The 57671-nt window shown below is 37.6% G+C and carries 54 protein-coding genes and 1 tRNA gene (1 of these 55 cut by a window edge); 8 read left to right on the top strand and 47 right to left on the bottom strand.

Annotated features, from left to right (window positions below; translation table 11 throughout):
• Positions 1–25: 25 nt before the first annotated feature.
• The 18 genes from J2786_RS04625 to J2786_RS04540 all read right to left on the bottom strand — a co-directional run bounded on the left by J2786_RS04625 (position 26) and on the right by J2786_RS04540 (position 20353).
• Positions 26–841, bottom strand: a complete 816-nt coding sequence (locus tag J2786_RS04625; RefSeq protein ID WP_047430936.1) for an SDR family oxidoreductase — start codon at positions 839–841, stop codon at positions 26–28.
• A 31-nt stretch (positions 842–872) separates the two neighbouring features.
• Positions 873–2048, bottom strand: a complete 1176-nt coding sequence (gene uxuA / locus J2786_RS04620) for a mannonate dehydratase (protein WP_047430937.1) — start codon at positions 2046–2048, stop codon at positions 873–875.
• 78 nt (positions 2049–2126) lie between these two features.
• Positions 2127–4085: a RagB/SusD family nutrient uptake outer membrane protein gene (locus J2786_RS04615; protein WP_047430941.1), complete on the bottom strand. Its 1959-nt coding sequence runs from the start codon at positions 4083–4085 to the stop codon at positions 2127–2129.
• 12 nt (positions 4086–4097) lie between these two features.
• A complete protein-coding gene (locus J2786_RS04610; protein ID WP_047430944.1) occupies positions 4098–6992 on the bottom strand; it encodes a SusC/RagA family TonB-linked outer membrane protein in 2895 nt (964 codons plus the stop codon).
• A gap of 93 nt (positions 6993–7085) precedes the next feature.
• Complete coding sequence (gene xylA / locus J2786_RS04605) at positions 7086–8414, bottom strand: xylose isomerase (protein ID WP_047430946.1); 1329 nt, start codon at positions 8412–8414, stop codon at positions 7086–7088.
• A 105-nt stretch (positions 8415–8519) separates the two neighbouring features.
• The gene (locus tag J2786_RS04600; protein ID WP_047430950.1) at positions 8520–10004 is read right to left on the bottom strand and encodes a xylulokinase; all 1485 of its coding nucleotides are present in this window, start codon (positions 10002–10004) and stop codon (positions 8520–8522) included.
• A 15-nt stretch (positions 10005–10019) separates the two neighbouring features.
• A complete protein-coding gene (locus J2786_RS04595; RefSeq protein ID WP_047430953.1) occupies positions 10020–10745 on the bottom strand; it encodes an NUDIX hydrolase in 726 nt (241 codons plus the stop codon).
• Positions 10746–11261: 516 nt separating this feature from the next.
• Positions 11262–12272, bottom strand: coding sequence for an NAD-dependent epimerase/dehydratase family protein (locus J2786_RS04590; protein ID WP_047430955.1), 1011 nt, complete (start codon positions 12270–12272; stop codon positions 11262–11264).
• A gap of 64 nt (positions 12273–12336) precedes the next feature.
• The gene (locus J2786_RS04585; RefSeq protein WP_047430958.1) at positions 12337–12912 is read right to left on the bottom strand and encodes a Crp/Fnr family transcriptional regulator; all 576 of its coding nucleotides are present in this window, start codon (positions 12910–12912) and stop codon (positions 12337–12339) included.
• Between the two features lie 107 nt (positions 12913–13019).
• Positions 13020–14453 (bottom strand): SDR family oxidoreductase, encoded by a 1434-nt coding sequence (locus tag J2786_RS04580; RefSeq protein WP_047433283.1) that lies wholly within the window; start codon positions 14451–14453, stop codon positions 13020–13022.
• 53 nt (positions 14454–14506) lie between these two features.
• Positions 14507–15097 (bottom strand): GTP cyclohydrolase II, encoded by a 591-nt coding sequence (gene ribA, locus J2786_RS04575; RefSeq protein ID WP_047430960.1) that lies wholly within the window; start codon positions 15095–15097, stop codon positions 14507–14509.
• Positions 15098–15123: 26 nt separating this feature from the next.
• A complete protein-coding gene (locus J2786_RS04570; protein ID WP_052186965.1) occupies positions 15124–15672 on the bottom strand; it encodes a lipocalin family protein in 549 nt (182 codons plus the stop codon).
• On the bottom strand, positions 15662–16351 hold the full coding sequence (locus J2786_RS04565; RefSeq protein ID WP_047430963.1) for a lycopene cyclase domain-containing protein: 690 nt from the start codon (positions 16349–16351) through the stop codon (positions 15662–15664). The genes J2786_RS04570 and J2786_RS04565 overlap by 11 nt, the downstream gene beginning before the upstream one ends.
• Entirely contained in the window at positions 16348–16800 is a 453-nt protein-coding gene (locus J2786_RS04560) for a sterol desaturase family protein (RefSeq protein WP_047430966.1), read from the bottom strand. The genes J2786_RS04565 and J2786_RS04560 overlap by 4 nt, the downstream gene beginning before the upstream one ends.
• A 1-nt stretch (position 16801) precedes the next feature.
• Complete coding sequence (locus tag J2786_RS04555; RefSeq protein ID WP_047430969.1) at positions 16802–17266, bottom strand: SRPBCC family protein; 465 nt, start codon at positions 17264–17266, stop codon at positions 16802–16804.
• A 54-nt stretch (positions 17267–17320) separates the two neighbouring features.
• Complete coding sequence (locus J2786_RS04550; RefSeq protein ID WP_047430971.1) at positions 17321–18157, bottom strand: phytoene/squalene synthase family protein; 837 nt, start codon at positions 18155–18157, stop codon at positions 17321–17323.
• 1 nt (position 18158) lies between these two features.
• Positions 18159–19649, bottom strand: coding sequence for a bifunctional phytoene desaturase/3,4-desaturase (crtID, locus tag J2786_RS04545; RefSeq protein WP_047430974.1), 1491 nt, complete (start codon positions 19647–19649; stop codon positions 18159–18161).
• Positions 19650–19696: 47 nt separating this feature from the next.
• Positions 19697–20353: a MarR family winged helix-turn-helix transcriptional regulator gene (locus J2786_RS04540; RefSeq protein WP_047430976.1), complete on the bottom strand. Its 657-nt coding sequence runs from the start codon at positions 20351–20353 to the stop codon at positions 19697–19699.
• Between the two features lie 189 nt (positions 20354–20542).
• Here J2786_RS04540 and J2786_RS04535 point away from each other — a divergent pair, with 189 nt between their 5' ends.
• Positions 20543–20962, top strand: coding sequence for a hypothetical protein (locus J2786_RS04535; protein WP_047430979.1), 420 nt, complete (start codon positions 20543–20545; stop codon positions 20960–20962).
• A gap of 171 nt (positions 20963–21133) precedes the next feature.
• Here the strand turns inward: J2786_RS04535 and J2786_RS04530 are convergent.
• A tRNA-Ala gene (locus J2786_RS04530) sits at positions 21134–21207 on the bottom strand.
• Between the two features lie 173 nt (positions 21208–21380).
• On the opposite strand from J2786_RS04530, the gene J2786_RS04525 reads away from it, so the two are divergent.
• The gene (locus J2786_RS04525) at positions 21381–21917 is read left to right on the top strand and encodes a GNAT family N-acetyltransferase (protein WP_047430982.1); all 537 of its coding nucleotides are present in this window, start codon (positions 21381–21383) and stop codon (positions 21915–21917) included.
• 623 nt (positions 21918–22540) lie between these two features.
• On the opposite strand, the gene J2786_RS04520 is transcribed toward J2786_RS04525, so the two are convergent.
• Both J2786_RS04520 and pnuC read right to left on the bottom strand, forming a co-directional pair.
• Positions 22541–23572, bottom strand: a complete 1032-nt coding sequence (locus tag J2786_RS04520; protein ID WP_047430988.1) for an acyl-CoA dehydrogenase family protein — start codon at positions 23570–23572, stop codon at positions 22541–22543.
• Positions 23559–24155, bottom strand: coding sequence for a nicotinamide riboside transporter PnuC (gene pnuC, locus J2786_RS04515; RefSeq protein ID WP_047430991.1), 597 nt, complete (start codon positions 24153–24155; stop codon positions 23559–23561). The genes J2786_RS04520 and pnuC overlap by 14 nt, the downstream gene beginning before the upstream one ends.
• Positions 24156–24406: 251 nt before the next feature.
• On the opposite strand from pnuC, the gene J2786_RS04510 reads away from it, so the two are divergent.
• Entirely contained in the window at positions 24407–24868 is a 462-nt protein-coding gene (locus J2786_RS04510; RefSeq protein ID WP_047430994.1) for a PA2169 family four-helix-bundle protein, read from the top strand.
• Between the two features lie 226 nt (positions 24869–25094).
• Here the strand turns inward: J2786_RS04510 and J2786_RS04505 are convergent, their stop codons facing one another.
• The 7 genes from J2786_RS04505 to J2786_RS04475 all read right to left on the bottom strand — a co-directional run bounded on the left by J2786_RS04505 (position 25095) and on the right by J2786_RS04475 (position 30618).
• On the bottom strand, positions 25095–25706 hold the full coding sequence (locus J2786_RS04505) for a DUF4142 domain-containing protein (RefSeq protein ID WP_047430997.1): 612 nt from the start codon (positions 25704–25706) through the stop codon (positions 25095–25097).
• 131 nt (positions 25707–25837) lie between these two features.
• Positions 25838–26449, bottom strand: a complete 612-nt coding sequence (locus J2786_RS04500; protein WP_047431000.1) for an alpha-ketoglutarate-dependent dioxygenase AlkB family protein — start codon at positions 26447–26449, stop codon at positions 25838–25840.
• 222 nt (positions 26450–26671) lie between these two features.
• Complete coding sequence (locus tag J2786_RS04495; RefSeq protein ID WP_047431002.1) at positions 26672–27244, bottom strand: YciE/YciF ferroxidase family protein; 573 nt, start codon at positions 27242–27244, stop codon at positions 26672–26674.
• Positions 27245–27350: 106 nt separating this feature from the next.
• Positions 27351–28829: an alpha-amylase gene (locus tag J2786_RS04490; protein ID WP_047431005.1), complete on the bottom strand. Its 1479-nt coding sequence runs from the start codon at positions 28827–28829 to the stop codon at positions 27351–27353.
• Positions 28830–28840: 11 nt separating this feature from the next.
• Entirely contained in the window at positions 28841–29593 is a 753-nt protein-coding gene (locus J2786_RS04485; RefSeq protein WP_047431008.1) for an SDR family oxidoreductase, read from the bottom strand.
• A gap of 37 nt (positions 29594–29630) precedes the next feature.
• Positions 29631–30200: a CinA family protein gene (locus J2786_RS04480; RefSeq protein ID WP_082001960.1), complete on the bottom strand. Its 570-nt coding sequence runs from the start codon at positions 30198–30200 to the stop codon at positions 29631–29633.
• A gap of 22 nt (positions 30201–30222) precedes the next feature.
• Positions 30223–30618 carry a low affinity iron permease family protein gene (locus tag J2786_RS04475; RefSeq protein WP_047431012.1) on the bottom strand — a complete coding sequence of 132 codons (396 nt, stop codon included), beginning with the start codon at positions 30616–30618 and terminating at the stop codon, positions 30223–30225.
• A 373-nt stretch (positions 30619–30991) separates the two neighbouring features.
• Between J2786_RS04475 and J2786_RS04470 the strand changes: the two genes are divergently transcribed.
• Positions 30992–33601: a TonB-dependent receptor gene (locus J2786_RS04470; protein WP_047431014.1), complete on the top strand. Its 2610-nt coding sequence runs from the start codon at positions 30992–30994 to the stop codon at positions 33599–33601.
• A gap of 110 nt (positions 33602–33711) precedes the next feature.
• Here J2786_RS04470 and J2786_RS04465 read toward each other — a convergent pair whose 3' ends face one another.
• Together J2786_RS04465 and J2786_RS23105 are read right to left on the bottom strand one after the other, a co-directional pair.
• Positions 33712–34200 carry a YdeI/OmpD-associated family protein gene (locus J2786_RS04465; protein WP_310024092.1) on the bottom strand — a complete coding sequence of 163 codons (489 nt, stop codon included), beginning with the start codon at positions 34198–34200 and terminating at the stop codon, positions 33712–33714.
• Positions 34137–34295, bottom strand: a complete 159-nt coding sequence (locus J2786_RS23105) for a hypothetical protein (RefSeq protein ID WP_510183760.1) — start codon at positions 34293–34295, stop codon at positions 34137–34139. Before J2786_RS23105 ends, J2786_RS04465 begins: the two co-directional genes overlap by 64 nt.
• Positions 34296–34467: 172 nt before the next feature.
• Between J2786_RS23105 and J2786_RS04460 the strand changes: the two genes are divergently transcribed.
• A complete protein-coding gene (locus J2786_RS04460) occupies positions 34468–35094 on the top strand; it encodes a hypothetical protein (RefSeq protein WP_052186966.1) in 627 nt (208 codons plus the stop codon).
• A gap of 50 nt (positions 35095–35144) precedes the next feature.
• Here J2786_RS04460 and J2786_RS04455 read toward each other — a convergent pair whose 3' ends face one another.
• The 6 genes from J2786_RS04455 to J2786_RS04430 form a co-directional block, all read right to left on the bottom strand.
• Positions 35145–36017 carry a hypothetical protein gene (locus J2786_RS04455; protein WP_047431017.1) on the bottom strand — a complete coding sequence of 291 codons (873 nt, stop codon included), beginning with the start codon at positions 36015–36017 and terminating at the stop codon, positions 35145–35147.
• A 102-nt stretch (positions 36018–36119) separates the two neighbouring features.
• Positions 36120–36710 carry a hypothetical protein gene (locus J2786_RS04450; RefSeq protein ID WP_047431021.1) on the bottom strand — a complete coding sequence of 197 codons (591 nt, stop codon included), beginning with the start codon at positions 36708–36710 and terminating at the stop codon, positions 36120–36122.
• 19 nt (positions 36711–36729) lie between these two features.
• Positions 36730–38346 (bottom strand): polymorphic toxin-type HINT domain-containing protein, encoded by a 1617-nt coding sequence (locus tag J2786_RS04445; protein ID WP_052186967.1) that lies wholly within the window; start codon positions 38344–38346, stop codon positions 36730–36732.
• A gap of 16 nt (positions 38347–38362) precedes the next feature.
• On the bottom strand, positions 38363–40495 hold the full coding sequence (locus J2786_RS04440) for a type VI secretion system Vgr family protein (RefSeq protein WP_082001961.1): 2133 nt from the start codon (positions 40493–40495) through the stop codon (positions 38363–38365).
• A 441-nt stretch (positions 40496–40936) separates the two neighbouring features.
• The gene (locus J2786_RS04435; RefSeq protein ID WP_047431024.1) at positions 40937–41416 is read right to left on the bottom strand and encodes a MarR family winged helix-turn-helix transcriptional regulator; all 480 of its coding nucleotides are present in this window, start codon (positions 41414–41416) and stop codon (positions 40937–40939) included.
• The gene (locus J2786_RS04430; protein ID WP_047431027.1) at positions 41413–41907 is read right to left on the bottom strand and encodes a GNAT family N-acetyltransferase; all 495 of its coding nucleotides are present in this window, start codon (positions 41905–41907) and stop codon (positions 41413–41415) included. Before J2786_RS04430 ends, J2786_RS04435 begins: the two co-directional genes overlap by 4 nt.
• A 166-nt stretch (positions 41908–42073) precedes the next feature.
• Here J2786_RS04430 and J2786_RS04425 point away from each other — a divergent pair, with 166 nt between their 5' ends.
• Positions 42074–43054, top strand: coding sequence for a BtrH N-terminal domain-containing protein (locus J2786_RS04425; RefSeq protein ID WP_310024085.1), 981 nt, complete (start codon positions 42074–42076; stop codon positions 43052–43054).
• Between the two features lie 192 nt (positions 43055–43246).
• Positions 43247–44137, top strand: a complete 891-nt coding sequence (locus J2786_RS04420) for a C1 family peptidase (RefSeq protein ID WP_052186969.1) — start codon at positions 43247–43249, stop codon at positions 44135–44137.
• A gap of 167 nt (positions 44138–44304) precedes the next feature.
• Here J2786_RS04420 and J2786_RS04415 read toward each other — a convergent pair whose 3' ends face one another.
• From J2786_RS04415 to amaB, 8 genes are all read right to left on the bottom strand, one after another.
• Positions 44305–45720, bottom strand: a complete 1416-nt coding sequence (locus tag J2786_RS04415; protein WP_052186970.1) for an efflux transporter outer membrane subunit — start codon at positions 45718–45720, stop codon at positions 44305–44307.
• A 94-nt stretch (positions 45721–45814) separates the two neighbouring features.
• Positions 45815–48961 carry an efflux RND transporter permease subunit gene (locus J2786_RS04410; protein WP_047431033.1) on the bottom strand — a complete coding sequence of 1049 codons (3147 nt, stop codon included), beginning with the start codon at positions 48959–48961 and terminating at the stop codon, positions 45815–45817.
• A complete protein-coding gene (locus J2786_RS04405; RefSeq protein ID WP_047431036.1) occupies positions 48961–50148 on the bottom strand; it encodes an efflux RND transporter periplasmic adaptor subunit in 1188 nt (395 codons plus the stop codon). Before J2786_RS04405 ends, J2786_RS04410 begins: the two co-directional genes overlap by 1 nt.
• Before the next feature lies 1 nt (position 50149).
• Positions 50150–50605 carry a hypothetical protein gene (locus tag J2786_RS04400; protein ID WP_034694378.1) on the bottom strand — a complete coding sequence of 152 codons (456 nt, stop codon included), beginning with the start codon at positions 50603–50605 and terminating at the stop codon, positions 50150–50152.
• Between the two features lie 116 nt (positions 50606–50721).
• Entirely contained in the window at positions 50722–51234 is a 513-nt protein-coding gene (locus J2786_RS04395) for a GNAT family N-acetyltransferase (RefSeq protein WP_047431038.1), read from the bottom strand.
• Between the two features lie 176 nt (positions 51235–51410).
• Positions 51411–51641 carry a DUF2007 domain-containing protein gene (locus J2786_RS04390; RefSeq protein WP_034694374.1) on the bottom strand — a complete coding sequence of 77 codons (231 nt, stop codon included), beginning with the start codon at positions 51639–51641 and terminating at the stop codon, positions 51411–51413.
• 61 nt (positions 51642–51702) lie between these two features.
• The gene (gene lat / locus J2786_RS04385) at positions 51703–53028 is read right to left on the bottom strand and encodes an L-lysine 6-transaminase (protein WP_047431041.1); all 1326 of its coding nucleotides are present in this window, start codon (positions 53026–53028) and stop codon (positions 51703–51705) included.
• Between the two features lie 113 nt (positions 53029–53141).
• Entirely contained in the window at positions 53142–54692 is a 1551-nt protein-coding gene (gene amaB, locus J2786_RS04380; RefSeq protein WP_047431044.1) for an L-piperidine-6-carboxylate dehydrogenase, read from the bottom strand.
• A 135-nt stretch (positions 54693–54827) separates the two neighbouring features.
• On the opposite strand from amaB, the gene J2786_RS04375 reads away from it, so the two are divergent.
• Complete coding sequence (locus J2786_RS04375; RefSeq protein ID WP_002979804.1) at positions 54828–54977, top strand: FAM210 family protein; 150 nt, start codon at positions 54828–54830, stop codon at positions 54975–54977.
• A gap of 191 nt (positions 54978–55168) precedes the next feature.
• On the opposite strand, the gene J2786_RS04370 is transcribed toward J2786_RS04375, so the two are convergent.
• The 3 genes from J2786_RS04370 to ccsA form a co-directional block, all read right to left on the bottom strand.
• Entirely contained in the window at positions 55169–55357 is a 189-nt protein-coding gene (locus J2786_RS04370; RefSeq protein WP_047431047.1) for a type II toxin-antitoxin system antitoxin, read from the bottom strand.
• An 81-nt stretch (positions 55358–55438) separates the two neighbouring features.
• Positions 55439–56305: an SPFH domain-containing protein gene (locus J2786_RS04365; protein WP_047431050.1), complete on the bottom strand. Its 867-nt coding sequence runs from the start codon at positions 56303–56305 to the stop codon at positions 55439–55441.
• A gap of 374 nt (positions 56306–56679) precedes the next feature.
• A protein-coding gene (gene ccsA / locus J2786_RS04360) for a cytochrome c biogenesis protein CcsA (RefSeq protein WP_047431053.1) crosses the window boundary here: on the bottom strand, positions 56680–57671 show its end. It continues 2278 nt past the right edge of the window; only the last 992 of its 3270 coding nucleotides appear in the window; its start codon lies beyond the right edge, outside the window; its stop codon occupies positions 56680–56682.

The raw sequence follows: 57671 nt of genomic DNA, 5'->3' as shown, positions 1-57671 counted from the left end.
TTTATATATGAAGAAATTAGTTTTTTTATACTCCACTGAATGCGCTGAAACCTCCGTCAACAGGAATCAATGCTCCTGTGATAAAGCTTGCTGCATCCGAACATAGAAACTGTACAACACCATTCAGTTCTTCTACTTCACCAAATCTCTGCATGGGTGTTTTGGCCATTACTTTTTTACTTCTCTCGGTTAAACTTCCGTCCGGATTCAACAGAATAGCACGGTTCTGATCACCAATAAAAAATCCTGGTGCCACGGCATTGACGCGTATCTTATCTCCAAATTTCAATGCCAGGTCAGAGGCCAGCCATTGGGTAAAATTGGTAATTGCCGATTTGGCTGCAGAATATCCGGCTACTCTTGTAATCGCTGAATAGGCAGCCATTGAAGAAATATTAATAATGTTACCGCTGCCCTGCTCAGCCATTGCTTTTCCAAAAACATAGCTGGGATAAACGGTTCCGTTCATATTGAGATCGGTAACCTCAGCCCATCCTTTCATATCCATATCAAAAAATGACTGTTCGGGAGATAAAGTGGCTGCCGGAATATTTCCACCGGCTATATTGAGCAGAATATCGATACTGCCATACTTTTCTTTTATTTTCACAGAAGCAGCTTCAAGGCTTTCAATATCCATCACATTGGCTTCTACAGCGACTGCATCACCTCCCAAATCTGTAAGCTCTTTTACACGGGCGTCCAGTGTTTCCTGGTTTCTTCCCAGTGCGACAACTTTGGCGCCGGCTTCTATAAAACTTTTGGCAAGGCTGCCTCCCAAAACGCCTGAAGCCCCTGTGATGACTGCTACTTTGTTTTTAATACTAAACAGGTCTTTCATTTTACTTTTTACTATTTATTACAAACGCAGATTAATTTTTCTGTAATTCTGACTGAACGGTAGCCATTACTCCTTCGATCTGACCCAATGCCAGCATTCTTCCTAAAAATGAATAGCCGGGATTATAACCTTTGTCAACATCTTCTGTTAAAAGTCTACCGTGATCAATTCTCATAGGCAGATCAGGATTTTCTTTTTCGAATACACGGATCACTTCAATAAGCTTTCCTCTTCCTCCCAGATGATGGGCCTCGATGAAGTCCCCATTTTCAAAGACATTTGTACTTCTCAGGTGAACAAATTTGGTTCTGTGGGCAAATTTCTCTGCCAGTTTTGGAACATCATTCTGAAGGTTGGCACTTAAAGATCCGGCACAGAACGTTAATCCGTTGTGAGGGTTATCAACAGCTTTCAGAAGCCAGTCAATATCCTCTTCATTGGTTACTATTCTTGGTAAGCCCAGTAATGAAAAAGGCGGATCATCAGGATGTACGCACATCTGGATATTCCATTGTTCACAGACAGGCATTATTTTTTCGAGGAAATATTTCATGTTCTGGCGAAGTCTGTCTTTATCGATTCCATCATACAATGCCAATAAACTTTTAAACTTTTCTACGGGATTCAATTCACCTTCTTTGATATTTCCGTTCACGAATCCCTGTGTTTTTACAATGACAGAATCTATCAGATCATGATTATCTTTTTCCGTTAAGGTATTTTTTAATTCTTCTGCTTTTTGAAGGATTTCCGGACTGTAATCGTTTTCTGCACCTTCTCTTTGAAGGATATGAATTTCGAAGTACGCAAACTTGGCTTTGTCAAAATAAAGTGATGATGAGCCGTCTTCCCATTCGTGAAAGAGATCGGTCCTTGCCCAGTCGAGAACAGGCATAAAGTTGTAGCAAACTGTTGTAACCCCTGCTTTACCCAGATTTTCAAGGCTTGTGATATAATTTTCTATTAAAGAGTCACGGTCTTCACCTCCGTATTTGATGGCTTCACTTACGGGAAGACTTTCCACAACAGACCAGCGAAGTCCGTGGCTTTCTATATAGTTTTTATAATCAATAATGGCCTCTGAATTCCAGATTTCTCCGTTTGGGATATCATGCAGAGCAGAAACAATTCCTTCTACTCCTATTTGACGAAGTGTACTGAGTGCTATTTTGTCTTTTTTGCCAAACCAACGCCAGGTTTTTTCCATAGTTTTAAATTTTAATTCAGATAAACAAAGCAGGTGCTTTCACACCTACTCTGTTACTGATATGAATGTAGAATGAAATTAATTGTATCCCGGATTCTGATATTTTGCTTTAATATCGGCCGATACTTCCATTGCATCGATCTGGTTCTGAGGAATCGGTCTCAGATAATGAAATGGTTTTATCGTTCTTGTAACCGTTTGCGGTGCATGATCTCCATAAGAAGCTCCTCCGATCTGATAAGTCGCTGCATAATCTCCCCATTTCTGAGTACGTACAAGATCGTACCATCTGTAGAATTCTCCGTAATATTCACGGGATCTTTCTGCAAGAATATAATCAATGGTAATTACAGATGGCGTAGCGGCAGTCATTGCGGCGCTGTTATCTGCTACGTAAGCTGCATTTTGCGCATTATTGAATTTCCATTTTCCGGCACGGGCACGGATAACATTGATAAGATCTCTGGCTGTCATAGCTCCTGAAGCTCCTTTTACGGCTGCTTCCGCGGCAATAAAATAGAATTCTGAGAATTTGGCAACGCTGAAAGGACGGGTTAATCCTGCATTCGGATATCCTAAACCGTTGGGATCATCAGTACGGTAAGTTCCGATTTTCCATAAGCCAGGGTATACAATTCTGCTGATACCGTTCGGTGCAATGACCCAGTCTGCTCTTCCTGACAAAGTTCCTGCTCCCACTCCGCTTTGCCCGGCTCCTGTAGGATAAGAAGGAGTCTGGCTGTCATCATTAAGGAAGCTTAAGATAGCTCCGCCCGGCTGTACAGGTAAATTATTGGCATTATAAAGAACAGGAACTGTTGTAAGACCCGTTCCGTTTTTGTTCCAGTTTCCTCTGTAAGTGGTTACAAAAGTACCATCATAACGGGAATCATTGGTTTTATCTGCGAAAGTATTTTTAATAACTCCCAGGGTAGGACACATACGAACCCACGGACGTCCCAGAGACTGAGCGGCTTCACGCTGTACACCACTTACTACATCTGTTCCCGCCCATGCTGTGGTTTTACTGCTTTTGATGGCAGTATAGTTCCAGGTCTGCATCCATGCTGCAAAATTATCCGGAGCCCAGCCTGAACCAAATCCCACAGGATCACTTTCATTATAATATGTACTTGACTGTGTATGGTCTGCATACAACATAGATTCGGTATTCCTGTCATTTGAACCTACATTGACATCATAGAAGGTAGGCTGAAGGGCGTAAGGTCCCGGATTATTGATTCCTTCCATTGCGATATCATAAGCCTGCTGGAAATACCACTGGGCATTGTGTCCGTCCGGGTCAGTTCTTGCTGCTTCAGGATAAGTTGGAATCCCGTTGGGGTTCTGAAGCCACCATCCGTAGGTAAGATAGGCTTTGGCAAGCATCAGTCTTGCTACATTTTTAGTGACACCTCCGGTTACCCTTGGTGAGGCAGGCAGATTTTCTATTGCTTTTTTAAGGTCAGCAAAAACAGTTTTTGTGTATACTTCCGGTACGGTATTTCTTGCAGAAGAGGTGGAAGGTAAAGTGTTATATTTCAACTCTCCTGTTCCCAGATCCAATGGAACTCCTCCGTAGGTCTGCACCAGCATGAAATAGTAGAATCCGCGAAAGAAACGGGCTTCAGAAATCATAGATTCTGCAATTCCGAATCCTGGTCCTTTTTCAATAATTCCGTTGGCAGTATTGATATATGGAAACACAGAGTTCCAAACCATACTTGTAGGAAAAGTATTGGAATTGATGATACCGTTTCCGGACATATCCAATTCTTTAAAGTTCCCGTCTGCACTTTGTGCCCAGGTAGATTCGTCGGTTCCGTTCTGACAATTGCTCATAAAATAGCCATTGCCATACAGTAACCTCATCTGCCTGTATAAGGCTGTAAATCCCTGATTAACGCCATCCGGTGTATTAAAATAATCAGCGGTATATATTGATCTTGGCTGTTCATCAAGAATTTCATTACAACCTGTAAATGTTAAGGATAAAAAGATTGCTCCTAACAGCAGTTTTTTGTTAAAATTTATCATGACAATACAGTTTTAAAAGGTTAAGTTAAGTCCCATTAAGTAATTTCTTGTAGAAGGGTTGTTGGTTCCAATAACAAGCTGGCGGTTCTGATATCCGCTTACTGCCTGGTTTTCATTTCCGAAAGAGTTGGGTTCCGGATCCATTCCTGAGAACTTATGATAAGGAGAGAATAGTACAACAGGATTGGTTACGGTGAAGTAAATTCTTAAGCTGGTAATTTTCAGATCCTTTAAAAAATCTTTGTTGACATTATAGCCTAAGGTAATGGTACGAAGCTTAAGATAAGAAGCATCAAACATCGCCAAAGTAGAAGAATATTTTGGATTGTCACCGCTCAGATGGCGCCCCGGACGAGGAAAATAAGCTCCTGTATTGTCTTCTGTCCAATAATCTACATCCACGTTATTCCCTCTTCCTGTTAATCTGTTAAGATAACTTGCAGATCCGTAAATAGTACTTACCAGGATTCCTCCGTGCTGGAAAGCTCCAACTGTGCTCAGTTCAAAATTTTTGTAAGCAAAGCGCATATTGAATCCTCCCTGGAATTTTGGAGCCGTATCAAAAATCTGTCTGTCATCCGGTCCAATTGCTCTTACGGGTGTTCCGTCAGCATTATAGCCTCCGGTATAAAGAACTTTGATAGATCCTACAACGTCTGCAGCAGTTCCCGGTTCCAGAATATTCTGATAAGGATCTCCAGCCTGCCAAAGACCGATATATTGATAATCATACAATGAATTAATATTATGACCTACAAACCATGAGTTATTGATGTCACGTTCTGTTCCTGATGCAAGCGATAAAATTTTGTTTTTATTGGTATAGAAATTAACTCCTGCTTCCCAGGTAAATCCATCCGGATTATCAAAAATAACTCCGTTTAAAGAAACTTCAACTCCTTTATTTTCTGTTTCTGCTACGTTGGATACAATAGAAGACCATCCGCTGGTCGCCGGAAGACTTTTCTGCGTTAACAAGTCATAGGTATGGGTTTTGTAATACTCCACGCTTCCCGTAAGACGGTTGTTCAAAATTCCGAAATCTACTCCGTAGTTTTGTGTTTTTGAATATTCCCATCCCAGGCTTGGGTTAGGCGGCTGATTTCCATAGATCCCTGTACTTCCTGCACTTCCGTAGTTATAAGGAGCTACGTTAAATCTTCCCATCGTAGAATACGGATCCACTGCCTGATTGGAAGTCTGTCCCCATCCGGCTCTGAATTTAAGGAGATTAATCGCTTTGATATTCTGCATGAAAGATTCGTTGGTAACATTCCATCCTAGTGATAATGCGGGATAGGTATGCCATTTATTTCCCGGAGCAAGCCTTGAGGATCCGTCCGCACGAAGGGTTGCTGTAAGCATATACCTGTTATCATACGTATACATGATTCTTCCCATTGCTGAAAGCAGGCCTGTTTTCCAGTACACCTGGTCTTCGGGTCTTACGGTAATATCAGCCTGAGGCGACTGTCCTAAGTTATAATACTGGAAAAAATCTGCAGGAACATTTTTTGCACTCATATATGAGCTTGTATACTTATTCTGTTCTGCTGAATAAAGTGCTACAGCATTTACTTTATGCTTACCAAATGTACGGTCATAGGTTAAAAGGTTTTCCAACACCCAGTGGTAGGTCTGGTTATTCCCTCTTCCGGCGGCGGAAGGACCCAGAGGATTTGTATTAAAGACTCCTACACCGGAGTAATTTCCACTGTTTGAAGTACGGTAATCCAACCCTACATTTAATCTGTATTTCAGTCCTTTGATCGGAAGGCTGGCTTCCCCGTAAAGATTGTTATAGGATGCGAAGGCCTTGGTCTCGTCGATATATTTATCTCCCAGATTCCCCAGACTTCCTCTTGTATAAATCCATGTCTGATCGATACCGCCAGCTGTACTCATTACTCTTTTCGGAGTTCCGTCCGCATTGTAAGGATTAGCAATAGGAGAATATCCTAAAACTGCTCCCGGGTTTACCCCGTTTCCTTCCGAAACGGAATAATTGGTATTGGTTGTAAAACCGAATTTAAAGATGGATCCTACCTGCTGGTCAATGGCCATTCTCAGGGCAAATCTTTCATAACTCTGAATAGGGATTAACGCATTTTGTTTAAAATAGGATAACCCTACATTATAATTTCCGCCTTCTGTTCCGCCTGAAACCCCGATATCATGACTGGTCATCATCGCCGGCTTATAAAACAGGCTCTGCCAGTCTGTATTGACACTGCTGTTTTCATCGGCCCCGTTGGAATACAAAGGGGTTGTATTTCCCGCAGGAATGGCATAAGAACGCAGCTTTGCAAACTGAGGACCATCCATCATCGGATATTTTGAAAACAAGGTCTGGACTCCTGTAAAGGTATTATAGCTGAATTTAGGTCTCTGCCCTTTTGCTCCCCTGTTGGTGGTAACAAGGATAACACCGTTTGCTCCTCTGGATCCGTAAATAGCTGTCGCAGAAGCATCTTTAAGGATATCAATACTTTTGATATCACTTGAGCTTATGTCTCCCAACGACCCCACGAAAGGAATACCATCCAGTACAATCAGCGGGTTGTTATCTCCTGTCAGAGAGCGTGTTCCCCTGATACGGATCTGCATGGCAGCACCCGGTTTTGTAGATGTTTGTGAGATATCTACCCCTGCCGTCCTTCCCTGTAAAGCCTGGGTAATATTGGCAGAAGGTACTTCACGCAGGGCATCTCCTTTTACAGTGGCTACAGAACCTGTTACAGCTTCTTTTCTCTGGGTTCCATATCCTATCACAACAACTTCATCTATTTTATTTTCTTTAGCTACTGTATCTTTCTTAACCTGTGAATATGCTATGCCGGAAGGCAATAAAGTCATTGCAAAGAATAATGCGGCTCTATTGCTTTTATTGAAATAAAATCGGTTCATAATTATTATTTTAGTATTAGTTGTTGAATAAAAGGCTCTTTAATAATTATTGTGTATAAAAATCCTTAGTGTTTATAAGCCTTTTATTTTTAATTATATATACATATTCACGATGGCCTCAAACAATTCCTGTTTTCCGCTTTTTGGCTGTGGTTCGCCGATTTCGTGAGCGATTCTCTGAAGATCTTCCAATGTAAGTGAACCTTCCTCAAATGCTTTTCCATTTCCGTTATCAAAAGAAGCATAGCGGCTTGTTCTCAGTTTTTTGTAGTCCGAATTTTCAAGAATATCAGCTGCTGCAAGAAGACCTTTTGCGAAAACATCCATTCCTGAAATGTGGGAAATGAATAAATCTTCAGCATCAGTAGAATTTCTTCTGATTTTGGCATCAAAATTTACCCCTCCGGTTCCCAGACCTCCTGCCGGAAGCAGTACCAGCCATGCCTGAACCATATCGTAGTAATCGATCGGGAACTGATCTGTATCCCAACCGTTCTGATAATCTCCCCTGTTGGCATCAATACTTCCTAAAAGTCCCGCATCTACTGCAACCTGAAGCTCATGTTCGAATGTATGACCTGCCAATGTAGCGTGGTTTACTTCGATATTCAATTTAAAGTCTTTGTCTAATCCGTAATGTCTCAGGAACCCGATTACGGTTTCAGAATCATAGTCATACTGATGTTTGGTAGGCTCCATCGGCTTTGGTTCAATCAGGAAAGTCCCTTTAAAACCTTGCTGGCGAGCATAGTCTCTTGACATGGAAAGGAAACGCGCAAGGTGATCTTTTTCACGCTTCATGTCAGTATTTAAAAGGCTCATATAGCCTTCTCTTCCTCCCCAGAAAACATAGTTCTCACCTCCAAGTGCTATGGTTGCATCTATTGAATTTTTCACCTGAGTTCCTGCACAGGCAACAACATCAAAATTCGGGTTGGTAGAAGCTCCGTTCATGTATCTTTCATGAGTAAAAACATTGGCTGTTCCCCATAAAAGCTTAATTCCGGTTTCCTGCTGCTTTTGTTTTGCATATTCTACAATAGTCTGCATATTTTTCTCGTAGTCTTTCCAGTTGTTGGCAGGGTCTACAAGATCAATATCATGGAAGCAGTAATATTGGAAGCCCATTTTAGACATGAATTCGAAACCTGCATCCATTTTGTGCATTGCTCTTGTTACCGGGTCATTTCCGATATCCCAAGGATGGTGAATGGTAGGACCACCGAACGGATCGCTTCCGTTGGCACATAAGGTATGCCACCATGCCATCGCAAATCTTGTCCAGTCTTTCATAGGTTTTCCCATCACGATCTTTTCAGCATCATAATAGCGGAATGCCAACGGGTTCTTGCTTTCCTTCCCTTCAAACTTAATTTTTTCAATACCTGTAAAAAACTCTTTTGTACCTGTTAAAGTGTTCATATTTATTTGATTATTTTTTATTTATTTTTAATTTTTGCGTAGAGATTCCCTTCTCACTGATTCAGAAAAGTCAGTAAGAGGATGAAAAATATTGTGGTAATTGTCCTAGATTATTTCGTTAAGATGATGTTTCCATCTGCCATAGGCTTCTAAATATTGTTCCTGTTTTTCGTGTTCGGGTTCTATCACTGCTATTTTTTCAAGTGAAGAAAATGCTTCTCTGGAATCTGAGTAAAATCCTATTCCCATTCCTGCCGCTCTTGCTGCTCCTACTGCTCCATCGGTATCATAAAGTTCAATCACCGCGTTGCTGACACTGGATAGCGACTGGCGAAAAATCGAACTTAAAAACATATTGGCATTTCCGGCACGGATCACCTGGATGTTCATGCCTATATTTCTCATAATATCCATTCCGTATTCGTAAGAGAACACAATACCTTCCTGTGCTGCACGCAGAATATCACCTTTTGAATGGATATTGAAGTTAATTCCGTGAATGGAACAGCTTGTATCTTTATTTTCAAGCACTCTTTCTGCTCCGTTTCCAAAAGGAATAATGCTTAATCCTTTTGAACCGATAGGCGAAAGTGAAGCCATATCGTTCATATCTCCATACGAAGAAAGTGAGGTGGCGAAATTATGTTTCAACCATGAATTTAAAATTCCTGTTCCGTTGATACAAAGTAAAACTCCCAGTCTGATCTGTTCCGGAGTGTAATTGACATGGGCAAATGTATTCACCCTTGATAATTTATCATATTCCAGCTGGTCCAGAACTCCATAGACCACTCCTGAAGTTCCTGCTGTAGAGGCAATTTCTCCGGGATTAAAGACATTCAGGGAAAGCGCATTGTTGGGCTGATCTCCTGCTCTGTATGAAATAGGAGTACCTTCTTTTAATCCTAATTCTTCAGCTGCAGCCCTTGAAACAGTTGCCTGGATGCCAAAAGTGGGTACAATTTCCGGGAAAAAGCTTTTCGGGATCTCATAGTGGTTGATAATATCTTCCGAAATGCAGTTGTTTTTAAAATCCCAGAATATTCCTTCCGATAACCCTTCAATGGTTATTCCTATCTGTCCGGAGAGCCTCATGGCAATATAGTCTCCCGGAAGCATTATTTTATCTATCTTTTCAAAAATCTCAGGTTCGTTCTCTTTTACCCAGGCAAGCTTTGATGCGGTAAAATTTCCCGGTGAGTTCAACAAATGTGAAAGACATTTCTCTTCTCCTATAGTTTTGAAAGCTTTTTCACCATAAGGCACGGCACGGCTGTCACACCAGATAATGGATGGTCTTAAAAGGTTTTGATCTTTGTCTACCAGAATCAAACCATGCATCTGCCAGGTAATTCCGATTCCTTTAATATCTTCAGCATGTACCCCAGATTCATGCATAACAGCTTCATGTGCCAACTTCAGATTGGTCCACCAGTCTACCGGATTTTGCTCTGCCCATCCGGGATTTATCGCAGTGATTTTCATCTCTTTTTTGGGAGAAAATTCAGAAGCAATCACTTTTCCGCTGGACGCCTCAATGAGACACACTTTCACAGAAGAACTGCCAATGTCATAGCCTAGTAAGTACATAATTTTTTAAAAGGGTTATTTTATAAGTTTTGTATTGTTTTTCTTGTAAATCTTTGCATCAAATCTGTAATATCTTGCTGCACGGTGAGATACATCTTTCTGAATTTCGTCCAGAGGAACGATATAGGGGAATGAAGATATTTTTTTATGGAAATTCTTAATATCAATATTTTTTTCATTCAAAGCGCTGTAGAGCTGATAGAGCTGTCTTATGGTGAATCTTTTCGGCAGCAGCTCAAATATGATGGAGAAATCAGATTCAATCCATTTTCTGATCTCCATTAAAGATTCAGTGATAATTTTGTTATGATCAAAAGGCAATACCGGAACTTCATCAATAGGATACCAGTCTACGGTATCATATTTTGTACTGTTGATCTTATGATCTATTTTACAAAGTGAAAGATAGGCTACTGTAATGATCCGGTCTATATGGTGTTTGTATTCCTGATCCATCCATTTGATATCATGGGCATTGCTCGCTCTCATAGGATCAGCAAAGCATTTGAACTGTTTGAGAACCATTTTTTTAATTCCTGTAAGTTCATGTAGTACTCTTTGTGCAGCATCATCTACATCTTCGTCGCTGAAAATCAAACTTCCGGGAAGTTTGATCTGCTTTTCCAACGGAACGTCATCAACATGGCGTTGTACCAGTAATATATTCAACCGGTTTTCATGGTCAAATCCAAAGACAACACAATCTACAGAGACATAGGTATGGATAAAGTTCTGATTCATTAGTTTGTTAACATTTTGGTAACATTACAAATATAAAAATTCATCTGAATAAAAAAAATAAATCCGCCACTATCTACTGCTTATCAACCATTTACATATCGAATTTTTATGATATCAATTGTATAAAAAATATGATAAGGTTATCATTAATTTTACACTTAGTAATTTCATAAAACATGAATTCACAATCAATTGCAATTTTACAATACGTCTAAAAAGATTATTTTTTTTTGAATAAATAGTATGATAAGAAGAATTTTTTTTTTTTTCATTTTACACGAAAAAAAAATGTAAAAAGCACACTTTTTATTATTAAAAAAGAGGCAAATCATTGTTTTCGATTACCATTTTTTACACTCTAACTGCAAATAATTACGAAACAGTCAACTTAAACAACAATATGATATAATAGTGTAAACCTGAAAAACCCAATATATATGACAGGTTTATTTGAAAATTTTGATCATCTTTTCAAAAAAAAAATCCTGCAAACTTTTAATTTTACAGGATTTTCATTTATAGCAAATTTTTATTTTCCATGAGAAAGGAGAAAGCTTCTTTCACCGCTTGTTCGGGACTTTTTGGATGAAAGCCAAGTTCGTTTCTGGATTTAGACAGATCAAAGTTCTGTTGTAATCCTGAAAACATTGCAATGTCTTTTGTTGTCAACACCGGAGGTTTTCCACTAATTTTAGCTGTAAATTCCATTAATCCGGCCATTGCATAGAGTACAAACTTAGGGACAGCACCCGGTACTTTGATTTTCAATTCCGGATAAAGCTTTTGAGCCAGCTTGGTAGTATCGGTAATGGTCATACATTTTTCATTGGCTAAAATATACCTCTCTCCTGAACGTCCTTTTTGCGCAGCGAGATAACATCCTTCTGCAACATCTTTCACATCTACCCAGTTCAGTGTTATTTTGGTATCCATGGGAATTTGCTTATTTAAAATCAGTTTCAGTACACCGTAAGAAACATTCAGAGGAAGAAATGCCTCACTGCCTATCATGGCACCCGGCAGTACGGATACCAGCTCTATTCCCAATTCTTCAGCGAGTTGAAAAGCGAGTTTTTCGCCATCGTTTTTGGAATTATAATACATATCCCGGCGGTCGGGATTATAGCCATTGCTTTCTTTAGCGGGAAGACTGGTATAATCCAAAGCTGCAATAGAACTTACATAGACAATTCTTTTAACACCCGCTTCGGCAGCAGCTTCAATAGTATTACGGGTCCCGCTCATATTTACGTCGTAGATTTCCTTTTTAGGATCTTTAGCCCACAATTTAAATGAGGCTCCAACGGCATAAAATGTATGAACACCCTGAAGAGCCTTAATGAATGAAGCTTTGTCCGTAATATCAGCCTGTACCACTTCGCAGTCCAAATCGTTGAAACATTCTTTGTTTTTGATGTTGCGAACAGATGCCCGGACCTTAACTCCTTTTTTGATGAGTAACCTTACGAGATTGTTACCTAAATGTCCGTTTGCTCCTGAAACCAATACTAAGTTTCTGTTTGTCATATCTCTTGATTTTAAATGATACTGCAAAGTTCAGTGTTGCTCATTCAAAATCACTTCACAAATGTTACTTAACAATCTGTTTGCGGATCCTGCTCAAACTTTTAGGGTTCATTCCTAAAAAAGAAGCGATATACTGCATAGGAACATTGTGCAGAATTTCAGGATTTTGTGCCATCAGCTTTAAATAGCGTTTTTCAGCAGTAAGCGTTGCCAGCTCCTTTGCGCGTTGTTCATTATAGGATAACGATTGCTGAAATATCAAAAAACTGAAATCTTTAAATACAGAGCTTTGCTGCATAAGCAGATCAAGATCAGGTTTTGTAATGCGTAAAAGCTCACATTCCGTAATGCATTCCAGGTTTTCATCAGATTTACTCTGACTGGTAAAGTGCGAATAGGAAGTAATGAAGCCGGGAGGACAGTTGATATGGGTGGTTATCTCATCTCCTTTATCATTATAATGGAACAACCGGACAAAACCGGAAACCACAAAATACAAGTACCGTGGTATTTTTTCTTCTTCCTCAATTATTCTGTTTTTTGGATACAGGACAGGTTCAAAATATTGAGTACACAACACCCGGTCTGAATCTGAGAGCTTAACATTTTTTGAAATAAGTTGATGTAGCTGATCATGCATAATATCACAAAAATAACAACTTTCAACTTAAAAACCCCTTACTTCTGTAATTCCACAAAATGGTTATATCTGATTATTTATATTGTCATTTTTATAGTGATCACAGCTTATTTACTCATGCTAAGCTTTTTAATCATTCCTTTAAAAATAATACCATGGAATGGAAGGACCATGAACCAATATATTCTCCCCCACAAACCTTTTGGACGGAATACGGCTTTCTGCCATATTTTATTTTTATATATTTTAAACATAAGCCATGCTTCTCCGGGGAGCTTCATTTCGGCCAGCAATATAAGCCTGCCATCTTTACGGTCGGCATATAAAACCCGCCAGAAGTCCAGGGCATCTCCTTCTTTAAGATCTAAAGGATGTCTTCTGCCTCTTCTGAGCCCAGGCCCACCAAAAAGTTTATCCATAAACCCTCTTATTTCCCAAAGTACCTGCCCATACCATCCATTCTTCCCTCCCAGCTGAAAAATCCTGTTCAAACAAGCTTCCCTGTTGTCATATTCTTCACTTCTGAGATCTGTAAAACAGCCATATTTGGGTACATCATGGTATTCTTTTAAAGTGGAATCACCCCGGCTGCTAATAAAACTGTCTTTCCAGCTTGAAATTATTTCATTGGACTGAATTTTTGCCAAGGTCCTTCTGACAGCATTTTCATAAGAAAACGGCTGTATCTGTGTGATTGATTTAATCTGAGCCAGGCTCTCCGTTCTGCAAACAACTTCTACTTTCATACTTCCTACAAGAGCCTTTGCCAGGTGAAAAGAGGTTGAGGTAATAAAATACAGCCAATAAGAAGAAAGCTTTGGAGTCATTACCGGAAGGGTAAAAATGGTTCTCTTTAATCCTCTTACATCAGCAAATTTCAATAACATCTCTTTATAGGTAAGAACATCATCACATCCTATATCAAAGTCTTTGCGGTAAGCCTGTTCTTTAAACAAAACAAAAATCAGAAAATCCAGGACATTCGCAATTCCTATTGGCTGGCATTTCGTGTAAAGCCATTTAGGAGCTATCATTACAGGTAGTTTTTCAACAAGGTCTCTTATAATTTCAAAAGAAGCACTTCCTGAACCAATAATAATACCAGCCCGAAGAACGGTAACAGGAACTTTACCCTCCATAAGGATTTTTTCAACCTGATATCGTGAGCTTAAATGCTTTGACAATTGTTTTTCATTCACCAGGCCGGAAAGATATACAATATGTTTGCATTGTGTCTTTTGAATATACTCAGAAAAATTATAAGCACATTTCTTTTCCAGATCTTCATATTCATCAGCAGTACTCATGGAGTGCATTAAATAATATGCTCCCTTAATATCTTCAGGGATATTATGTAAAGTTTCGGGTTTCAGAAAGTCGACTTCAATAACTTCAATGAAATTATTATCAATATCCTTAACGGCCTCAAACCGATTGATATCCCTGCAGCAGCATACTACTTTATACCCTTGTGCAACGATAACACTTATCATTCTTTTACCAATATATCCGGTAGCACCGGTAAGCAGAATTTTTTCCATGATGTCTGAATTTAAATGTATACTAAAAAAAACATTATGCTCCAGATAAGACATTATATTTTCTCCAAAAGATGACCAAAGTAATTTTTTTTCTTGACAAGATAGCTTTCATTCATTTCATTGGATTCAATTTCCAGGGGAATTCTGCTGTTGAGAATGATTCCACTGTTCTCTATAGACCTGACCTTATCAGGATTGTTGGTTAGCAAGTTAACCTCTTTGATTTTCAGGACATCGAGGATTTCAACGGCTATATCAAAATTCCTTGCGTCTGCCGGAAGTCCCAGCTTCAGATTGGCTTCAACAGTATCCCATCCCTGTTCCTGAAGTTCATAGGCGCGGAGTTTATTAATGATCCCGATGTTTCTTCCTTCCTGGCGGAGATAAATAATCACTCCCCCGTTTTCAGACATATATTTCATAGCAGCATCCAGCTGTTGGCCGCATTCACATTTTTTAGAATGAAAAACTTCTCCTGTAATGCATTCCGAATGAAAACGTACATTTACAGTGGTAGTGACATCTGTATTTTCTGCTACCCATACCAAATGAGGAGTCCAGTCTTCTTCATTTTCTGAAAATGCATATACAGTGAATGTCCCATAATCTGTGGGGATTTTTGATTGTGCTTGTATTTTGAGCATTTTTTCTGATTTTACGTTACTATAATTTATTTGTCAAACGGACTTTTTTTATCTTGTTTTACCCAGATAAGTTTTGATGTATCATAACCTATTTCCTGCGCTTTGGAGATGAAATTCTGTTTTATATGATCCGGGATGGTTTTCTCACGGGAAAGAATCCACAGATAGTCCAGGTTTTTTCCTGCAACCAGTGCATATTTGTATTCTTCCAGCACAATTACATTATATCCGGCATAAAAAGGTCCGAAAAAGCTCACCTTCAGAGCTGCAACGTTTTTGTCTCCCCTAAATTTAGCAGTACCATTTGCTGAAACCCATTTATTCTTTATTACATTATATCCGCTGTTGAGTACCTTTACACTTCCGTCTGCATTAAGGCTGTACTGAGCAATGGCATTATCAAGATCTCTTTCAAAACGATAATCAAATCTTGCTATTTCATACCAGGTGCCTAAATATTTATTGACATCAAACTGTCCGACAGGCTGGGCCTTTTCAGGCATAGAGGAACAGGAAGTTATACTACTTAACAACAAAAAGCTTAGTAATACAGTAATAATTATTCTATTTTTCATTTTTAGTTATTTTTTTAAAGACATAAATATTGAGTAAAAACTGGCTGTATCCGTACACGGCATCTTCAACAGGAATGGTTCCCATTCTCACCCCTAAAAAGTCACCAGGATTATAGTTAACCACAGGGGAAGGAATGAAAGATCCTGTCAGGATTCCGTTCACTGCAAAAAAACCGGGCATCAATACCAGATATACAAAAGTGGCTTTACCTATCCATTCTTTTTGGGCAATAAAATGCAGATAAAAAAGCGTGGTAATCGTTACGGTCACAGTAAGCAAAGTATATATTCTCTCATAATACAGAAGCCCCACAACACCAAGAACAATAAAAGCTGTAAATACAATAAGATTATTTAAAGCCGTAGCCCATGCCAGCGAAAAAAACTTTTCCAGGCAATAGTAAGTAAATACACAGGCGAAAGGAATACAGTAAAAAAACAGCCATTCCTCAATGGGAAGTCCTGCTATTTTAAATCCTAAAGTGTAGTTAAGATCAAACCACCATACCCCTTTTGCCGTGAACCATATATCCCAGGCAATAAAAGGAATGGCCACAATGGTGGATGACAGGAGAAATTTCCCAAAAAGCTTATTAAAATGTATCCTCCTATCAAAAGAAGCCACGAAGCAAATAATGATAGTGAAAAAGTTAATCAGTATGTAAGTATAAGGCATCATTTTTTATTGATATACATTTTAAAATATTTAACAGGAACCCACAGAAAACCGAAACATTCTCCATCTTCTTTTCCCACATGTTTGTGATGCTGCTTATGAGCGCGTCTGATGGCAAGGAAATACGGATTGTTTGTTTTGGTGAAAATCTTCGCTCGCTGATGAATAAAAATATCATGTACAAAGAAATAGGCCATTCCGTAAAGACTAATACCCAGTCCGATAAAAAACCAGTAACTGAAATCCTCTTTCACTCCCAGGTATAATAAGGCAATAGCCGGGCTTGCAAAAATGAAAAAGAACCAATCATTTCTTTCAAGCTTCCCATTATGGCTATGATCATGATGATCCCGGTGCAGGCTCCATAAAAAGCCATGCATAATATACCGGTGGATAAGCCATGTTGCTCCTTCCATGGAAATAAATACTGCCAGCACGATCAGAATATTCATTTTAATGATGTTTATTGTTAAAACGCTGATGTAAAACCCTATATCTGAAATCGAAAATGTTTTTGAGCTTTTCTTTTACAAATAACTGGTGGGCTATTTTACCTAAAAACCCCATTGGAAGTTCATAGTCTACCGTATCTTGCATGAGTACTCCATGGTCATTAGGAATAAATTCATGAAAATGATTCCAGTGTTTGTAGGGACCTTCTTTTTGAAAGTCAGTAAAGCTTTTATAGTCTTCCACCTGGCTTATAACAGTTTTCCATTTCATTGGAATTCCCAATACAGGAGAGACTGTATAATCTATCTCCATTCCTTCGGATATCGCATCACTACTCTCGGAAAGAACCACAAAATTCATACTTTGAGGGGTTATCTGTGATAAATTATGAGGGGATGAAAAAAACTCCCATGCCGTTTCAATAGTGCAATTCAACTGCTGTTCTCTATATAATCTGTACATTATCTATTTGTTATTGATTATTAATGTCCCAAAAAATCATTCACCCATACGCTGCTATCAGAAATAAGCAGATTTATAACGGATATAGCTTTTGAAAGCAACCAATAGCTTTTGTGAATTGGCAATTCTGATCCTTTGCTGCAGGATATTCTGGGAACTTGTTTTCTTTATTTTTTCAAACAAAGACAGGTAGTATCTATAGGCCAGATATACTCCGAAAATAGAAGAAGCCGGCAGTTTTTTAATCCCCTGTAATGCTTCTTTAAATTCTTCGTCAATTTCTTTTTCAATCCTGATTTTTACTGTATTATCAAAAACAGACATATTTAAGGATGGAAAATAGGTTCTTCCTAAAATCTGATAATCATCTTTCAGATCCCTTAAAAAATTAACTTTCTGAAAAGCTGATCCCAGCTTCATTGCAAAAGGCTTCAGTTTCTCATATTGCTGCTTATTGCCTTCTGTAAATATCTGCAGGCAAATCAGACCTACCACTTCTGCCGATCCGTATATATACTCCTTATAGAGCTCCGAATTATAATCAATTGTATGAAGATCCATTTCCATACTGTGTAAAAACTGATCAATTAACTGTACATCAATGTCATATTGACGGACGGCTTCCTGAAATGAATTTAAAATAGGATTGAGGGATATGCCATCTTCCAGCGCTTCATAGGTTTCCGCTTTTAGTCTCTTCAGAAGCTTCTCTTTATCATAACCATGAAAACTATCAACAATTTCATCGGCAAGTCGCACATACCCATAAACAGCATAAACAGCAGGTCTGATGGAAGGCTTCAATGCCAGTATTCCCAATGAAAAACTGGTGCTGTATTTTTGAGTCGTGTACTTACTCACTTCATAAGACAATTCATCAAACAATTTTTTCATATTATTTTATTTTTAATTTACTGACTTCAGCTGCTACAATTTTTCCTGAAATTACAGACGGAGGAACACCGGGACCGGGAACCGTTAACTGTCCTGTATAAAAAAGATTCGTGATTTTTTTATTTCTTATTTTGGGTTTTAATACTGCTGTCTGTGACAATGTATTGGATAAGCCGTAAGCATTACCCTGATAGGCATTATAATCGGAAATAAAGTCACTCACACAATAGCTTTTTTTATAGTCAATTCGGGAAATAATATCGGTTTCAACGGTATGTTTTTCAATTCTTTCCAGCATTTCTGTTAGATATTTTTCTCTTACCTGCTCATCATCATATATTCCGGGGGCCAGCGGTAATAGCAAAAAAAGATTCTCACAACCTTCAGGGGCTACATCAGGATCTGTTTTTGAAGGGCAGCATACATAAAAAAGCGGCTTAGAAGGCCATTTTTTATTTTTATAAATACAATCTATATGATTATCGAGCTCATTTTCAAAAAACAGGGTATGGTGTTTTAAGTGAGGAATTTTTCCTTTGATGCCCAGATAATAAATGAGGCATGAAGGCGCAAATGTCCGGGTTTCCCAGTATGCTTTATCATAGTTTCTCAGTGATTTAGGTATTAATGTTTCCGTATGATGATAGTCTGAGGAAGCAATTATGGCATCAAATTCATAATTTTCACCATCTATTGTTAGGGAAGCTGCCTTTCCTTTTTCGATATTGATTTTCTGTACATCATGATTAAAATGAAAATGTACGCCCTGTTTTTCTGCTACTTTTTTCATCGCAAGAACGAGCTGGTAAAAACCTCCCATCGGGTACTTTGTTCCCAACACATATCCGCCGTAATTCATCAGGCTGTAAAGGGCTGGAATTTGTTTTGGTGAAGCTCCAAGAAATATCACGGGGAACTCCATCAGCGATTTAAGTTTCGGATCTGTAAAATAACCTGAAACATAAGTTCTGAAATTGCTTAAAAGATCAAGCTTCAGTGTACTACCTGCTATTTTCAAAGAAGCAAATTCAAACCAGCTATAACAAGGTTTTTTTACAAACTCTTTCATTCCCACTTCATATTTGAATTGAGCAGACTTCATAAATTTATCATACTGTCTGGCTGCTCCGGGTTCAATATTTTCAAACAGCTTACGGATCTCTTCATTGTTCTCAGGAACTGAAACTTTTTCTTTTGAAAAAACCATCTCAAACTGGGGGTCTAAAGAAACCAGACTGAAAAAATCGGATGTTTTACAATCGAAATCAGCAAAAAAGTCTTCAATGATATCAGGCATCCAGTACCAACTGGGTCCCATATCAAAAACATATCCTTCATCCGTCACAAATTGCCTGGCACGGCCGCCAGGACGATCATGCTTTTCAAATACATGTACTTCATTTCCTGATTTTGCGGCATAAGCTGCAGCAGACAGCCCTGAAAATCCAGCGCCTATTACCGCAATTCTCTTTCTTAGGTTTCCAGTATTCATTTATTATATTATTTATGTAATAATTTAGCAGATCCTTTTACTGCTGTTCAGTTCAGTTTTTTATATGCAGCTTCTATCAGATCACCCACTTCAAAATTCATCCGATATAAAGAATAATGAAATTCATCCAGTTTAGAGAGTATGGTTATCAGAAGCATCTGCTCAGCATGGGTCAGGTTTCCTGCCACTACCTTTGAAGCTTTTCGAATTTCGTCCATATGCTCCTCCAGTACAGCAAGCCCTTTATCTGTGATGTGAATATGTTTTGTTCTCTTATCTTTCGGAGAAACGGTCTGTTCTATCCATTGATTATGAATCAGACGATTTATAATAAGCACCCCTGAAGATTTTTCACTTGCATTGTGTTTTATAAGTTCCATTTTTGTCATGGCTCCCATCGTTTTCAGACTGATCAGATAGATAAAATCATCCTGGCTTGAAAAAAAAGACTTTCCTATCGATCTTGAATACATTTTCGCATACCGGCCTATTCTTACCAATAAAGTATTAATTACACTATCAGAACTTCTTCCAGATTGCTTCCCGATCCAAAGCGGATTTTCTGACTCAGAATCTTCTTTAAAAGAATCATTCATCCATTTTTTAAACCCCTGAAGATCATTACTATATAATATGCCATCTTCATTTTGTTCTGTAAACTGCTGAACGAGTTCTACAATTGCTTTTATAAAATCAAAATTCATATCAAACAAATTAGTACACAAATATACATATTAAAGTATATAAATATACTTTTGATTTTATTTTATTTTACTTTACATAAAAAAAGCATATTTATATTCCAGTGAATGATGGGAACAAATATTTACCTAAACGGCTAAAAACGGGACCCTTAGGCATAAATTATAAATGACCAATAGCTTCCATTATTTATGAAGAAAATATTTCTGCTGATGCTGGGTACAGTGCTCTTTAGCAGCATCGGACGTAAAAGAGACGCCTCTGATTTTGATTATAAAAAGATTGAGAAAATAGCGGATAGCATCAAAATTCAGAATATTACCGTCCATAACCTCTTTAAATCTCAGATCCTTGCGCACAGATCTAAAGATTTTGATTCAGCTATAATTACCCGCAAAGTTTACCTGCCTCACAGAAAACTTTGGGACAGCTGCTATGGAGCTATATTTGGAGATGATAACGGGAGGCTGTTTCATAATGAAAAGGGCTTAATGGGTTGGAACAGAACTCTTTTTAAAAAAGAGAAGTCACTGATAGTGGATATTTATAGACTTACTCCTGAGGAAGTTCTTAGAAAAAGTAATTATGATGGTTATATTGAGAAATTATAACTAAAAATAATGTGCTGTAAAAACATAAAATTACTGCGATTCTGCCACAAACTCAATGAGTTTATTTAAAAAATTTACCGGGTGAAAAATAAAAAACCTGCAAAATCTTTAATTTTTGCAGGTTTTATCAATCTTTTAATGCATTTTGAAACTTTTATCAATTGCACCAAGTGGAGAATACGGGATTCGAACCCGTGACCTTTTGACTGCCAGTCAAACGCGCTAGCCAACTGCGCCAATCCCCCATTGTTATTGTAAGGCGGTACAAAAGTAAGTATTTAAATGATATTTGCAACTATTTTATAATTTTTATTGAATTAAAATTAATGAAGATAGGCTCAGAGACCATAAAATCCACTATTCTCTATGGAATAACTTCCCAATTAATACTATTTTTGTCTGAAATTATATTACAATCATGCAACTTTATACAGAAAGATTAATTCTACGCGATATTACTATGAATGATAAACAGGATATTTTTGATTATCGTTCCGATGCAGAAGCGAATCAATTTCAAAGATGGATTCCTGAAACCTTGGAAGAAGTGGAAAGTTTTATCCAAAGAAATACTAAAGAATTCAATCAGCCTGAAAGCTGGTATCAGTTGTTGATTACGGACAAAGAAACAAAAGGGGTTATCGGGGATATCGGAGTTCATTTTATAGGAGATGAAAATGTACAGGTAGAACTGGGAATTACCTTAAATTCCTCTTTTCAGGGTAAAGGATATGCTTCTGAGGCTTTACAAGGTATTATTAATTTTCTGTTTAATGATTTGCAAAAACACAGAATTACAGCTTCTGTGGATCCTGCCAACACAGCTTCTCTTCAACTGATGGAAAGAATCGGATTAAGAAAGGAAGGACACTTTGTGAAAAGTCTTTTCTGGAAAAATAAATGGGTTGACGATGTTATCTATGCGGTTCTTCGTGAAGAATGGCCTGGAAAATAGTTGTTCTTAGATGATCATTTATTTTGCTGCACCACACAAAATGAATTTCCTTTTGGATTCAGAAGAACAACATAATCAAGCATCCTATTATAGAAACTTCAGATCTTATAATGATATTCCATAGAAAAATATAGTAACCATACAGCCATCAATGGAACAGCAAATATATCCTACAACACTGTATATTTTTCGTAAAATGGAGTGAATTTTGTTCTTACGATAGTTAAAGTAACCAGGTCATTGCAAATCAAATAAGATATAATCATTGTATGAAACCACTTTCTAATGGTAACCGTAATCCAGTTATCATTTTCACTCAATGAATACATCCCCTCTTTTAAATGCATAATAACATGATCCTTATTCTTTCCGTTTAATGAAAATAAGTCTTTCATAATCTTTGGTAATCTTTATAATTTTTAGTTTAACAAGTTTTTATGTCGGCTTATTTCATGGCTAGCTTTATTATTCCAAATGTAGTGAAATACAGAAGGCTTGTTTTATGACACCAATCATAAAACGATTGTTAAAATATCCTAAAACAGGCTTATTTCAGTTATCTTTTTCTTAAATTTTTATTTCTGTTATGAATCCCGTCCTGAACATTCCGGCTCTTTTAATTCTTAAAAACGAAAGTCCAAATCATGAGCGGAAGGTCTGAAATTGGAATGCATAGCAGCTGTAAAATAGTCACAAAATACCTGATATACTTCGGAATGAGTATCTGTAGCCCGGATTCCCAGCTGTGTATAAACAGTAAGGATCTGATGGGATAATTTTCTCACCAGCTCTACTCCATATTCATGAATCCCGCATTGTTTATTCTCCGAAATTTCTTTGTGATCACCAAGTATATTTTCAACGTCTCTGGCAATGGTTAAAACTTTTTCCAGATGCTTTTCAACAGATTCTGCGAAACTTTTAAAATTAATCTGAGGACGAATACCCTCTGCCTCTTCAATAAAATGAGAAGCTATTCCCAGATAATTGACCAAGAGCGTCAGATCTGCAAAAACCCGAAACGGAATACTGTCCAGAATATCATTCGTGAAAAAGGAATCGTAAACAAAACTGTACTTTTCAGTTACAATGACATTTTCAATGGAAAATGAATAGGTACCGCTCGCTTTCATTCCCATAGATTTCCAGTCGGGAATAATTTGAGCCTGCTCTTTTGGAATAATAAATGAACGGATGATCTCATTACCATTTTTATCTGTAAGGAGTTTCCCGTTTTCCGTAATCCTGGCATTCAGGGTAAAATGGGTCAGATGAGGTGCTCCTGTAGCAAAATTCCATAACCCATTGACCAAATAAGTGTTATCATCTTGTTTTTCTGCTGTACCACCCACCATTCCGCTTCCTCCAAAGCAGGTTTCAGAATGGGTGAATAATAACTTGGCGACCTCAGGCTTTATATTTCTGGAAAAATAATTAGCTCCTGCACAAAGCGTCAGCATCCAGCCAAAACTTCCATCAGTTTGAGCCCAGCCAAATAATGCTTTAAGTCCTTCTTCAAAACGACAGCCGAGTCCTCCATATTTTTTGGGAACCCAGATTTTAAGCAGTCCTTCTTTATGAATATATTGCATTACCTCATCAGAAATTACAGAGGCTCCATGAAGTTCCTTTCTTATTTCTTTAGTATTCAGCATTAGCTTTGGATTTAATGATTTTTTGCCACTCCATATACCCGGAAATAGCCACTAAAAATAAAAATGATGTGAGAACAGCATATAGATATAATTCTTTATGAATCATCAAGGGGATGGAAATAATATTACTGACATTCAGTATCACCCAGTTTTCAATTTTTCTTCTTGCCATGAGCCACATTCCTGCCCAGGCAAAAGCACTTACCAGAGAATCCCAGATTGGAACATCGGAATCAGTAAAATGAGTAAGAAAAGACCAGAATAAGATAAACGTTCCCAGAACAATACCTCCTGTAATCCATTTTTCTGTGGTGGTAGTAACGGAGATTTCCATTTCCGATTTTTGTTTCCCGAATTTCCAGTACAGCCATCCGTAGATGCTCATGATCAGATAATAAAGGTTTAAGGTAAATTCAGCGTAGAGCTTTGAAGTAAGCATCACATAGAGTGTAAGCAGAATCCCTGCAATTCCGAAAAGATAGTTGTTGACATTGTTTTTACGGGCCAGTAGAACCTGAATGACTGAAAATAAGACTCCAAACCATTCCGGTAAAGTAATTTGTTTTAAAATGTCCTGCATCATATTAATTGTTAGAAATCAAATGATGAGATGATAAGTAATCAATCCCTACGCCGGCATTATCCGGATCAGGTGTGGAAATATATTCCTGGGTATCATCTCAGCCACTGTTCTGTAGCACCCCATTGTGAGGCAAAGGTGCAGTTTTTTGATGTAAAAAGAAAGGACTTTGGCTTTTATTTTCAGATATGACCAGGATTATAAAGAGTTCGGCAGGTAAGTTTTAATTTTATATCTAACTTAAAAATTATATTATGGATCATCAGCAGGAAATATCGGTACTTAATGATTTACTTCATATTATCAACGACAGAAAGGAAGGTTTTGAAAAAGTAGATGGGAAAGTCTGGGAAATGTATCCGGATGTAAAAGATGAATATGAGCATATGATTTCACAATCGAAAATCATGAAAAACGAACTGATTAACCTCATCACAGAAAAACAAGGTATTCCGGAGGACTCAACGTCTGTGGCAGGAGCTGTTCACAGAACATGGATTGACGTTAAAAATTCTTTTACCATGGGAAATCTGATAGAATCTACCTTAGAAAATGTAGTATTTGGCGAAAAAGCAGCGATAGAAGCCTATCAAAATGCACTGGATACGGGTGATCTTAGTACAAAAAGTACTGAAATTGTCTCTGAACAGCTTCGTAACCTGAAAGATTCCTATAGACAGTTTAAGAAAATTGAAGAATATAAAAAGAAAGAATAACTCAAAAAGAGGCTGTCTCAAAACTCAAACAATCTGACTTTGTTACGAAGGAAGAATCTTATTGATAATCTAACAAATGAGATTCTTCATTACATTACATTTCACTCAGAATGACGTTTTTGAGACAGCCTTCTTACTATAATCAAGAACAAATAATATTTAATCCTTTCAAAATTATTAAATACTTTCTGTTCGGACTTATGATGCAAGTCATATACACTCAATATTATTTGACAGCATTTTTGGCTTTTTCCGATTCATGCAAATGATGCTCGAGTGTAGGAAGGGTCTTCGCTGCAAAAGATTTTAATGAGGCTTCTGTTCCTTCTGATGCCTCTTTTTTGAATGCTTCTACATCTTCTTTATGATCACTGACCATAAGATCCGTATATTTTTTGTCAAAGTCCTTTCCTTTCTTAGCTTTCAGATCATCATACATCTTCTGCTTTTCAGTATCCAAGCTTGTGGGTAAGGTATACCCGGTTTCTGAAGCCCATTTCTTGAGCTCGTCATTTGCTTTGGTATGATCTGTTACCATCATTGCTCCCAAAGATTTTACCACTGAATTCTCAGCGTTTGTTGCGGCGAGTTTTCCCATCATGACTTCCATAAGTCCTCCTATGGCTGCAGCATCTGCAAATTTTTTGTCATGATCACTGAGAGTACTTTTCTGTTCTTTGGTGTCAGACATTTTGGTAGAGTCGGATACCGTCATCCCGGATTCTGCCGGAGCAGATATTGTTGTACTTTCCCCGGATTGGCTCGTTGTTGTCGGTTCATTCTTTTTGCACGCCGTTAAAGCAGCTAATGCAAAAATTGTTACTACAAGATTTTTCATAATAATAAATTTTATGTGGTGATATACATGAAGTCAAACAATGACTTTGTTTATAAATGCAACAATTTATTTGCCAAAAAAGCAGATCTCAGCACTCAAAGTCCGATCATAAAGCATTATGAATGAAAATCCTACAGTTGATTAACCAGCCTGAAGGTAAGATTAATACGCTCTTTCATGGTGGTGACAGACTTGGCAATCCGATGTTCCCAGTTTTCCTGAAGGTCTCCTTTCATAATCAATAATGAGCCGTGAGGAAGAGGCAGGCTGTATTTACTCTGATGATGATCTTTTTTCCTGAAATCAAAATTTCTGGTCTGCCCTAAACTTACCGATGCTATCACGGGTCGTTTTCCATATCTGCTTTCTTTATCCCGATGCCAGGCGACAGAATCATGATGATCTCTGTAAAGGTTAAGCAATACAGAATTGAACTGATAACCGAATGTTTCTTCTATTCTTTCCTTTAAAGAAAGCAGTTCAGGTGTCCAGAGATTATTTTCCACTTCACCATTTCCCAATGGATAATCAGTTTTCAGATCACCATACCAGGCTGTTAAGCGGGGTGTGAGAACCGTTTTATCATACATTTTCTGGGTGCGCTGCTTCCAGGGTGCTGTTTCAAGCAAAAGGTTCTTAAGGCTGTCTGCTTCATCCTGATTCAGGAAATGTTCTCTGTATTCCAGAAGGTCTTTTGGAAATTCGTACAGATCTTCTGAGTCGAACAGGCTAAGTTGGGTCATTTTTAATCTTTATAAATTGAAAAATTTCTCTGTAAAGTATAAAAGTTGTTATTTAATTATTGTTCCCTATAAGAAAACTAAATTGATACAAATAATATCTACAAATATACTAAAACTGATACAAAATCAACCAAAGATAAAACTACTGCTTTTTGAACCTTCCAGATTTCAACAATAAAAAAGAGACCTGATCTTTTCAGGTCTCCTTTTATAAAGATTGTATTACATTGCTTTACTATTAAGATTGGTATCGGCAACTTTTGTTAACAGTTCGTCACATTTTTTTTCCTCTTCCAGTGTACTTAAAAGATTTTTAAGACACTCCTCTTCTTTTAATACTTTTGCGAACGCTGCAAGTGTACCGTATGTGGCAATTTCATAATGTTCAACTTTCTGTGCTGCTGCAATAATTCCCGCATCTCTTACTGCTCCCGGTTCTGTTTCTTCCAGTATACTTTTCCCTTCATCCAGCAGTCCCTGCATAGCATCGCATTTCTTTGCCTGTGCCTTTTTTCCTAATGCTTTAAAACATTCTTCCAGTCTTTCCACATGGCCTTCCGTCTCGGTGATATGCTTGTCGATGGCTGTTTTAAGCTTTTCACTGCTTGCATTTTTCATCATCGTCGGCAGCGCTTTCAGTAGTGCTTTTTCAGCCCAGTAAATATCTTTCAGTGCATCTTCAAAAAGATCTTCCAAACTTTTGGCTGCATTTTTTTTAGCCGGAGTTTTTGCTGTTGTTTTTGTTGTTGTCGTTTTTTTGGCTGGTGATTTTTTGGTTGCCGTTTTCGTTTCCATAATATAATAATTTAGTGATTGATTGGTGGTAAATCTGCAACTATAAGACCATTTTTGCCTGAAATGCAAAGATGTGGTATCTAAAATGAGTAAGAATATGGTTATTCTAAGACTTATATTTCTTTATCCATATACTTACTGAACCCGGATTTACAGTAAACACCGCTTTCCCGTTTTTATCCGTATAAATTTCTTCATGACGATTCTTTAAAAAATCGATATAGACTGAATCTGCATGTTCTTTTCCCAATTCTATTTCTTTATAACCTTCTGCAGTATTAGACATGATTACAATGCAGCCCGGATGCTTATCATCTCCCTTTCGTACAAAAGCTATGCAGTTGGGATGATCAAAATAATCGATCTGCTGACCGTATGCAAAACGCTTTCTTGCTTCAAGCAAATCAGGAAGTTCTTCAACCTTCGGCATAATGATATGCACTTCCTCTTCATCTTTAGTATCAATATATTCCGTACCAAAAAGATCGGGATAAAATACACAGGGATAAGCTTCATCGGTAAGAAGAATAATAGCATAGGCCAAGGGTTTAAACCAGTCTTTCACTGCAGATTCAAGAGCCTGAAGGTGCTGTGTATCATGATTTTCTACAAAAGAAACAGAGAATACCGGTTTCTTCTCCAAAAAGCTTCCTTTTAAAATCTGGCTCATATCATAATCTTTACCGTCCTGCGAAGCCTTAAAGAAGTTATAATGCAGCGGAGCATCAAAACACGAGATAAGATCAGACATTTTATCGGAAAAGTATTCTATTTTTTCTGCTTCGTCTTTCCAGAATTCCCCCAAAACAAAACATTCAGGATTCACTTCTGTTTTAATATAGGAGATCCAGTCTTTCAAAAAATCGGAGGAGATGTGTTTTAAAGCATCCAGCCGGATACCGTCTACTTTTGTTGTTTCCATATACCATCGGATCCAGCTTTTCATTTCCTTCACAACGCTAGGATTACGATATTCTATGTCAGCTCCCATCAGATAGTCATAATTACCAAACTGATGACTTACAGCGTCAGTCCACTCTTCCCCATATTCATTATGAATTTTAAAGATGCCTTTTAATTCTGCTCCTTCTTTTATGATATAATCGATACCGCTGAAGCAGTGGTGATCCCATATAAAATCCGAATAAGTTCCATTTCTTCCCGGAAAGGTAAACTTCGTATAGGCGGTAACTTCCAGATTTTCAGCAATTCTTTCATTCCGGTTTTCTTCGTTCAGCTGATGTACCGTGATATTTTCTTCTTCATCGCCTCCCATCCTATGGTTTAACACAATATCGGCATACACCGCCATTCCTACTTCGTGAGCTTTGTTTATAGCTTTTAAATATTCTGCCTTTGTACCATAGCGTGTAGCAATACTTCCTTTCTGATCAAACTCTCCAAGGTCATAAAGGTCATACACATCGTAGCCCCGGCCTTCTGTGCTGAGACTACATTTATTGGCAGGAGGAAGCCATACGGCAGTAAATCCCAAATCTCTTAAATATTCTGCTTTTTCAACAAATTCATTCCAAAGGTTTCCAGGATGATACCAATGGAAAAACTGAATAATAACTCCATTCATATCCACTGAATTTAACCGTTAATAATAAGACCTCCATTAGGATGAAGCACCTGCCCCGTTATCTGTGCTGAAGCATCGGTAGCCAGAAATAAAAAACTTGCTGCCACTTCCTCAGGAGAAGCATTACGTTCTAACGGTGGTTTATTCTGATCCTCATCCTCTTCCCCGAATGTTTTTTCAGTAAGCGGCGTGGCTACCGGCCCGGGTGCTACAGCATTCACTCTTATTCCCTTAGGTTTGGCCTGAAGTGCGAGTGATCGGGTAAAAGAAACAATAGCTCCTTTGGTTGCAGAATAATCCAGTAATTCTTCATGCCCCATATAAGCAGTAGCTGAAGTAGTATTGATAATAGCATCTCCTTGTTTTAGATGAGGAAATACGATCTTCGTCAGCAGGATCATTCCAATAATATTGGAGTCGAAAGTCTTGCGGATATTTTCTTCTTTTAGATTTTCTATACTTTCACAGGGAACCTGGGTACCGGCATTATTAATCAGGATATCTATTCCTCCGAATTTGGAAACTACTTCATCAACAACAGATTCACAAAATTTACTGTCATTAATATCTCCCTCAAACGAAAGAGCCTTTCTTCCTGTTTTTTTTATTTCCTCCACTGTTTTCCTGGCATCTTTGGCATCATGATAGTGGATGAAGGCAATATCTGCTCCTTCTTTAGCCAATAAAAGAGCGACTGCCTTACCAATTCCGCTGTCTGCTCCTGTAATAAGGACAGATTTACTCTGCAATTGCAATTTTTCCATAATTAATTGTATTAATAGCTTATTATTGAGATGGTTTCTATTTCTTATTTTCACGGTGCTTATCTAACTCTAGCTTAAAACATCCAAGTATGAATTCACTGTAATAAAGTTGAGCATTAATCGGCTTAGTTCTGGAATGCAGATCTAATTTCTCTGAAAGAACAACTTTTCCCTGGTAAGCAATAGCAAAGTAAGCAAAGAGCTTCCCCTCTGATTCTTCTACCGGAGTGGCATATCCCGTAACTCCGATAGACCAGTCGGTTTTGTAAACTTTACCTACCTGCAACGCCATTGTTTCAGCAATATGGGGAGATACACAGTTATATTGTTGAGCTTCCACAGGGTCTACCTCAAGAAGATTTACCTTTTCCTCCAATGTGTATGCCGTCATTCCGCCTTTAAAAAATTGAGAGGCATCTTTCATCTGGGAAAACGAAAACTGTAAAAATCCGGCTGTAACACTTTCAGCCGTTGAGACTGTTTCACCTCCGGAAAGAAGATATTCTCCAATACGTTTAAACAGTTTCTCCAGTTCTATGACGAAATGCACCAGCGATTTCACTGACAATGAATCAGCGTGAGCAATTTGAGAAGATTTTAAAATCATGTAATAATATTATAGTATTCAGTTATTCTTTCACGGGATCCTGTGAATTTTCTTTTTCTTTCGATAGCTGGCCCAGCTTCTCATAATATTTGTGGAGCTTGTCCAGTTCTTCCTCAGTCAGATCTTCAATATCTACCAGCCTGTTACTGGCTTTTTCATAGGATGCTATCAATTCGTTGAGTTTTATCTGAATAGCTTTAGAGTCTTTATTCTGGGTTTTCTGAATCAGAAATACCATCAGGAAAGTAATAATAGTAGTACCTGTATTGATAACCAGCTGCCAGGTTTCGGAATAGTTGAAAACAGGTCCGCAAATAGCCCAGACCACCACCAGTAAACTGGCCCCCACAAAAGCACCCGGACTTCCGGTTATACAAACAACACGATCTGAAAACCTTTCAAAAAGATTTTTTTTCATAACTAATACGATTTTAAGTAAAATGATAATCCAAGTTATCAAAACAACAGTATAAAAATTATGACTCAAGTCACTTATGCTTTTTATTACTTAGTTATTATTACAGTATATTTTCCAACAATATTTAGTTTTATTTAAAAATATGGAGAACAGCATAATTATTTTTACCCATTAAAAACAAGCTGTATTTTTCATCATTTTATTTTATAACAAATTGTAAATGAAAGATATAAAATAATTAACATATTCAAAAAAGTGAGGAATAGAGCATGTTCCAAAAACTGAATAAAATCACATCGGTAAGATTTAATACTCAATTAAAAAATAATTATCCATCTTTGCAGCCTTAAATTTAAAAACGCTAGTTTATTTCATGAGCATTATTCTTAAAAAGCGACTAATTATAGCGCTTGTATTACCTACGGCCGCCTTGTATTACGGGCAGAGTACGAAGGATTCTTTAGAGAAATCCAAATCTATTGATGAGGTGATGTTGGTAGGTAGAAACCTTTCCCAGACAGCCAAAGAGAGAAAAACGCCTGTTGCAGTTTCCAACATAAAGGCAGCAGAAATTCAGGAGAAACTGGGAAACAGAGAATTTCCTGAAATTATGAAGTCTACTCCATCCGTTTACGTTACCAAAGTAGGTGGAGGATTCGGAGACAGCAGAATCAACATGAGAGGTTTTGACGGTGCCAACATTGCAGTAATCATCAACGGGCAGCCGGTGAATGACATGCAGGGAGGTACGGTGTATTGGTCCAACTGGACTGGTTTGGCTGATATTGCCAGCAATATTCAGATCCAGAGAGGTTTGGGAGCTTCCAAATTTGTTGTTCCTTCTGTAGGAGGAACCATCAATATTGTAACCAAAGCTACCGATTCTGAACAGAAAGCAATGATCAAAGGAGAAGTTGGAAATGATAACTACTCCAGAATTTCTGCTATGTATTCTTCAGGATTAAAAAACAAGTGGGGAACAACCGTATTGCTTTCCCGCTGGCAAGGTGACGGATACATCAACGGAACCAAAGGAGAAGGTTACTCATGGTTTTTCTCTACAGGATTTAAGCCTAATGAAAAACATGCGTTTAATTTAATTGCAACCGGAGCACCACAGGTACACGATACGAGAAGGTCTTCTGCAACCGGAGCGAATGTTGCCACTTTACAGCAATTTGAAACCTACGGAAGAAGATACAACCCTCAAACAGGAATGCTGAATGATTCTCAATTCAATTTAGCACCTAACTTCTATCATAAGCCTATTGCCTCTTTGAACTGGGACTGGACAATGAATGATAACCTGAAGTTATCTACAGTGGTTTACGGTTCATGGGGACGCGGCGGCGGCGGTACTGGACTTAACGGTTCTATCAAAAACGCTGCAGGACAAACTATGAATTTCATGAACTATGGTGCAGGCGGAGACGGTACTATCAACTGGGACATGATTTATCGTTATAACAGAGGCGGTATGGTAACTGATTATAACGGAAATAGCTTCCAGAAATCAACTTTCACCGCTCCTGCAGGTTCTCCCGGTGATTACAACGGACAGTATGTTTCTACTCTGAACGGAACAAGCGGTATCGTAAGAAAGCAGAGTATCAATGCTCACGACTGGTATGGTGTAATCGCAGACCTTAATTACAAAAAAAATAACTGGACTTTCAACGGAGGTATCGATCTTAAAACATACAAAGGAGCTTTGTATGACATTGTAACCGATATGTTAGGATCTGATGCGTTATTTGTTCCTTCCACAGCCAATGCGCCAAAAGGATATTATATTAATCAAACCGTAAAACCGGAACCGCTTACCAAGCTTAAAGATGCTCAGAAAGTATCTATCCACAATGAAGGTCTTGTAAAATGGGCAGGTCTTTATGGAATGGTTGAATACAGCTCTGAGAAGCTAAGTGCTTCCGTTCAGGGATCTGTTTCTGAGCAATACTACAAGAGAAGAGATTATATGTTGTACACTCCTGGAAATCAGGAAACAAAATGGTATCACAAAACGGGTTATATTGTAAAAGGAGGTGCCAATTATAATATAGATGATCATCACAATGTATTTTTCAATACAGGGGTAATTTCAAGACAGCCCTTGTTCAATGCTTTATTCCCTTCAAACCAGAATATCTATAATGATGCAAAGAATGAAAGAATCTTCTCTGTGGAATTGGGATATGGTTTCAAATCACGTTATATAGATGTGAACATCAATGCATACAGAACGCAGTGGGATGACAGATTTATTTCAAGAACATTCAATGCTACGGCTGCAGATGTTGCAAAATTCTCCCAGTTAAGCCTTGGAAGCGCTTATTTCTACAATGCACTGAATGTAGGTCAGCTGCACCAGGGAATCGAGCTGGAAGCAAAGGCAAGACCTTTTGCTAACCTAAGGCTGAGAGGAATGGTATCAATGGGTAACTGGAAATATAAAGGAAATGCCAACTTCAACATCCTGGATGTTCAAACCAACCAGGAAATAGCAGGAGCTACAGGAACAATCAATATTAAAGATCTGAAGGTTGGAGATGCAGCCCAGACAACAGCAAGCATCGGAGCTGATTACAATATCACGAAAGCTTTCAGTATTGATGCCAACTGGGAATATTATGACAAGCTTTATGCTCAGTTCAACCCGATCAACTTCCTTACTGAAGCGGCAAGAGAAAAAGGAATTGTAAAATTGCCAAGCTATCATTTATTTGATGTAGGAGCTTCTTACAAATTCACACTTGATGCGAAAAAATCTTTAACATTGAGAGCAAACGTATACAACTTATTCAACAAATATTATATTTCTGAATTGAGCTCCAATATTTTTGCAGGTGATAAAATTGCCAATGGTCCGGATGCCGGAAAAACGTATCAGGAAGCTGGCAGAGTGTATCAGGGTGTTGCAGACGGTAATACAGGATTCCTAGGTTTTGGAAGAACCTGGTCTGTTGCGGCTACTTTGAGATTCTAAGATAATTTCATTTCAAGAATGAATCAATTGAATAGGCTGTTCCCAAAATGGGACAGCCTATTTTTATTTTAATCACAAGCGTAGAAAAACAATATTTCTTATTTTAGGATTTAAAAATTTTTTGGTTTCTTACTCTGAGCAGCCTGTATGGCTACTTCATCAATACGTTTTTTTCTGGTTTCGGGTCTTTTGGCAAGCACAATCCATTGGAGCAGCATTTTTCTTATGGATTTGCTTAAACTTAGAAAATAGGTTTCGGAACCTTCATGCTGTTTAAATGCTTTATTAAGATCTTCTGGAATGGTAAGATCTTCCACGCTATCCAAAATATTCCAGGAACCATTCTCTTGGGCAATTCGGATGGTTTCAAATCCTGCTGTTGTCATCAGATTATTTTCTATCAGCTTCTGAACCTTATCCTTATTAATTTTTGACCAGGTACTCTTCGGCTTCCGTCTGCTGAATAACTGCATAAATGAACCTTCATCAATTGTCTTTCTTGTACTGTCTATCCAGCCAAAGCAAAGAGCTTCATCTACCAGCTCGGTCCAATGAACAATGGGTAAAAATTTGATTTTCTGGTATTGCAAATAAGCCATACAGACTGTTCTATATGATGGTTCTCTTCAAGCCATTGCCGCCATTCTGCCTTTGTCCTGACATGAAAGGTCTGTTTCTCTGTAATTTTACCCATAGCTTTTTCTTTTATTGATGTAAAATTAACATACTTTAGTGACAATAGTTTGTCAGTATTAAATTTCTATTTCTTAATTATCACATTCCATAATATAGGGCTATTGTAAAGAAATAAATCATAAATTAGACAAGCTAAGTCATTAAAAAGGTTTTACTTTTTTTAGTTGGATATGGACAGAGAAACTATAAATTATATTATCAGATATTTTGGGAAATTAATGACCAGGGACGAAGCGTTAGCACTGAATCATCATATGTATACTTTGAAGAGTTCTGAAAGTGAACAAATCAGAAATGTAATGATAAAGCGGGGCTGGATAAATTCTGATCCTGAAGTCATAAAACTATTAGAATATGGATATGAAGTTTTTGAACAAAATGTTGTAACGCGGATAATTGCAGAAACTCCTGAGAAAGTTTTTTTCAATAATTGCCCGAAATGTAATAAACTTGCCCGTACTCCTTATGCAAAGCAGTGCAGACATTGTGGATACAGCTGGCATGATATTACTGCTAAATTTAAGATTGCCAGTGCTTTTCAACTTACCAACAGGAGCTTTTATCTGCTTGGGGAAATTATAGAAGGGGAAATAAATCCAGGTCAATTGATGGATTTAACGATACTAGGACTTCATAAAAAAATTAAAATTGGATCTATTGAATTAGCTGATGGAATGGATAACGAAAAACCCTCGAACAGGATTGGCCTTGGGACTAACGACCTAACGGAAGACGAAAAACAGCATTTAAAACAAAAATCTTTTATTAATCCTATTATCAATATTTTCCAATCATAATGTATGGGTCTTGAAAGAATTGATTGTTAGTACTATTTGTTTAAAGCTAATTATTTGCTATGTAAATCCATATCAATGAAATAAGCCAGATGTTCATGCATTTTTTCTACAAAATGAAGTTCCGCGTTCAGGATCTTAGCTGTTGATTTTTCAAAATTGTATTTGGTTTTGATACTGAATTCAAACTCGTCAACAGAAAAATCTTCCTCCTTCTCATAAAGCTTTTTGATATGGCTTTTCATAAGCTCATCATGGTTGTTCAGTACAGAATGAAACTCTACAAAAAGGTTGTTGTTTTCTTCTTCAAGTTTTACCAGTTTCAACTGATAGTGATATTCTACACCATCAATCAGCCTGGAATGAATATTTGACAGACTGAATAGAAAACTGTAATATTCATTAGGAGGAAATATAAGGTTATAAACTTCCGGCAGTAAGAGAATGTATTGCAGATTCTTCTTTAATTCAACATCAAAGTTTTTCAATCCCTTTTCATAATTTGTAATCAACTTATTTTGATCCTTTTCCTCCGGGAAAGCACTCGCCAGCTTATTCTCTTTCCATTCTTCCCAACTTTTCCAGAGATCAGGTTTATTTTCAATAGAAAGAATTTTCCCGCTAAGATTTCTTTTCAACTGAATATTGCGGGAAATATCTGCAAGGGCAAGACTTTGCAACAAAAAAGGCTTCATCAAAGTATCATCAGTATCACCCGTGATTTCCTGTAGTTTTATGGTGGTATTGATATCATGAGCTCTTTTTTCCTGTTCAATAATAATATCTGATGAGGTTTTTAATGAGATTGGTTTATTCTCTTTACCCATAATAAAAGTATTCTCTACCTTCAGGGTGTATTCCTGCGAGAACTTTTCCAGTTGAAAAAGAGGAATATTTTCCCCGAATAAAAAATTTGAGATACTCATTTCATTACTATTGTATACTCTGAATGCCTTTATTGCTGAAAATGAATTTTATATATTTCATAATTCCAACTCCAGTTTCTGATTGATAGTCAGATCATTATTTTAAGCTGGTACTGATGGAAGCTGATTAAATAGATTCTCGTAATCTAATAGTACTTCATAGTCTAAATAATCTTTAGGCGTATCAAACCAATGTTTAGATAAATCTGCAGTTCCAAATTGTTCGATGAGTACTGTTTTTTCATTTTCTTTTACAAATTCCTTCAAAAAAACATTGTCTTTTTTCTTATTTGAATAGAATAATAGTGTTTTTCCAAGATCACCATACCAGGAAATTTGTTTTAAAAAAATTTTATTGTTATTATATTCCTTAAAATCTCCTTTAACGATGTCACCTTTGGAAAAGACTATCATTAAATTATGCTTAAGTATATTGTTATCATAAAAATTTAATATTATACTCATAGAATCACTGGTAACCTGGCAATAAGGTTTTTCATCTTTATAATAGTTAATACTATATTCAAGTTCATTTTCAAAAGCATATCTGGCCCACTCATCAGGGGTATATTTTAGAAACTTCTTTGGAACATTCTGGCTAAACTCTGTAGATAAATGAACTTCTAATGTAGTTTGTTCATCCATTATCTTTTCCATAAGTCCATTATACTTCGAAAATTCTGTTTTATACATTTTTATAATAAATTTTTAATTAAATTAATCCAGAAATATTATCCACTATTTCTACTCCTTTTTTTCTTGCATGCTCAATAACTTCTTTACTTAAGTTACCAACTTTTTCAACATGTAATATTACTTTACCTCCAGCTGAATTTATTACTTGGCCTGTCTGTGTCATAGGTTTACCATTATATTTTGCTGCATCATCAATATAACTTTTGATTGTTTTATCTGAAATTTGACTTAGATCACTAGCTTTACGTTCAATAATTTTAAAAGTTCCGTCAGCATTTTCAATTAATCCATCTATTTTTCCAACTTTCCCTTTCTTTAATAAAACTTCAACTTCATGAGAATATTTAAAACCTTTTTCTAATGCTTGTTTTCTTAATTCGCTATTCCATACTAAATTAAAAAAATATCCACGTCTAACTTTCTGAAACCATTTCTGAGATTCCAGAATCATTTGGGACAAGCATCTGCCAGAATTATGAACCAGTAAAGCCAGCAGGCCTACAAAATAGGTATGAAAATGAGCTACCGTAAAGTTATAAACTTTTTTAGGTTCATAGCTATATTCTATCCTTTCAATGATAACTTTCGTATCATTTTTCGTTAGAATTTTTTCGCCTATTTCTAATTCTGAAGCATCTTTCCAGCCTTCCACAGTATAAAAAGGATGTATCGCAGTTGTTTCAATCACTTCAGCTTCGGTATAAATACTAATGGTATGGTCACTTTCATTGACGATAAGATCAATTACCGGCTGAAGGGCTACGGTATCCGTATCTTCATCATAAGCCCACACCTGATTTCCGATTTGGACATCTTCAATATTTTTAATTCCGTGTTCAGTATGCACAGGTGTTCCGGCTGGAAAACAGGCAAAAACACAGGTCTTAAGCAATTTTTTGGCTACATCATCCACACTTTTCTTTAAAGCTTCTTTGCTCAGCTTTTTTAGTGCCGCTTTTCCCATCTGTTGCAGAGCTTCTTTAGATATGGCTTTTGCCCCTGCTTTTATAGCTCCTTTTACTCCTGCTTTTGCTCCCTGCATGGCTACCGTTCCGGTTCCGAAAGAAACTACACCTACGGCTATAGAAGCGACATCCCAGATTAAAAATCCAGCATTCATAAGGCCACCGCCTACATCTCCGGTTTGTATATCATTGATGAGGTCACGACCGCTTCCCCAAACCGGGATCATACCTTCTACAAAACCTGCCTCACCTACACTATCGCCATGTCCACTATCGTCAAGTTCACGCTGTGCCTGATCCTGCATATCTTTTACCTCCTTGGCCGCATCATCCGGAAGTGGAACCTGTCCACTGGTCATAAACTCTATCTTCCCGCCTATAGGACATTGACAGGTACTTTTCCCTATCAAAGAACGGATCCCGTTAATTTTTACCTGCCAGGTATCCTGCCATGTCATAGGAACAGTAGTAGGTGTACAAGGTCCTCCACTGATCTTACACACTTTAAAGGAAGGGATATTAATAAGAGGAGTAGCATCCTGATTGGTCGCTACAAGACAGCCATGGATTTTCACCTTCGTATTGAACGTAGGTTTAAAGAAATCCGGAGCTGCCCCCTGATCACACATCATCAGGGCATTGAGGGTTATGTATTCTAACTCATCCATGATTTTGGTTTTAGAATTACATAATATTGGTATCTCCTGAAGACATCACAGCGCTTGGTCCGCCGGTAATAGTAAGTGGCGAATCTGTGCTGATATCCATAGGACCGCCTTTACTTGATAATCCCAGAGCTCCGGTAAGTGCCGTGATATCAATTATTCCTTTTCCTGCTGAAGCCATAATACCTTCTTCGGATATGGTGATAGAATTATCTCCTACCTGTAGGGTAATACTTGTTTTTCCGTCAAGGGTAATATTTCCGCCTGCATCCATTTTCAGCAATGATTGTGGCGGAGCATCTTTTTTACCTCCCACATTGATGACATTGGAACTTCCTGCATTCACAGTATGGTTGCTATTTGCATTGGTAGTTGCGTTTCCGGTTCCGTCAAAATTCATATTGGCACCGCCCTGATCTTTAAGATTCATAGATCCGGCTCCATTGTCATATTTTAATTCTGCGCCGCTTCGTCCACTGAAACTCATAACATTATTTCCAGTGCCACCACCAGCTCCAATTCCACCATGATACATTCCACCCATCACAAAAGGACGATCGGGGTGAAGATGTACAAAATTGATAATGACCTGATCTCCCACTTCAGGAATAGACATAAATCCTCTGTTCTTACCTACCTTCTCACTGCTTCCGGCATCAGGAGACATTACACGGATAAATTCTGTGGTGTCCTGGCCGGCTTGCCAGTCAAGCTGAACCTGCACGCGGCCTTGATTTTCAGGATCGGTATTGGAAACTACTTTTCCAAACTGGGGTTCCGCCACCGGAACTGTAAATTCTGGTCTTGGAATAAATCCGGTATCAGAAGCGATGGCCTGGAAAGATCCATTATAGTATCCGCGGGCATCCACTTGATGGGTTACCTCTATAAGCATTAATTTAGTAAAATAAGAGGTTTCGTTAGTATCCGTTTTACGCATCTGGATATCCGCAATACATCCCGGATAAAGAAAAGGAACGGTTGTATTACCGGAAGTTACAAAAACTTCTGAAGCTTTACTTCCTGCAGTTCCCTTTTGAGAAGCATCAATATCCATAAAAGATGATGCTTTGATAGGAGCTACTCTTAAAGATGGGGTTTGAAAAGTTTTTTCTGAAATTTCATAAGCCCTCTTCGCAATATCTGAGGTATGTGTTATTTTTGAGCTTCCGCCTTTAAATTTTTCGTTTTTACTACTGTTATATCCATAAAATGAAGGCTTCACATGTTGAGCTTTCATTTTAATTTTAACATCCGTCAGATTACTGCCATAGGTTAACAACACAGGCTTTTCCTGTGGTGGCAATTGTCCGAAATGTAAAACTTCTCCATCATAGAAAAATTGTTCTCCATAAGCTTCAGCAATTCTAGCCAGATAGTTATAATGCGTTTCTCCGTATTGAGAGCTGTAAGATACATTGCCATGGCGGGCATCTATTCTAAAATCAAATTTCCCCTGCCCTAATCCTTCTTTAATCACTTCATTGGCGATACTGTTCAAGCTAATGGGTTGTGCTCCACCGAAGCTTTGAATATGTGGGGCAGCATCTAACAAAATTGTTGGGCTGAAACCTGACAGCACAAGATTACCCAGGCTTCCTTGTTCCTGGCTGAATCCAACTTCCGTGATAACTCCTATAAAATTCCGCTCAGCTCCGCCTTCCACATCTTTATATTTGAAAACCACCGTAATCCTTTTTCCCAGGAAATTCTGTATTTCTTCAAGATTATGGTTTTCTGCACTTCCTAACGTATCATGAGCAAGAATAAGCTCAAACTCGTGATGTTTAGTAGCACTTTGAGTAAGGCTAAAATGTTTGAAATACTTTATAGATTTACCTTCCACATGGATATCAAGCTTTACTACCCGGTTGATTCCTACGATGGCACTCTCCGGAATACTGTCAGCATTGAATATTTTAGAAGTAGGCTGTTTGACCCAAAGCTTATCCTTACTTATGGATGGTTCATTGGGCAGTAAAGGCTGGTTTAGGAATTGCTTTCCTGTATTCACAATATTGACTGCGTTGTTCACTTTTGAAGCAGCTTTCTTTACTTCTTTAACTTTTTTATTGTCTTTGATTTTGCTTACAAAATCTGTCTTGTCTGAATCTATTTCCGGTTTGGGAAGATTATTCTGTTCCTTAAACATGACATCTTTTTTTTGGTGTATGACTTAATCGAATAAGGTGAGACCATTCGGTTCAAGGAATCAATCTACAAGCATGTAACGGTCTCTTGAACAAGCTTTTCAATGATTGACCTGAGATGGATACAGTGGGAATTTTCAGAAAAAAAATTCCGCTTTAGATACTTAGTACCACTGTAAAAAGTGGTTGATTTCGATATTTTTTCATAAGTTTTTTAGTGATTTTGGTATTGCAATATATAACCTTAAATATTCACTGCAAAATGAATTATCGATTATTTGGAAAATTGTCGTAGTTCTACGACAATGAGTTTTCAATAAAGCTTTTTCACATCTTGAACAAAAAGACCTATTATGATTAGATGATCAATGAGAAGGAATTATTTTTTTTATTTTTTATACATTATTATTTACTAACATAAGCAGAAGAAAACGCTCCGATATTTACTTGGAATTTTTACGTTGCAGCGCCCTCTGATAAAAAGACTGACTTGCAATTTTCTCTTCTGCTTCATCAATTGCAGCCAGCAGATTGTTTTTATTGTCGGCGATATCGCCTAAAATCTGAGCCATCAGTTCCCAAACGGGTTTCATTTTATCAATGAGTTCCTGCCCTTTTGAAGTGAGCTTAAAAAGTCTTTTGCGTTCGTCCTGTTTATCCTTTTCCCATTGGATCAACTCCAGTTTTTCAAGTTCCTTAAGCAGTGTTATGGTGGATGGATGAGTGTAACCGATTTCGTTGGCTATTTCGACAACACTTGCTATTTCTTTTTTATAAATGGTGAAAATAACCGGAAACCATTTCAGTTCAAAATCAATTCCGAATGCTTTATAAATAAGTGCTCCATCTTTCCTCAACTGTTCACTGAGACGGTGCAGCCTTGTGGATATGGCAAGAATTCCTGCTTCGTTGATTACATTCATAGTCGGTCAATATTTAAATGATAAAAAACATCATCAGCACTCATTAAAGGAAATTTTACAGGAAGATCGTTTTTTTCAATCTTTATAAAATGATTTCTTTCATAGAAACGCTGTGCTGCTTTCAGTACTGTTATGGTTCCCAAATATAAATCATCGATCCTGTTTTCGCGGCAGAAAGAAATTAAAACTTCCAGTAATTCCTGTGCAATATTCAGTTCTTTTCCTCTGAACTCCTTTTTAACAAACATTTTCCTGATTGCTCCTGCCCTTTCGTCAAATTTAACCAACGCTATAGAACCTACCAGTTCGCCATCTACAAAAGCACCCCAAAAGTTACCTCCTGCTTCCGTGTAAAAACTTTCTATATGAAGAAGATCAGGCTGGTCTTCTATGGTAATCGGAATGTTAAACTCTTTCTGCTGAATCGTCAAAATCAGATCAATAGCCTGCTCTGAGTAGGAATTCCCTATGGATTGTATCTCTAATTTCATAGTGTTTGTATTTTAAAGTACAAAACTACGTAGTTGAATACATATATACAAATCCATTCTGCTTTTTTAAAAAAATTTTAACACAGAAAATTCAAAAACGGAATTTCGGTATGTAGCTATATTTATGTAATTTTCTTTTCAGAAAAAAAGAATAACCCACACCAAAATGAAAATAGAAAACCTGAGACCTTTTAACGGACAGCACTGCGAAACGACCACTACCGGAACATTATTACAGCAAATCGGAATTGAACTTTCCGAACCTATGCTTTTCGGATTGGGGGAAGGTTTAAGCTTTATCTATTGGAATATGAAAACAATGGATTTCCCTTTCATCGGAGGAAGAATAAAACCTGATTTCCTGACTCAGAATATAGCAAAAAATCTAAATCTTGAATTAACCGTAAAAGAAACTTCATCACAACAAAAGGCCTGGGAGCAAGTAAAAGAACTTTTGGATAGCGGACAGGTAGTCGGATTAAAAATGGATTGCTATCATCTTGAATATTTCTCAAATCCTTTTCATTTTGCCGGACATTATGCTGCCATTTACGGCTATGATGATGAAAATGCTTACCTCGCAGACACCAGACAACAAGGCAGTCAGGTACAAACCTCTTTAAAAAGTCTGGCAATGGCCCGTGCTGAAAAGGGCCCTATGGCTTCCAAAAATCTGTATTATACCCTCAGGAAAACCAATAGAAAATATGATCTGGAAAAAGCTATAATCACCGCAATCAAAAGTAATACTGCCGAATATCTGAACCCGCCTATTACAAATGTTTCTTATAAGGGAATCTTGAAAACCAGTACTGAAATTGTCAAATGGTTCAATATGAGCAAAGACATTGAAGCTGAATTTAAACAAGCCGCTTTGTTAATGGAAAAAGCAGGAACAGGTGGTGCATTGTTCAGGAATTTATACCGTGATTTTTTAAAAGAAAGTTATGAACTGCTTCGGCTTGATCCGTTAAAAGCAGGTTATGAAGCCTTCAGAGAGATTGCTGAGCTCTGGACAAATGTGTCTCAGCTGTTTGAAAAAGTGAGCCAGACAAAAGATATTCAATATATTCATCTGACTACGGATATTTTAAAAGAGATATCAGATAAAGAGAAAAGAACTATGGAAATATTGACAACTTTATAGCTGAAAAAGAAACGAATACTCCTGTTATAATAAATTCACAAAATAATTAATAATATTAACACCCATCAACAAATCGATAAATAAAAACAAACAAACACATAAAAAAAGCTAAAACAGTAGTTAATTCATAAAATATATTACAATTACGTAAAAATAATTTATATTTTTATGTGATAAATTTTAAATAATACAATGATGAAAAATCTAAAATTAATTGCTGTCTTATTAGGGATGCTATCTTTGTTTTCATGTAATAGAAATGAAGAAGAACAAAATACTAAGCAGCCTAACAAGGAAAACCAGGCAATGCGTTCCTTAGGAGCAATCCTTGTAGATGACAAAACCTACAGTTCATTTGCTAAAGCTGATATAGATGCATTAACAATGAAATTTAAGGGCAAGTCTGCAGAAACACTTATAGCTTCTATTCCGTCAAGTTATACTATACCCAACACTCCTCCAATAGTAAATCAGGGACAGGAAGGTTCATGCGTTGCATTTGCTACAGCTTATGCCGCTGCAAGTATTCTGGAATATAATTTTAAAGGGATAACGAACCCAAGAAGCCCTGAGTACGTATATAATCAGATAAAAGTAAATGGCTGCCCTAATGGAACTTATGCATCCAGTGGGTTAAATTTAATAAAAGATCAGGGAGTTTGCAGCTGGGATGAAATGCCATATACAGATGTAGAATGCTCTACGCAACCCAATGAAACTCAAAAAAGTGCAGCAAGTACTCATAAATTTACAACCTGGGCTACTGTAGATAAAAGCAATATCAGTAATGTAAAGACACTTTTAAGCATGAATTTGCCAATAATTATTACAGTGACGGTAGATGGAAGTTTTGATAGTTTAAGCGCGGCAAACAATTGGATATGGAAAAGTCATTCTGGTGCTGTAAGAGGAGGACATGCCATTTGCGTAGTGGGTTATGACGATGCTAAACAAGCTTTTAAAGTACAAAATTCCTGGGGTACTACCTGGGGAAACAATGGATTTTTCTGGATAGATTATGCATTTTTTGCCAAGACCAGAAAAGGTGCTATAAATGAATCTTATGTAGCATACGTTCAATAAAAAAAGTTATAAAGATAAATTGCGGCCGGAATAATTGCGGCCGTTTTTTTATCTCTTTACACTATCAAAATCTTATTTTTGTAATATTATTTAACTTGTGATCTTTGTCAATAAAAAACGTATGCCATTGCTGACATACGTTTATGATATTACATTAAAGAATACGGTTATTTCCAGCCTCCGCCTAAAGCCTGATAAAGCTCTACGGCTGCTTTCATTTTACTGTATCTTGCATTGGAAATGTTAAGCTCTGCATTCAGTGAATTCACACTGGCATTCAACACTTCAAGATAGTTGGCCATCCCATAGTTCACCAATTCCTGAGAATAGTCAACCGATTTTTTGTAGGCATCCAGCTCATGTTGTTTTAATTCAATAAATGAATCCTGAACAGAGAAAACTCTGATGGCATCTGAAACTTCTTTTCCGGCAGTCAGAACTGTTTTTCTGAAGTTTAAATAAGCCGTTTCTTTATTGGCAAGACTTACATCATAGTTGGTCTGGATCTGTCTCTTATTTAAAATTGGCTGAGCCAATCCCGCCACTACATTCGCAAATAAAGAGTTCACACTAAACAGGTGATCAATATCTACGGACTGTATTCCTCCACTTCCTGTCAATTTTAACGTTGGATAAAACTGAGCTTTGGCTGCATTGGTTAACTCAAAAGCATTCATTAAATTAAATTCTGCTCTCATGACATCCGGACGGTTGGCCAGAAGCTGAGTCGGGTACCCCAGTTTTAAATCAATTGGAAGTTTTTGCCCTTCCAATGTAGATCTTTCGATAGAATGAGAAGGCTCTCCCATCAAAAGACTCATGGTATTTTCAAGCAGCTGGATCTGGGTATCAATATCAATCAGTAATGATTTGGCATTGAAAACAAGAGCCTCACTTTGCTGTACTGCCACTTCAGTAACTGTTCCAGAAGTTTTTAAAGCCTTAGTCGCTTCAAGATTTTTCTCTCTTACCGCAATTGTTTCTGTAATAATTTTCTTCTGTGCATCAAATGTCAACAACTGATAATACGCAGAAGCAATGGAAGACACCAAACTGCTTTTTACGGCTTTATGTGCTGCAACAGTTCCCAAATAAGTAGCGAGCTGTGCTTTCTCCTGTGCCTTTAATTTGCCCCAGATATCAGCTTCCCACCCGATACTTGCCGTAATGTCAAACTGGTTCACATAACGTCTTGATCCGATGATCTGTCCAAACTGTGTATTGATAGACTGTGTCTGAAATGTATAGTTGGGACCTATGGAAAGAGTCGGCTGATAGGCTGCCTTGCTTTGTTTAAGATACGCTTCTGCAGAATTAATACTTTCTAAAGCAATTCTGATATCAAGATTGTTCTCCAGTGCCTTAGAAATATGCCCCTGCAATATCGGATCAGTGAATATCTCTTTCCATGAAATATCTGCAATATTGGTACTGTCCGAAGGAAGCATGTCTGTACGAAAAAGCTTTTCGTCCACAACATTCTTCGGTCTTTCATATTCTTTTCTTGCCATACAGGATGAGATGGCCCCGAGTATGAAAACTGAAAAAGTGATTCCTTTTATGATGTTTAATAAACTCTTCATTATAAAAAATTAGAAATTAGATGTTAGAGGCCGGAAGTTAGATGTGGTTTAGACTAATTTCTAAAGATCTAACTTCTGACTTCTCTAATTAATTTTATTCTGCTAAATTGATATCTTCTTTTTTGATAGGTTTAATTTTTTCCTGCAGTGTTTCAAAAATCACATACAGAACCGGAATTACAAATAATCCCAAAACGGTTCCTATCAATAGTCCGATGGCCGCACCCGTAGCGATAGACCTGTTTCCTACTGCTCCGATTCCACTTGCCAGAACTAACGGCAATAAACCGAAAATAAAGGCGAATGAGGTCATCAGAATAGGTCTTACCCTGGCTTTCGCTGCATTAATAGCTGACATTACAATGGTTTCTCCATGATGCCTTCTCTGAACAGCGAATTCAACAATAAGAATTGCATTTTTCGCCAATAGTCCCACGAGCATGATCAGGGCAATCTGGAAGTAAATATTATTTTCCAGCCCCATGATCTTCTGACCGAAATAAGCTCCCATTACCCCAAGAGGAAGAGAAATAATAACGATCAGCGGAAGGATATAGCTTTCATACTGTGCAGAAAGGATAAAGTAAACAAAGATCAAACTCAGTCCGAAAATCAAAAGCGTTTGAGATCCAGAATTTAATTCTTCTCTGGTTAACCCTGTAAATTCTACGGCATAGTTTTGATTCAGGGTTTCATCAGCTACCTGCTGTACTGCGGCAATTGCATCCCCGGAACTGTATCCGTCAGAGTTCGCTCCCGTTACCTTCACTGAAGTAAAGAGGTTGTAACGGCTTACAGATTGTGGTCCGTATGCTTTTGTCAAGGTTACAAACTGTGAAATCGGAGTCATGATCCCTGATCCTGTTCTGACATAAAGCTGATTCAGATTTTCAATATTCTTTCTGTTCTCAGGAAGAGCCTGAACCATCACTCTGAACTGCTTTCCATACTTGGTAAAGTCGGCAGTATAAATACCTCCGATATACCCCTGCATCGTGGACAGAATGTCATTAACAGAAACCCCAAGCTGTTTGCTCAAAGGAACATTAATTTCCATCTGATACTGAGGATATTTGGTATTGAATGAAGTCTGTGCAAACTGAATTTCCGGTCTCTGCATCAGTTTACCGATGAATTCATTGGTTTTATCATCCAGATCAGCGTATTCTCCACCTGACTTATCAAGCAATACCATTTCAAAACCTGCGCTGTTACCGAATCCAGGTACACTTGGCGGCTGGAAGAATACTACTTTAGCATCAGGAACAGCTCCTACAATTCCAAATAATTTTTTGGTGATATCTTCAGAAGTCTGTCCGTCTTTTTTTCTTTCTTCAAATGGTTTCAGTTTCACAAAGGCAAGACCGTTGTTACTTCCGTTTCCGGACAAGAATCCTCTACCTGTTGAAATCGTTACGTTCTGTACGCCCGGAACTTTCAATGCCTTAGCCTGAAGTGTTTTCAAAGCGTTGTAAGTTCTTTCCATAGAAGCTCCCGGAGGAAGCTGTACATCAGTAAAGATAATCCCTCTGTCTTCTGTAGGTACAAACCCTTTCTTCATACTGCTGCTTGCCCAGAATAAGATTCCTCCGGTAACAGCAAAAATGATTAAGGTAACCCATTTATGTCTTAATAAGAATACAAATCCTCTTCCGTAACGCTCAGTAGTTGTTTTAAAAGCAATATTAAACTTGTAGAAAAACTTCTGCAGCAGATTTAAATTTTTATACTCTTTATGATGCGCTTCGTGAGGTTTTAAGAATAATGAACATAAAACCGGACTCAGCGTTAATGCATTAATCGCCGAAATGATGATGGCTATAATCAGCGTAATACCAAACTGCTGGTAGAATACCCCTGTAGGACCTGTAATGAACGTCACCGGAATAAATACCGCTGCCATTACCAGAGTAATCGAGATAATAGCACCTGTAATCTCATCCATTGCCTCTACTGTTGCTTTTTTAGCATCGGAAATACCATGCTCCATCTTGGCATGAACGGCCTCGACGACGACTATGGCATCATCCACTACAATACCAATTGCCAGTACCAATGCAAATAAGGTTAAGAGGTTTAATGAATATCCAAAGAGATTCAGGAAGAAGAATGCCCCTACAATAGATACCGGAACCGCAATGGCCGGGATCAGCGTAGATCTGAAGTCCTGAAGGAAAATATATACTACAATAAATACCAGAATAAAGGCTTCGATCAGGGTATGTACTACCTTTTCAATGGAAGCTTCAAGGAATTCGTTGGTATCAAAGTTAAAAGTATATTTTACGCCCTTTGGAAACGTTCCTTCTGCTGATTTCAGATAGGCTTTGATATTTTTAATAATTTCCTGTGCGTTGGATCCCGGAGTCTGGAAGATCCCCATACTGATGGAAGGATTGTTTCCGTTCTCCCCGATTCCCGTATAAGACTGGCCTGCCAGTTCTACTTTAGCCACGTCTTTCAACATCAGGTTTTGCCCGTTTGCAAGAGATTTGATGATGATATTATCGTACTGTTCTTTATCGTTGAATTTACCTACGTATTTGATGATATATTCAAAAGAACTTCCGCTGTTCTGCCCGATAGAACCTGCTGCTGCTTCTCTACTCTGCTCGTTGATTGCATTGGTAACATCGGTAGGAGTTACACTGTAGGCAGCCATTTTTGCAGGATCCAGCCAGATTCTCATCGAGTAGTTTTTACCTCCGAAAACGTTGGCATCCCCTACACCATTTACCCTTTTAAGGTTAGGAATAATGTTGATATTCAAAAAGTTCTGAAGATATACATCATCCAGGTCTTTATTTTCAGAATAGAAAGACATATACATCAGCGCACTGGTCTGCTGCTTCTGGGTTACCACCCCTGAACGGGTTACTTCAGACGGCAAAAGAGGTGTTGCTCTGGCCACACGGTTCTGTACGTTTACTGCTGCAATATCCGGGTCAATTCCTTGTTTGAAGAAAACCTGGATTTGGGCAGAACCGTCGTTTCCGGCACTGGAAGTGATATAATCCATACCTTCCACCCCGTTGATCTGTTCTTCCAAAGGTACTACCACACTTTTCATCACCGTCTCAGCATTGGCTCCCGTATAGTTTGCGGAAACACTCACCGTAGGTGGTGCAATATCCGGATACTGTGTAACCGGTAACGAGATCAGTCCCAACACACCGAGAATCACAATCAAAATTGAGATTACGGTAGATAAAACCGGTCTGTTAATAAAGTTTTTTATCATTAGAATTTCGGTTTTATTGATTGAACTAGACTATCCATTTTAATTGGCTTCGGTTTCACGGCTGTTCCCGGTTTCAGACCGCCGATACCAGCTGCAATAACTGTTTCACCTTTATTAACTCCAGATTTGATAAGAGCCATATTGTCGATTCTGTCGATAACATTCACAACAACGTTTCTTGCAGTATCACCTTTTTCTACTTTGTATACGTAAACGATACCTTGCTGCTCATAAGTAGCACTTTCAGGTACAACAAGAACATTATCATAATGCTGAGGGAATCTGATGGTTCCACTGTTACCATTACTTAATAATTTCTGAGCATTTGAAAAAGCAACTCTGAACTGGATAGTCCCTGTTGTAGGATCAATTTGCCCCGTAATGGCTTCAATTCTCCCTTTTTCAGGATAAAGACTTCCATTGGCTAACTGAAGTTCAACCATGGGTAAGTTTTTGATTTTCTCAGGCATAGAAGCTCCCGGTGACTTTTCAAGGAAATCGAAATACTCTTTTTCATTCATTGCAAAGTAAGCGTAGATCTCAGAAGTGTCAGAAATTGTTGTCAGAGGGGTCTGATCAGATGGTCCTACCAAACTTCCCACTTTTAAAGGCAATCTTCCGATTACCCCTGAAATAGGAGCACGAATGATAGAATATTCAATATTGGCTTCCACCCCTTTATAATTGGCTTCTGCCTGTCTTTTGGCAGCATTGGCCTGCTGTAACTGTGCCTGAGCCTGAGCCAACTGAGCCTGGGCAGTCTGTAGCTGTACGTTACTGATGATATTTTTCTGAACCAGAGGCTTTAATTTGTTTACTTCAACCTGAGCTGCATTTACAGAAGCCTGAGCCGCTGCAACACTTGATGCCGCAGCACCAATTCCTGCTTTGGAAGCAGCTGCATTTTCGTTCAGTATATTGGTTTCCAGACGGAACAAAGGCTGCCCTTTGGTAACATATTGTCCTTCATCTACCAATACCTGGGTAATATATCCCTGTATTTTTGCACGTACATCATTGTTTACCCTACCCTGGATGGTAGCCGGAAACGTCTGATAACCCACTATATTTTTTGACTCCACGGAAACAACAGGATACGGCTTGGCACCATCCTGTTTCGGAGCTTCTTTTTTGCAGGCAGTCAGTGAAAACGCTGCAATGGAAAGTATAACTAGCTTATTATTCATTTTATAGTTTATTAAGAGATTCCTGAATATTTTCTATGTTTTTATTTAAGAGTGCTTTGTAAACTTCTATTCTTTCGTTGTATCCATCGTCTTTACTTTTTTTAAAATTGTTTAAATCATCTAATAGTCTTAATTCGTCCTGCATTTTTTGGACAATTTTCTCGAATCGTATTTTTTTGTATTCATCATTGATGAAAAAATATCGTTTCCGCTCATCCATTTTGTTGTGGTCTACGATAAGCTGAGCATTAAGCAGTAATGAAATACTGGTAGAAACGGAGCTTTTGCTCGCGGAGAGCACTTCAACAAACTCGTCAAAAGTAATTCCTACTTTCTCATAGTCAAAAAGAAGGTAGGAATAAATTTTTGATGCTAAAGGGGGTAAGCTAAACACGGTGCCATAGAATTTTACGGCATCCTGAAAAATTTTTTCATCAATTTCTATACTTTGGTGCATAATATAAAAATTTGAACAAAAGTAGAAATTAGTTCAGAACTAAACGAACAAACCTGATAGAGTTTATAAATACAGGCCGTTTTAAAAATTCAATGAAAGTTGATTTAACTTTTTGCCTAAATTATAATCTTCTCAAAAGCTTTTCTCATGCCGTCTCTTAAAAGAACCTCTCCGCAATAGGAATACCCTCTGCCTTCAAGGATTTTCAGCATGGCAATATTATCATGATTGGTATCTACTTTAATACTCTGAATTCCATGGGATTTGGTAAATTCTTCAATCTGATCAAAAAGTTTTTTTACCATACCCTGCCCTGCAAATTTTTCATCTACAGCCACTCTGTGAACCACAACAAATTCCCCATCACTTAACCAAGCTCCTTCAATGGTGCTGTAGGCGGGTTCATCATTCAGAATAAGGGCTGCATATACTGCAATTTCACCATCTACGGTCATAACGTGACCAAATCCTTTCGCAATATCGCTTTCCACTGTCCCGAGATTAGGGTATCCGTTCTGCCATTGGGTACTTCCGTCCTGTCGTCTTCTTTCTATAGATTGCTGAATAATTTCCCAAATAATGTTTCTGTCTTCAATTTCCGCTTGTCTTAGTTTAATCTCTGGATTCATGTTGTAAAATTTGATTAAAAGACTGAATGATTTAAGAAGTAAAAATCAGAATAGCTGCTGTTTGTTCAATCTTTGAAGCATTCATCTTTTAATGGTTTATAATTAATCAAAAAACCGAAAATTAATTAAAATTAATTTTCGGTTCGAAGTAGTAAAATTTAAAATTATGAAATTGTTTATTGATTTTCACTTTGTTGAAGGTAAGCATCAATAATTTCAAATGCTTTTTTTTCTTCTTCCAGATCTACCATTACCTTCAACGAGGTTGCTGTGGGTGTAGTGGTAAACGTAAGATAGTTATTTTCAACGGTATTTGCAATTTGCGCGTCATCCAATTTAGACTTAACCAACTGAATTTCTGAAGGGTTATCACTTACATAAACTGATACTCTCGTACTTCTTTCCATATTCTAATTGTTTGAGTATCTAAATATACAATGTTTTTTTTAAAATTACAAATCCCGGGTTTTAAATTTTATTAATATTGTTTTCAATTTTATCTAAAGCAAGTTGAATTTCTTCTTTAGTAACATTCAAATGAGGTCTGAAACGAAGAGACTGATCTCCACATGGAAGAATGATCAATCCATCATTGAAAAGCTCATTCATCAGGTGGTTTCTCTGCTCGGCAGTAGGAAGATCAACGGCACACATTAAACCTCTTCCTCTTGCATTTGAAATCTTTTCAGGATATTTTTCAGCAAGAGTTTTTAGGCTTTCCAGTAAGAAATCTCCCACTACTCTTGCATTCTCTACTAGGTTTTCTTTTTCGATCACTTCCATCACTAACTGGAAACGAAGCATATCAATAAAGTTTCCTCCAAAAGTAGAGTTGATTCTTGAGCTTTCTCTGAAAACATTGTTCGGAACCTGATCAAACTTTTCTTTATTGGCCAGTACACCACAAACCTGGGCCTTTTTCCCGAAAGAAATGATATCCGGTTTTGCTGTAAAATGCTGGAATGCCCACATTTTCCCGGTAATGGCAATTCCTGTCTGAACTTCATCAAAAATAAGTAAGATTTCGTTGTCATCACAGATTCTTCTTAATCCTAATAAGAATTCGTCTCTGAAATGATTGTCACCTCCTTCTGCCTGAATAGGTTCAATGATGATACAAGCCACTTTATCAGGGTGCATCAAAATTGCCTCTTCAATCTGAAGTAAAGCAAGATTTTCGTTTTTGATTGTTTCTTCAAGGTTCTCCTCTGTAATCGGGAATTTTAATTTTGGATTTAAAATTCTCGGCCAGTTAAACATTGGGAAATACTGATACTTTCTTGGGTCAGAAGTATTGGTTAAGCTCAAAGTATAACCGCTTCTTCCGTGGAAAGCCTGTTTGAAGTGGATACAGATTCCAGCTTCAGTATCTAATCCTTTTTCAAAATTTTTGCGGGTTTTCCAGTCGAAGCATGCCTTCATTGCATTTTCCACTCCCATCGTTCCGCCTTCGATAAAGAAAGCATATTGTAATTCTTCAGGGATAACCACTCTTTCAAATACTTCAAGGAAATGAGCGTATTCTTCTGAGTAAACATCAGCTAAAGTAGGTTTATTTACAGCCATTCTTCCCAACCATTCTGATCTTTCTAAGAGATAAGGGTGATTGTATCCGATAGATGCTGATGCAAACATAGAGAACATATCCAGGTATTCTCTGTCTGTCAATTTATCATAAAGCCATGATCCATGTGATTTTTCAATATCCATCACAAAATCGAAACCGTCTGCCAACACATGTTTTCCTACTGTTTCTTTTACTTTATTTGCTTTTATATCTAATGTGTGTTCCATAATAAATTTGTAGTGTGATTTAATAAGTGATTGATTAAATGATCCAAAGAATACAACATTTAACCATTCAGGTTATTAAGTTTTATGTTTTTTGAGTGCTTTAAGTAAAGCTTTTATAAATCAAATTTAATCCCTTGTGCCAAAGGAAGTTGTGCGGTGTAATTGATAGTATTGGTTTGTCTTCTCATATAGTATTTCCAGGCGTCTGATCCTGATTCTCTTCCTCCTCCGGTTTCTTTTTCACCACCAAAAGCTCCACCTATTTCAGCACCGGAAGTTCCGATATTGACGTTGGCAATACCACAGTCTGAACCAGCATGAGAAAGGAACAATTCTGCCTCTCTTAAATTCTGGGTCATGATTGCAGAAGATAATCCCTGAGGAACATCATTCTGAATGGCGATTGCTTCTTCTAATGTTTTATACTTGATAAGGTATAAAATCGGAGCAAAAGTTTCGTGCTGAACAATCTCATAAGAGTTTTTCACTTCTGCAACGCAAGGCTTCACATAACATCCGGATTCGTAATCTTTTCCGGTTAACACTCCACCTTCAACAACGAATTTACCACCTTCTTTTTTACATTTCTTGATAGCTTCTTCGTATTGATTTACTGCATCAGTATCAATCAGAGGACCTACGTGATTATTTTCATCCAATGGATTTCCGATTTTCAGCTGCCCGTAAGCTTTTGTTAATCTTGTTTTCACTTCATTGTATACGCTTTCGTGGATAATCAGTCTTCTTGTCGAAGTACATCTTTGACCAGCAGTTCCAACGGCTCCGAAAACAGCTCCGATAATCGACATGTCGATATCTGCTTCTTTTGTAATGATAATAGCATTGTTTCCACCCAATTCAAGGATAGATTTCCCGAATCTTTCCGCTACTTTAGAAGAAACCATTCTTCCTACTCTTGTAGATCCTGTGAAAGAAACAAGGGCAACTCTTTTATCATCTACTAATTTCTGACCGATTTCGTGGTCTGATACCAATACACTTGAAACTCCTTCAGGAAGATTGTTTTCCTTCAGAACTTCCATCATGATATTCTGGCATGCAATCGCACAAAGCGGTGTTTTTTCAGATGGCTTCCAGATGGTAACGTTACCACAGATCCAAGCCAAAGCTGTATTCCAGGACCAAACGGCTACCGGGAAGTTGAATGCAGTAATGATTCCTACAACTCCCAGCGGATGGTATTGCTCATACATTCTGTGCCCAGGTCTTTCCGAGTGCATGGTGTACCCCTGAAGCTGTCTTGAAAGCCCTACAGCGAAGTCGCAGATGTCAATCATTTCCTGAACTTCACCAAGACCTTCCTGTAATGATTTACCCATTTCGTAAGAAACAAGTTTACCAAGATCATCTTTATATTCTCTTAATTTTAAGCCCAGCTGTCTTACCATCTCTCCTCTTTTGGGAGCTGGAATCAGCCTGAATTCCTGAAACGCCTTTTGAGCAGTTTCAATTACTTTGTCATAATCACTTTCTCCGGAAGTTTTTACTTTAGCGATCAACTTTCCATCCACAGGAGAAATGCTTTCAATCACCTTTCCTGAAGCGAAATATTTCCCGCCTGTTGAGGTACCTTTGTTCTCTTCTTTAATACCTAAGTTTTTCAGCGTTTTTTCTATTCCGAAATCCTTTACTTTTTTTGACATAAAATCTTACTTTTCGTTCTCTCTAAAGATAAAAATATTATGTGAACCTCAAAACTTTAATTTTTAATAGGCTTTTTATTTGGACTAATTATAAACATGCTTATCTTTGCAGGGTAATCTTTTTGATAATCACCAATGGAAAATTCACAAGAAAATAACTCAAAGCTTAAGAAGTGGTTCAAGCGTGTGGGATGGGCAGGACTTGCTTTCTTTACCATTAAAGGCTTGATTTGGCTCGTCATATTCTACGTTGGAGCAGATAGTCTTCAGAGTTGTATACAATAAAAAAGCAGAGAAAAATTTCTCTGCTTTCTTTTTGGTATAAGGTTAAATGAATTGTTATTTATTTATTAAAAAGCTAAATAAAGAATCCTTTTTTATATTTTCTGTAATTTTAAAAAGAGAGGAAGTTCTATCTTTTGACAGCCATGTTCCCTGAAAAAAGTATTTATACTCCTCAACTCAGCTTTTTTTAACTACTCTTTCTTCTTTCTCCCTGCGTTCACCAGACTTTGATGCAACAGGTATTCTATCTGTCCGTTCACACTTCTGAAGTCATCATTGGCCCACTTTTCAAGGAGTTTATAAGTAGACTCATCTATCCTTATCACAAAAGATTTTTTGCTTTTGTTTTCCGAAGAGTTCTGAGCTTTTTCTGATTTCATTTTCTAAATTCTCTAACATTATTCTGACTATTGTAGTGTAGAAAATATCTGCATTACAATCTACTTGTTAATTTTTCACTTTTAATTATAAAGTGTTCCCGCATTTAATACCGGTGTTGCAGCTTTTTCTCCGCAAAGAACCACCATTAAATTGCTTACCATTGCTGCTTTTCTTTCATCATCAAGCTCAACAATATTCTCTTCTGAAAGCTTTTTCAATGCAAGGTCTACCATTCCTACAGCTCCTTCCACAATCTTGGTTCTTGCTGCTACAATAGCCGTTGCCTGCTGTCTCTGAAGCATAGCTCCTGCAATTTCCGAAGCATAAGCCAAATGCGAAATTCTGGCCTCCTGAATCACAATTCCAGCTTTTGAAAGACGATCTGTAAGTTCCTGTTCCAAAATAGAATTGATTTTATCTCCACCTTCTCTCAACGTAATCGGAGCATGATCATCCTCTAAATTATCATAAGGAAAGCTCATTGCCAAATGACGTACTGCTGCTTCACTCTGCATTTTCACGAAATCAGAATAACGCTCTACATCAAAGGCCGCTTTGTAAGTATCTCCAACCTTCCATACGATTACGACTGCAATCTCAATAGGGTTACCCATTTTATCATTTACTTTCAAAGTCTGTCCCTGTAAATTTTCAGAACGTAAAGAAATTTTTTGCGATGAATACAAAGGATTGATGAAGAATAATCCATTCTCTTTTACACTTCCCACATATTTTCCAAAGAAGTTTAATACTCTCGAATGATTCGGTTGAATAATCATTAAGCCTTTTAAGAAAAAGCACGAAAGAAGAAAACAAAGCATGGCGATAACCACATAGGCTATACTTTGATCTACTCCGGTAACAAAGAAATAGACTGCTGCCACAAACAAGGCCAGGCAAATGACCAGTGTAAGATAACCCGACATAGGTTTTAATGTTTTTTCCATAATTGAATTTTAATTTGATATTATTTTGATATCATAAAGATAGTAATTGATTTTGAATTACAAATGATAAATTTTGTTTTTTTTGAATGAGGTGCAGGTTTTGGGTTTCGTGGTACGAGCTGCGGGTATTTTAACTAACGCAAGGTTCTCGAGGTTAATTTATTGCGATGCATCATATTTTTGTTCGCAAAGCCTCTTCGTTTAGCTAAGACTACTATTTTCTTTGCTGAGTGAAACGCCTTTGCGAACAATAATCATCATAATATAATCATTGCGTACTTAGCGTTAAAACGGCTCATCCCAATGCTAAAACAATAGAAATAAAAAAATCCCGGAAAGTAAATTCCGGGATTTTATTTTTTATGTTCAGATCGTTATTTCTTTGTTAAAGCTTTAAACTTTATATAAGAAACAGCTGATAAAATAATCATTGTTGAGATTCCGATGTATACCCAGGCTGGTACCGGTACCGGATCTCCTGCTGCGTATGAGTGAAGTCCGCTCAGGTAATAGTTTACTCCAAAATAAGTCATTACCATGGAACAGAATGCAAACATTGTTGCTACGTGGAATGCCCATCTGCTTCTCAATCCAGGTACTAATCTCATGTGCAGTACAAATGCATATACCATGATGGAAATGAAAGCCCATGTTTCTTTCGGGTCCCAGCTCCAGTATCTTCCCCATGATTCGTTGGCCCAGATTCCTCCTAAGAAGTTTCCTACTGTTAAAGCAAACAATCCGATGGTTAATGACATTTCAGAAACAATTACCAGTTCCTTTAATGTAGTATCATGGTGAATTTTATACGTTTCTTTATTGGAGATGATATAGAATACCAATGAGATTACAGCAATGATCATGGAGAGTGCGAAGAATCCATAACTTGAAGTAATAATTGCTACGTGAACAATTAACCAATATGATTTCAATACCGGAACAAGCGGCGTGATCTGCGGATCAAGAGCTGAACCTCCGTGAGCAAATCCCATCATAATAACTGCTACCATAAATCCTGCTGCAGGAATCAGTGCATTGGCATTTCTGTACAGGATTAAACCGGCTGTAATACCTACCCAGGAAATAAAGATAATGGCTTCATATCCGTTACTCCAGGGAGCGTGTCCAGAGATATACCATCTTGCAACAAGTCCTAAGAAATGACACAGATATCCAATTAAACCAACCGCAATGATTGCTTTAATTACTTTGTTTAATACTTTATTTGATTTGAACAGCTCAACAAATCCTAAGATCAGAAGAAGTCCTCCAACAAGCGTATAGAAAATCAACAATTTGAAGTTGATATCTGCTTTATTCATAAATACTTCAAGATCAACTTTAGATTTAGCAGGAACTACGGCTT

It is taken from the genome of Chryseobacterium vietnamense (assembly GCF_031454475.1).
Lineage (GTDB): Bacteria > Bacteroidota > Bacteroidia > Flavobacteriales > Weeksellaceae > Chryseobacterium > Chryseobacterium vietnamense.
Note: the sequence above shows the minus strand (reverse complement) of the source record. Positions and strands in the feature narration are given on the sequence as shown.

Excerpts from the sequence above, each read along its gene's own strand:
- J2786_RS04610 (WP_047430944.1), bottom strand. The coding sequence starts at position 6,992 with ATGAACCGATTTTATTTCAATAAAAGCAATAGAGCCGCATTATTCTTT.
- J2786_RS04625 (WP_047430936.1), bottom strand. The coding sequence starts at position 841 with ATGAAAGACCTGTTTAGTATTAAAAACAAAGTAGCAGTCATCACAGGG.
- J2786_RS04405 (WP_047431036.1), bottom strand. The coding sequence starts at position 50,148 with ATGAATAATAAGCTAGTTATACTTTCCATTGCAGCGTTTTCACTGACT.
- J2786_RS04525 (WP_047430982.1), top strand. The coding sequence starts at position 21,381 with ATGCAACTTTATACAGAAAGATTAATTCTACGCGATATTACTATGAAT.
- J2786_RS23105 (WP_510183760.1), bottom strand. The coding sequence starts at position 34,295 with ATGGGTAAAATTACAGAGAAACAGACCTTTCATGTCAGGACAAAGGCA.
- J2786_RS04450 (WP_047431021.1), bottom strand. The coding sequence starts at position 36,710 with ATGTATAAAACAGAATTTTCGAAGTATAATGGACTTATGGAAAAGATA.
- xylA (WP_047430946.1), bottom strand. The coding sequence starts at position 8,414 with ATGAACACTTTAACAGGTACAAAAGAGTTTTTTACAGGTATTGAAAAA.
- lat (WP_047431041.1), bottom strand. The coding sequence starts at position 53,028 with ATGGAACACACATTAGATATAAAAGCAAATAAAGTAAAAGAAACAGTA.
- J2786_RS04480 (WP_082001960.1), bottom strand. The coding sequence starts at position 30,200 with ATGATTTTAAAATCTTCTCAAATTGCTCACGCTGATTCATTGTCAGTG.
- J2786_RS04565 (WP_047430963.1), bottom strand. The coding sequence starts at position 16,351 with ATGATGCCTTATACTTACATACTGATTAACTTTTTCACTATCATTATT.
- J2786_RS04510 (WP_047430994.1), top strand. The coding sequence starts at position 24,407 with ATGGATCATCAGCAGGAAATATCGGTACTTAATGATTTACTTCATATT.
- J2786_RS04440 (WP_082001961.1), bottom strand. The coding sequence starts at position 40,495 with ATGTTTAAGGAACAGAATAATCTTCCCAAACCGGAAATAGATTCAGAC.
- amaB (WP_047431044.1), bottom strand. The coding sequence starts at position 54,692 with ATGTCAAAAAAAGTAAAGGATTTCGGAATAGAAAAAACGCTGAAAAAC.
- J2786_RS04455 (WP_047431017.1), bottom strand. The coding sequence starts at position 36,017 with ATGAGTATCTCAAATTTTTTATTCGGGGAAAATATTCCTCTTTTTCAA.
- J2786_RS04445 (WP_052186967.1), bottom strand. The coding sequence starts at position 38,346 with ATGGATGAGTTAGAATACATAACCCTCAATGCCCTGATGATGTGTGAT.
- J2786_RS04560 (WP_047430966.1), bottom strand. The coding sequence starts at position 16,800 with ATGAATATTCTGATCGTGCTGGCAGTATTTATTTCCATGGAAGGAGCA.
- J2786_RS04520 (WP_047430988.1), bottom strand. The coding sequence starts at position 23,572 with ATGCTGAATACTAAAGAAATAAGAAAGGAACTTCATGGAGCCTCTGTA.
- J2786_RS04415 (WP_052186970.1), bottom strand. The coding sequence starts at position 45,720 with ATGAAGAGTTTATTAAACATCATAAAAGGAATCACTTTTTCAGTTTTC.
- J2786_RS04390 (WP_034694374.1), bottom strand. The coding sequence starts at position 51,641 with ATGGAAAGAAGTACGAGAGTATCAGTTTATGTAAGTGATAACCCTTCA.
- J2786_RS04490 (WP_047431005.1), bottom strand. The coding sequence starts at position 28,829 with ATGAATGGAGTTATTATTCAGTTTTTCCATTGGTATCATCCTGGAAAC.
- J2786_RS04570 (WP_052186965.1), bottom strand. The coding sequence starts at position 15,672 with ATGAAAAATAGAATAATTATTACTGTATTACTAAGCTTTTTGTTGTTA.
- uxuA (WP_047430937.1), bottom strand. The coding sequence starts at position 2,048 with ATGGAAAAAACCTGGCGTTGGTTTGGCAAAAAAGACAAAATAGCACTC.
- J2786_RS04395 (WP_047431038.1), bottom strand. The coding sequence starts at position 51,234 with ATGAATCCAGAGATTAAACTAAGACAAGCGGAAATTGAAGACAGAAAC.
- J2786_RS04425 (WP_310024085.1), top strand. The coding sequence starts at position 42,074 with ATGAAAATAGAAAACCTGAGACCTTTTAACGGACAGCACTGCGAAACG.
- J2786_RS04470 (WP_047431014.1), top strand. The coding sequence starts at position 30,992 with ATGAGCATTATTCTTAAAAAGCGACTAATTATAGCGCTTGTATTACCT.
- pnuC (WP_047430991.1), bottom strand. The coding sequence starts at position 24,155 with ATGATGCAGGACATTTTAAAACAAATTACTTTACCGGAATGGTTTGGA.
- J2786_RS04400 (WP_034694378.1), bottom strand. The coding sequence starts at position 50,605 with ATGCACCAAAGTATAGAAATTGATGAAAAAATTTTTCAGGATGCCGTA.
- J2786_RS04590 (WP_047430955.1), bottom strand. The coding sequence starts at position 12,272 with ATGACAAACAGAAACTTAGTATTGGTTTCAGGAGCAAACGGACATTTA.
- J2786_RS04550 (WP_047430971.1), bottom strand. The coding sequence starts at position 18,157 with ATGAAAAAATTGTTTGATGAATTGTCTTATGAAGTGAGTAAGTACACG.
- J2786_RS04375 (WP_002979804.1), top strand. The coding sequence starts at position 54,828 with ATGGAAAATTCACAAGAAAATAACTCAAAGCTTAAGAAGTGGTTCAAG.
- J2786_RS04495 (WP_047431002.1), bottom strand. The coding sequence starts at position 27,244 with ATGGAAACGAAAACGGCAACCAAAAAATCACCAGCCAAAAAAACGACA.
- J2786_RS04540 (WP_047430976.1), bottom strand. The coding sequence starts at position 20,353 with ATGAATTTTGATTTTATAAAAGCAATTGTAGAACTCGTTCAGCAGTTT.
- J2786_RS04420 (WP_052186969.1), top strand. The coding sequence starts at position 43,247 with ATGATGAAAAATCTAAAATTAATTGCTGTCTTATTAGGGATGCTATCT.
- J2786_RS04475 (WP_047431012.1), bottom strand. The coding sequence starts at position 30,618 with ATGAAAAAAAATCTTTTTGAAAGGTTTTCAGATCGTGTTGTTTGTATA.
- ribA (WP_047430960.1), bottom strand. The coding sequence starts at position 15,097 with ATGCTCAAAATACAAGCACAATCAAAAATCCCCACAGATTATGGGACA.
- J2786_RS04435 (WP_047431024.1), bottom strand. The coding sequence starts at position 41,416 with ATGAATGTAATCAACGAAGCAGGAATTCTTGCCATATCCACAAGGCTG.
- J2786_RS04460 (WP_052186966.1), top strand. The coding sequence starts at position 34,468 with ATGGACAGAGAAACTATAAATTATATTATCAGATATTTTGGGAAATTA.
- J2786_RS04500 (WP_047431000.1), bottom strand. The coding sequence starts at position 26,449 with ATGACCCAACTTAGCCTGTTCGACTCAGAAGATCTGTACGAATTTCCA.
- J2786_RS04535 (WP_047430979.1), top strand. The coding sequence starts at position 20,543 with ATGAAGAAAATATTTCTGCTGATGCTGGGTACAGTGCTCTTTAGCAGC.
- J2786_RS04430 (WP_047431027.1), bottom strand. The coding sequence starts at position 41,907 with ATGAAATTAGAGATACAATCCATAGGGAATTCCTACTCAGAGCAGGCT.
- J2786_RS04600 (WP_047430950.1), bottom strand. The coding sequence starts at position 10,004 with ATGTACTTACTAGGCTATGACATTGGCAGTTCTTCTGTGAAAGTGTGT.
- J2786_RS04485 (WP_047431008.1), bottom strand. The coding sequence starts at position 29,593 with ATGGAAAAATTGCAATTGCAGAGTAAATCTGTCCTTATTACAGGAGCA.
- J2786_RS04585 (WP_047430958.1), bottom strand. The coding sequence starts at position 12,912 with ATGCATGATCAGCTACATCAACTTATTTCAAAAAATGTTAAGCTCTCA.
- J2786_RS04595 (WP_047430953.1), bottom strand. The coding sequence starts at position 10,745 with ATGAATCAGAACTTTATCCATACCTATGTCTCTGTAGATTGTGTTGTC.
- J2786_RS04410 (WP_047431033.1), bottom strand. The coding sequence starts at position 48,961 with ATGATAAAAAACTTTATTAACAGACCGGTTTTATCTACCGTAATCTCA.
- crtID (WP_047430974.1), bottom strand. The coding sequence starts at position 19,649 with ATGAATACTGGAAACCTAAGAAAGAGAATTGCGGTAATAGGCGCTGGA.
- J2786_RS04365 (WP_047431050.1), bottom strand. The coding sequence starts at position 56,305 with ATGGAAAAAACATTAAAACCTATGTCGGGTTATCTTACACTGGTCATT.
- J2786_RS04580 (WP_047433283.1), bottom strand. The coding sequence starts at position 14,453 with ATGGAAAAAATTCTGCTTACCGGTGCTACCGGATATATTGGTAAAAGA.
- J2786_RS04615 (WP_047430941.1), bottom strand. The coding sequence starts at position 4,085 with ATGATAAATTTTAACAAAAAACTGCTGTTAGGAGCAATCTTTTTATCC.
- J2786_RS04370 (WP_047431047.1), bottom strand. The coding sequence starts at position 55,357 with ATGAAATCAGAAAAAGCTCAGAACTCTTCGGAAAACAAAAGCAAAAAA.
- J2786_RS04465 (WP_310024092.1), bottom strand. The coding sequence starts at position 34,200 with ATGGCTTATTTGCAATACCAGAAAATCAAATTTTTACCCATTGTTCAT.
- J2786_RS04505 (WP_047430997.1), bottom strand. The coding sequence starts at position 25,706 with ATGAAAAATCTTGTAGTAACAATTTTTGCATTAGCTGCTTTAACGGCG.